This window comes from Moorena bouillonii PNG (assembly GCF_001942495.1).
GTDB lineage: Bacteria > Cyanobacteriota > Cyanobacteriia > Cyanobacteriales > Coleofasciculaceae > Moorena > Moorena bouillonii.
On the sequence record NZ_MKZS01000001.1, the window covers coordinates 6,850,744 to 6,908,414 of the forward strand.

The window sequence follows — 57,671 nt, forward strand, 5'->3', positions numbered from 1 at the left end:
GGGGGAACCCCCAAGACCGCGCTGCCTCCCCAAGACCGCGCTGCATCGCTTTTTGGTATCTCTGGCTTTGCTCCTGCTACAGGCAATGGATTCTAACCAGTTAACCCCTGAGTCTAACCAAAGCAACGATCAATCAATGGATTCTGACGTTGCACCCCACCCTTGGGACGAACCACTTTCTGATCCCGACGCTCAAACCGATGAGCCATTCTCTGAAACACTACAACCCCATGAAGGAAATTCTAAAAGTACGTTTCTTTTGTTGGTGGTGGTGGGCATGGGATTGGGTCTAGTATTTTTAACCGGCGGCTTTTATGTTTTTACCCGTCCCTGCGTATTTGGGTCTTGTAGTGTAATGAATGAAGCTCAGCTATTGAGTAAAAAATCAGCAGACACCCTCAAAAAACCTAAATCGGGAAAGGACATTCTCGAAGCTCAGAAGGAATTAAAGACAGCGATTGAAGCACTCAAAGCAATTCCGTTTTGGTCAATGAAGCATGAAACAGCACAAGAGTTGCTTCAAGCCTATCAAGTTAGAGGTAAAGACCTAGATCAGTTAGTGACAGCCATGCAAATGGCGGCTAGGGCAGGTCATAAAGGGAAAAATCCTCCCCATAAGGCATCAAAGTGGATAGCAATTCAAAAACTGTGGCGAGAGGCAATTGCCCGCCTTGAACAAATGCCTAAGGAGAGTAGCCTTAATGCTATAGCGCAACAAAAAATTAAGCTATATAAGGTCAATTTAGACGAAGTTAATCGGCGATTAGTCAAAGAAAGACAGGCTAATCAAATTATGAAAGCGGCTAAGAAAGCGGCTCAGATTGCCCAAGCTCGCCAGGGTGTAGCCCAGACTTTAGAGGAATGGCAACTAGTTTATAGTACTTGGAAAACTGCATTAGACCGTCTCAACCAAATTCCTAAAGCAACAACCGTTGAAGAGGACAAGCAACGACTGCAGGAATTCTATAAAACCAATCTGGCTAGGGCGCGCGATCGCAAAACCCAGGAAAAAATTGCTACCAACGCCTACAATCAGGGACTACGTCTGGCTCAGTTGGCTCAAAAAGCTCAGGGAAAGCAGCAATGGTCGGTGGCTGCGATTCATTGGCGCAACGCTTTAAATTACGTGAAGCAGGTTCCTAACTCTACATACTACCATAAAAATGCACAGTCTTTAATTGAGCCTTATCAAAACGCCCTTAAAGCAGTTCAAAGCAAGTTGCAGTTGCAGGTAAAGTTAAAACAAATTGGTAGTGATCTTGAACAAATCTGTACTGGGGAAACTCGAGTTTGTAATTACACCATTGATGAAAGTCTGATTAAAGTAGAATTAACACCTACTTATATGTATCAGGTCAGACAAACAGCCATCACCGCTCAAGTTAGAGGTGATGTAGAGGCTCACGCTGGCATCGTCAATCACGTATTGACTTTAGAAGATGCCCTCAAAGGGATTAGCTATAATTCCGATATCCCTATGGAAATCTATACCGCTGATGGAGCTCTGATTCAGGTACACAGTCCTCCTAGTGTAAGCCTTGGCAATTCCCGGTAATTTCCGGGATTGCCAACTAGGATGCAGACTCAGGATTTACTTCCTACGTTGGTTTGGTCATGACACCCAGGGGTGAACTCCAGCTTCTGGCTCTGTCGCTAATCATTAAGATAAAGGCAAAATGTGTGGTTAGCTCAACAAGCCATCTCAACATTGTCTAGGAACACATTACCGAATTGAGATGCATTAATCATGCAAAATTATGTTTTTGTTATTGACACAAAAAACCAACCATTAAACCCCATTTCCCCAAAGAAAGCTCGTCGGTTATTAGACAAAGGCAAGGCAGCGGTTTTCAGAATGTACCCGTTCACAATCATCTTGAAGACTGCGATTGATAATCCAACTATCTCACCTTGTCAAATCAAGATTGACCCTGGCAGCAAGGTCACCGGATTTGCCCTAGTCCAAAACAACCAAGTTATTTGGGGAATGGAATTAGAACACAGGGGAGGATTGATCAAGAAAAAACTAGAGTCTAGAAAAGCTGTAAGACACCGAAGGCGTAATCGCAACACCCGCTACAGAAAACCAAGATTCCTTAACCGTAGACGAAAAGAAGGCTGGCTTGCCCCTAGCTTAGAGCACAGGGTTTTGACTATTGAAACCTGGGTGAAACGATTAATTAAGTTCTGTCCAATCAATCAGGTTTGGGTCGAAAGAGTTAAGTTTGATACCCAGAAAATGCAGAACCCTGAAATCAATGGTGTTGAGTACCAACAAGGTGAACTAGCTGGCTACGAAGTAAAGGAGTACTTACTTGAGAAATGGGGAAGAGAATGTACCTATTGCGGTAAACAGTCTGTTCCCTTGCAGATCGAACACATTCACCCAAAGTCATTGGGTGGAAGTAATCGGGTCAGTAATCTCTGCTTAGCCTGCGAAAAATGCAATCAACGGAAAGGAAACAAACCCATAGAGGAATTCCTAAAAAAGAAACCAAATCTACTTCAGAAAATCAAAACTAAAACTAAGCAACCATTACCGGATGCAGCAGCGGTGAATACGACTCGTAACAAGTTAGTAAAGGTACTTCGATCAATCAAGTTTGTGGTCACCGGAACGGGAGCGCAAACCAAATACAACCGGACTAGATTAGGACTACCTAAGCAGCACGCTTATTGATGCCGCTTGTGTTGGGAATATTGAGACCTTGGTCTTGAAAACCTCTCAGCCGCTGTTAGTCACTTGCAAGGGGCAGGGAGGGAGACAGAAAGCAGCACTTAACAAATACGGTTATCCCATTAGACACAACCCACTCAAACCCATCAAAGGCTGGCTCACTGGGGACATAGCCAAGCATCAAAAACTAGGGATAGGCAAAGTCACCCCTAGAAGCAAAGGAAGCTTTGGATTTACCCCGTTAGGAATGAAAGGTTATAAGAGCTGCTTTCCTCAAGATATATCAGCAATACACCGAAAAGATGGATACACTTACAGCTTTTGCCAGCACATGCCGGAATTTACCTGGAAATAGTCGTCCTAGACGTTCCTGGCACTTAGTTAGGGGAAGTTTGAAGTAGTAATCATGATCTTTAACACTGGGTTAATCAAAATTAACGTTAAGTAATATCATGTAAAAAGTTACACATTGAGATTAGAAGCATTGTTATCTGAGCCCCTACCTCAAGTAAAGTTTCCTGCTAGTGTTTTCAAACTGACCAATGGCTTGAATGTCATTCATCAATACCTAAGCGCTACACCAGTAGTAGTGGCGGATGTGTGGGTTGGTGCTGGTGCGATCGCAGAACCAGAAGAATTGTATGGCATGGCTCACTTCTTGGAACACATGATTTTTAAAGGCACCGAGACCATTGCTCCTGGTGTGTTTGACTATGTGATTGAAAGCCACGGTGGTGTAACGAATGCCGCTACTAGCCATGACTTTGCTCATTTTTTCGTAACCAGTGCTTCTGAGTACTTAAAACACACCCTGCCTCCCTTGGCAGAATTACTCTTGCATCCTGCTATTCCTGAAGAAGAATTTGTCCGGGAACGGTGTGTGGTGTTAGAAGAAATTCGTGGCAGCTACGATAATCCTGATTGGGTTGGATTTCAGGCTCTTTCTGAGAGCGTTTACCAACGTCACCCCTATGGCAGACCGATTCTGGGTACTGAAGCGGATTTGATGGCTCACTATCCCCAACAAATGCGCTGTTTCCACCAATGCCATTACCAGCCAGAAAATATGACTGTGGTGATTGTAGGTGATATTGACCAAGAGTCAGCATTAACTATAGTTAACCAGTCATTTCAAGATTTTGCTTCCCCCAGTGATTGTCCTAAACCAGAGGTGATGGCTGAAGCACCATTTATCGGAATTAGGCGTCAGGAACTAAACTTGCCTCGTCTGGAGCACTCACGTCTATTGATGGCTTGGCATGGACCAGGGATAGATCAGCTTGGGGATGCTTGTGGTTTGGATTTACTGTCTGTGCTCCTGGCTGATGGACGCTCTTCTCGCTTGGTAAGAGAATTAAGGGAAGAGAAACAATTAGTGCAAGACATTGGTAGTAGTTTCTCTCTACAGCGTGATTCGAGTTTGTTTACGATTACCGCCTACCTAGAACCCGAGTACCTGGAACAGGTAGAAGCAATAATTAGGGAACATCTGTGGCAATTGCAACAGACACCAGTGTCAACCACAGAAATCAAACGCTGTCAACGTCAGCTCTATAACGACTATATTTTTTCCACAGAATCTGCTGGTCAACTTGCTGGTTTGTATGGTTACTACAGCACTATTGCTACAGCAGAAGCAGCCTATAGTTATCCGATTGAGATTCAAAAGCTAACAGCTAATGACGTAATGCAATTAGCCCAGCGGTATCTTTATCCCCATCGCTATGCTATCACAATTCTCAACAGTATAGCTTAGATCGTAACTCATTTTTAGATTCCAAAGCTGAGATATTTAGATGTAATTAACTTAGCGGATTCGGTATATTTATACCTATTACCTGATCTATCACAATCCTCAAAAGGATAGCTTAGATCGTAACTCATTAAAGGTAGTAACTCCTCACAAAGGCATGTAGTAAAAGTGGTAATTCGTGCATTTAAAATTTGGAATTTAAAATTTTCCTAAGACCTAAGACTATCAAGCCTAATACCTAAGACCATCATGCCTAATATCACACTAAAGCAACAACAGAATATCCATCGCACAGTGCTAGATAATGGCATCGTGGTGATTGTAGTTGAAAATGCTGCTGCTGATATCATTGCCAGCCGTCTATTTATTCGGGCAGGTAGTCAGTGCGATCCACCAAACCAAGCTGGGCTATCTCACCTGGTCTCAGCAGTTATCACCAAGGGAACCCAAGAATTATCCTCCATAGACATTGCCGAACGGGTGGAGTCTATGGGGGCTCAACTTGGTGCTGATGCGGCTAACGATTATTTTCTACTCTCCCTGAAAACCGTTGCAGCTGACTGGTTTGAAATGTTACAGCTAGCAGGGCAGATGTTGCGATCGCCTAGTTTCCCAGATGCTGAAGTAGACCTAGAAAGGTACCTAACCATTCAAACTATTCGTGCCCAACAGGAGCAACCCTTTAACATTGCCTATAAGCAATTGCGACAGGCAATCTATCAAGACCATCCCTACGGCTTTTCGGTGTTGGGAGAAGAAGCTACGGTATCTACACTCGGTCGAGCTGACTTAGAACACTATCATCAGACTTATTTCCGCCCTGATAACCTCATAATTAGTATTGCAGGTCGTATTAACTCAGAAGATGCGATTAAGCAGGTGGAGCAAGTGTTTGGGGATTGGCAAGTTCCCGATACACCCCTGAGCAAACCCTCCTTACCCTCCCCCATTGCCCAACCCTGCCAAGTGACTACTGCCCAAGAGACGCAGCAGTCGATTGTGATGCTGGGTTATCTTACCTCAGCCATACAAGAGGCTGACTTTGCTACCCTCAAACTCCTGAATACCTACCTAGGGAATGGTCTTTCTAGCCGCTTGTTTGTAGAACTCAGAGAAAAGCGGGGTTTAGCCTATGATGTCTCAGCATTGTTTCCTACACGCCAGTCGGCTTCTACGTTTATAGCCTACATGGGGACAGCACCGGAAAATACAGAAACTGCACTGGTTGGTCTGGTTACCGAAGTGGAACGTCTTTGTTCTCAACAACTGAGTCAGGATGAATTGCAAGTTGCCAAAAATAAGCTTCTTGGTCAGTATGCACTAGGTAAACAAACTAATGGTCAGCTAGCTCAAGTCTATGGCTGGTATGAGACGATCGGGCTAGGAGTTGAGTTTGATACCCTGTTTCAACAAGATGTGACAAGGGTTACTCCAGAGATGGCTCAAGCAGCAGCTAATCGCTATTTCATTGAACCTTATATTTCTCTAGTCGGACCGGCTGTTGCAATCAACTTCCTGGGTTAACAGAGCAAAGCAAAAACTTCAGGTCTCTCCCGTGTTTTACCTTTTAACTGGGGGAGACCTCAATTTATTGTTGTCTATAAATCCGCTTAAATCGATAAAGTTAAATTAAGTCGTGACAAGATTTAATTGGCTGTAAAGATATGGATTCTATAGACACCACTAACAGCATTATCGGTATAACTATCTTTGGATCAGTAGCCCTTAGCTTAGGGAATTTGCCATCAGTTGCCCTTGAAGCCAATGGCGTTGTCCCAAAACTGGCTCAAGCAATTACCCAAGTGAAAATCAACCGACCAACTCTCGACATTGGTAGTGAGGGGGAAAGAGTATCTGAATTACAAGCAGTTCTTAAATTATTGGGGTATTACACAGGAGAGGTAAATGGGTTTTATGGAGATAATACTGCGATCGCTGTCTCCAAGCTCCAGCAACAAGCGGGTTTAACTCCCCATGGCATCATGGGAGCTGCTGAATGGAATTTTTTGTTTCCAAGCATCCCACCCAATCCAACATCCTCAACCTCTACTTCCAATCCCTTACCCTCAGCAAGTAGAACACCACCAACCACCTCTGATGGCATCTCAGCTTCATCGTTTCCGAGGCCTTCCATCACAGAAGCTATTACCCAAACCACCACAACTCGTCCCAACCCTTCCTCCCCAGCAACCAGCACTGGCTTTGGTAATCGCACTACCACAACAGGCAATGCGGTCACTGTTGAGAGAACTAAGCCTAGGGCTATAACCTTACCAATTCTCCGACAAGGTATGCGTGGTCCAGCAGTCCAGCAATTGCAGAGGCGACTGAAATCTCTTGGTTTTTTAAAAGCCACAGTAGATGGGGTATTTGGAGAGGTTACGAAAGCCGCAGTTCAAGCCGCTCAGCGCAAGTTCAAACTAGAACCTGATGGCATTGTTGGTCCTGCTACTTGGAATGCTTTGCTACGTTGATGAAATTTTTGTGGTTCCCGTAGCGTGGCCGTTCGCGCAGCGTGGCCTACGGCCTTAAGGGCATGGTTGACGATTGAAAGTTAACTGTTCACTGTTAACTATTCAATCATCAACCGTCAACAAAACACTAGTTATAGTGTTAGTTATAGCGTTTATTGCATTTATGAGGTACCCTTCTCAAGCTCAAAGTCCCCCTTTTTAAGGGGGATTTAGGGGGATCTATTTGTACCTCATGGGAAAGACAATTGCTATATATTTTTGCCGGTTAACTAGTGATAATTCTTGATTGATATTACTGCTTTGCTTGTTTCTGCTGCTTGACTTTCTGCTTCAATACGGAACTAATTCCTAAAGCCCCCAAAGCTAAAATCCCTAGGGTAGCAGTAGGTTCGGGAATTCTTTCACCTGTAGACAATGACAGCTCAGCACGAGAAACAATGGCATCATCTCCATAAAATACTGGAATCTTGCCACTATTGGCATTAAAGACGTTCACGATTTCTCCTGAGTCGTAAAACTCCAGTAAATTTAAAGACACCGATTGCTTAGTTCGTACTGGGAGATTGCGGATCAGATCAATAATAATAGTATCCAATCCTATGATCCCAAATACATCGGTAGTAATCAGGGAGTTGTTTGGTGTCAGGTCTAAAATTAGTTTCGCTTGCGATAACTCATTTATTGATGTTCCCAAGTCAGAAAAATCAAAGCTCCAACTGGTATCTTCATCAATTCCATTACCAAGGGTGGTGTTACCCCCAGTCCTTTCTATCGTAAAATCGCCGTTTTGTAGGGTTTGACCAATACTGGCATTTAGTATTCTTGAAGGACTTGAGCTCCCAATCGCTTCAGTGGTGAAATCAAGACGACTAGCCAAGGCTTTTTCAGGTATTAAGCAACTGCTTAATAGGACGGCAACTGTAGCCACTGAGAACACTTTTAAAGTAAGCATTTTGATGCTCCCAAACCAAAACTAAGGTTAGAGTTAATGGCCAAATAACTCTATTATACTCCGCTCACGATAATTTGGTAACAAAACAAGGGATACTCCAGATAAAGATTTATGAAGTCCTTTCTAAGCATTCAGGCATCAGGAAATCAAGGACTTTAAGCCTGCTTACTTCAGTCAAGGGTGCTGACGCTACTTTTTCTAAATTTCTGGGAACTCTGTAAATGTAACTCAAATGCGATTTGTCAGTCAAGCAGGATGGCACAAGCAAATGATATTCAAATCTTTAGCCCAAGGGGTTTCCAAGGTTTCTGGGAAAGTTCCCCTTCGCCTGATCTTGGTCATACCATTTGTCCTGCAAATCTTCGCAGCTGTGGGACTTGTGGGATATCTGTCCTATAGAAACAGCAAGAGAGCGGTTAATGATGTTGCTACTCAACTGCTTGAAGAAGTCAATGCTCGGGTTGAGCAGAATTTGGAATCTTACCTAACCATTCCTCATGTAGTAAATCAGATTAATGCCACTGCCATCAATCTAGGTCAATTGAATTTGCAAGATATTCCTCAATTAGAGCGTTACTTTTGGCGGCAGCTTCAGATCTTTAATACCCTGACATTTACTGGATTAGGCTTAGAGAATAAAGACAACCTAGGAGCAGAAAGATTAGATGATGGTACACTGATACTAAGAGTGTCCACCAAAGCTACCAATCATATTTTTCACTCCTATTCTACTAACGAATTTGGGGAGCGATGCAGCGCGGTCTTGGGGGAAATCCCCATGAGTGACTGCATCAAGAAGCGTCAGGAAATCCTAGACAGTATTAAATTTGATCCGCGCACTCGACCATGGTATAGCACTGCTGTCAAAGCTGGTCGCTCAACTTGGAGTGAAATTTACCCCAATACTGCTGGTATAACTGCCTATCTCGGTGCATCAATGCCGTTTTACGACAAACAGGATCAATTGCAGGGGGTACTTCTAACCAATATCAACCTATCACAAATTGGCAAATTTTTACGCAGTATAAAGGTTGGCAAAACTGGACAAGTTTTTATCATTGAACGTTCGGGAATGCTTGTGGCAACCTCTACTGGTGAAAAACCTTTTCGCACTACTAACAAAGACTACGGAGCGGAACGAGTTAAAGCAACGGATAGTAGTAATGCTTTCACTAAAGCTACGGCTCAATATTTATCAACCAAGCTGAATCAAAAACAACCAATTCAACGTTTACAGCAATGGGAATTTGCTGTTGACGGTAAACGAAAATTTTTACAAATACAGCCGTTTCAAGATGAGTTTGGCTTGGATTGGTTGATTGTGGTAGTGGTGCCAGAAGCGGATTTCATCGAACAAATCCACGCCCATACCCGCACTACTATTGCCTTATGCCTAGTAGCATTGTTACTAGCAACAGAAGTCGGAATCGTTACATCCCGTTGGGTTGTGCGGCCTATCCTCCAACTGAAGGATGCAGCCATTGCTCTAGAGAAGGGACAATTTGACCAAATTGTCAACCAGGAGCGCTCCGATGAGCTTGGGGTTTTGGTTAAGGCATTTAATAACATGGCAAGACAATTGCAAGAGTCCTTTGCCACCCTAGAAGCCAAGAATACTGAATTGCAGCACCTCGATCAACTGAAAAACGAATTTTTAGCGAATACCTCCCAAGAACTCCGCACCCCCCTCAATGGCATGATCAGTATTGCTGAATCCCTGATAGATGGTGTTGCAGGACAATTGCCCTCCAAAGCAAACGCTAATCTTGCCATCATTGCATCTAGTGGAAAAAGACTAGGGAATTTAGTCAACGATCTCCTGGATTTTTCGAAGCTAAAACACAAACATCTTGAACTTGAAATTAAGCCAGTCAGCCTGCGAGAAATAGTCAATCTCGTCCTTGGACATTCCAACTCTCTAATTGGGGAAAAACCTTTGAAGTTAATTAACTCAATTCCTGCTGATATGCCCTTGGTAGATGCTGACGAAAATCGGCTGCAACAAATTTTTTATAACTTAATCGAAAATGCTATTAAGTTTACTGAATCTGGTAGGGTGGAAGTATTAGCTGAACAGTTACCCGTTAGCAATGACGAGTTACCAATGTTAGTCATTACTGTCTCAGATACAGGAATTGGTATTCCAGCAGATAAATTAAATCGGATTTTTGACTCCTTTGAATCAGTAGATTGCTCCAGGACTAAAAAATATGGCGGGAGGGGTTTGGGATTAGCGGTTACTAGACAGTTAGTCGAGTTACACGGTGGCAAAATTCATGTGCGATCGCGTAGCTTGCCAGAAGCACAATTTCGCCTGGGAGGATCCCCTAAGGGATTGCAAAATAAGTCTGGTTCCCAGTTTACATTTACTTTGCCAGTGTCTCAGAGGCAGGTTCAGCAGACCTCAGCACTTTTGCAAATTGAATCAATCGCTCCAGTTCCGGATTTGACGAATGAAACCCCGAACTTTACTGGAACCTTAGCAGCAGACAGTGGATATATCAAAATTTTGATTGTGGACGATGAACCAGTCAACCGTCAGGTTCTTACCAATTATCTTTCCATGGAAAACTATGCGATCGCTACAGCCACTAATGGTTTAGAAGCTTTAGAAATGCTCTCAACTGGCTTCCAGCCTGACTTGATCTTACTGGATGTGATGATGCCCCGCATGACGGGCTATGAAGTTTGTGCAAAAATTCGCCAGAAGTTTTTGCCCAGTGAACTTCCGGTGATCATGTTAACCGCCAACAATCAAGTTTCCGATTTGGTAGAAGGGTTTACTTGTGGGGTAAATGATTATCTGACTAAGCCTTGTTCTAAACATGAATTGTTAGCCCGAATTAAAAGTCATCTACGGCTTTCTAAAATTACCTCGGCTTATGGTAAGTTTGTCCCCCATGATTTTTTGCGCTTCCTGGGATATGACAGTATTGTTGATGTTAAATTAGGGGATCATGTTCAAAAAGAAATGACTGTTCTTTTTGCTGATATTCGCTCTTTTACCAGCCTATCAGAACAGTTATCTCCTCAAGAAAATTTTAATTTTATTAATAGCTATCTGAGTCGAGTTAGTCCAGCAATCCGCGCTCACAACGGTTTTATTGATAAGTACATTGGAGATGGAGTTATGGCACTTTTTCCTGAGTCAGCGGATGATGGGGTTCAAGGTGCACTTGAGATGCAACAAACAGTGGCGGTCTACAATCAGCATCGGTGCCAAAGTGGTTATGTTCCGATTACTATCGGTATTGGTTTACATACAGGTAGCTTAATGCTAGGAACCATCGGTGAACAAAAGCGGATGGAAAGTACGGTTATTTCTGATGCAGTTAATCTTGCTTCCCGCTTGGAAGGATTAACCAAACTTTATGGTGCAGGGATTATGATTAGCCAACAAACCCTCTATAACCTGAATCAGTTTCAAAAGTACAGTTATAGGTTTCTGGATCGAGTCAAAGTTAAGGGAAAAAATAAACCGGTGGCAGTATTTGAGCTATTTGATCAAGATCAGCCGCAACTGAAGGAGTTAAAAAGAAAAACTAAGAGTAACTTTGAACAAGCTGCTTTTCTCTACCATCGGCAAGCTTTCGCCCAAGCTGAACAGATATTTCAGTCAGTTTTACATACCAATCCCCAGGATAAAGCAGCCATGCTCTATGTCAAACGCTGCCAACGGTATCAAAGCTATGGTGTGCCAGAGGACTGGGAACGGGCAGAAGCGTTGCATGAGTCATAATTCGGCGTTGCCCAATTGTGTAATATAGCAATTATCCTAGCTATGAGGTACAAATCTCTGGGTTTTAGGGAGCAGGGAGCAGGGAGCAGGGAGCAGGAAGCAGGGAAGAGGGAAAAAATAATCTGTACCTCATAACTGCGATAAACGCTATCCTTGAGGGTAATGGGTAAAAAAATAAACTATGAACCTAACCGAAACAACCGGACATTATCTCATTCTTTGTTATCAGTAATTTATCATTATACTTTGATAAGTACTCGGACATAAAATCTTGACTTGCTGATTAACTATCCTGATTTTTTTTTGGCATTTAAACTGTATATTATTTAAATCAAATAAAAAAGATATATCCCAGTCCCATTTTGCCTTTTGCCTTTTGCCTTTTGCCTTTTGCCTTGCTAAAACGCATTTTTAATGCGTTTTAGTTTAGGATAATTCCGTCAAAGACACTAAACTATTGACAAAATTATGAACACTCTGATCTGATAAATCCACAATCGGTAAGGTAAATTCTACATTTCCATAACACTTACTAATCGAGCGGCGGTAAGCTGGATCATAATGAGTTTCAAGCAAATCTCCTACCAAAGCATGACCTTGACCCCTATCAATCATCTCATACCACTGGTTAATTTTTTTCCAGCCATAGCGAGACCTTAGACACTCTAGCTTACCTTTGCAAAACTCAGGGTTAGTACCCAAGTGAGGATACTCTTGCAACAACCATTCAATTCGACGTGCCAGGGGTAACTCAACTTCCACACAGCTAGCATCCTTCATGTTTTGCCATACTGAATGAGGCAAATAAATTTGTCCAATCTTATTGCTTTCTGCTTCTACCCATACTGGCTTATCGACATCAAAGTGTTGCAATTTTTCCAATAGCAGGGATTCAAACCATTTTTGGGATGGTTGAGATAATGGTTCACCTTCCCACTCTTGACCGAGCAGGGAACCTCGATGATTGGCTAACTCTTCTAAATCCAGCACTTGGACACCTCGCTGAGCAAGTTGCCGCAAGATCAGGGTTTTTCCACTACCGGTTAGTCCACACAATACCCGGTAAGTAAACTGTTGTGGCAACTGTTCTAATTCTTCCCTTACATAAGCTCGATAGGTTTTGTATCCCCCGTCGAGAACTGTAACTTGCCAGCCAATTTGAACTAACACTGCTGCCAAACTCTGGGAACGCTGTCCACCCCGCCAACAATAGACCAAGGGATGGTAATTTTTATCCAAAGCAGCAAAGTGACTTTCTAGATGTCGAGAGATATTCCCAGCAACTAGAGAGGCACCAATTTTACGAGCTTCAAAGGAAGACACTTGTTTATAGATAGTCCCTACCTTAGCCCGTTGCTGATCATCGAGCACAGGTAGATTAATCGCACCTGGCATATGATCCTCAGCAAACTCACTTGGGGAGCGCACATCAATAATTTCGCTGTAGTCTTCTTCCTTTGGCTGCTGGGTATAGTTATGCGATCGCTGCATTCGATGTTCAATTCTGTGTTTCGTGACATACTGTACATCATAACTGCGAAAAACGCTATATAATTCAATTTTGTTGAATCATGAATAGCTAAAATTTACTCCTATTTTATAATTCTTTATAGGAGCATTTTTATGATATATACCCCTATGAAAATACCCCAGATCAACCTGAAAATTAAAATTATCTACTAATCCTAAATTAACATGATTACCCCTTTATTATCTCTAAATATCACGATGTTTCGCTCCTTTTTGGCAACAGGCTTTACCCATACAAAGTTTATAGAACGTAGGACGTCAAGTTTTTTTTGTTATACGGATAACGTCAATTTATTTTTGTCAATATATTTGTCAATTTTATTTACAAAAAATATATCCATAAGCGGGCAACTTTTTGATTGATTAACTGGGAAGAAATATGCTATAGTATTATTGTCGCGGGTTGGCAATCTGAGACATTAAATAGACGTAAAGGGAAGCGTAGGACTACTGTCAAGGTAGCAGCACCCAATGAAACGTCAATCCACTGAAAAGCTAGGGCTCAGTAAGAATCTCCGTACCTGCCTCTTTCAGAGGAGCTTCGCTAACGCTAAAAGGCCTGAGAGGCAGGGCTATTTCATTCTAAAAAGTTGCTTAAGCGTGTCTAGACCAAAAGAACAGAGTCGTTGAGCTTGTGCCATGTTTTCTTTCCATGTGGTCACGGTATAAATTGAGTGTAAAATTGCGAGCGGAGCGTAAAAATTTTAGGCAGAGGGTTAGTGCGAATTCTGGATTTATCAACGCCAAAGAGTAACATCTCGTTCCATAGTGTACTTTATTCTCGACACCCCAATATCCACGGATACGTTCAGCAAATTCTTGGGCTGTTAAACTTAAAGAAGAAATCTAATAACGAGTCTGAGTAGTAACTTCAATTACATTATGTGTAAACACCTGTCGTTCTGATTGAACTTGAATCAAAGTGGTTAGTCCAGGCCAAGGACGGATACAATCAAGATTTTGACAAATACTAACATTGCGCTGTCTTGATGCAATAGCGAGTGGGGGAAACCCCCAAGACCGCGCTGCATCGCTTTTCGATTCGACCATGTCCTTTGTTTATTTGAGCACAAGTCAATTCGGGTATAAAATTTTTTTTAACATCTTGAAACAGACTTCGTTGATTACCTTTTAAAGCAGCTATATAATCCTTGCCACTGTTGACGATCAATTCACAAGTTTTTTTTGGGTATTAATAGCATCTATGGCATTGACAACTCCTTTTAGAGCCAGTTTCGTAAAGCTTCTCTGGTAAAGCTTTAATTTCGTTGGTTTTGGCATCAACTTCAAAGGGTTCTAAAATCAAGCCCCGCTCAACAATGTAAGAACTGACCAACATAATTGCTGGGTGGGAGTCGGAATTGGGATTATCGTTTTCAATCTGATATGAACCTTTAAGGACAAAACCCGTCTAAGCCAATGGTTTCTCCACAAGCTGGTTGTACATTGAAGAATGCGCGCAAGGCACATCGAATACTCTTCGTAATTAATATACAATAAGACACGACGTACAGTACGCCTAAGTTGGAAGCCTGTTTTTCGGAGGTAAGAGATAGTCAATTAACTCTTCACGGTAACTTTACATCCAATCTCCAATTGCTAAAAATCCTTTATTTCCTGCAGCGTTCGCCTTTGGCGGCTCCAAAGGAGCATGGCCAAAGTAAATAGCGCTAGGCACAGTGGAAGAGTGTGGCGCTGTCCGGCACGACGACGAGGATCTTCTAGTCAAGCTTTGGCTTCTATAATTGCGATTTGAGACACGGGAGTAGATGCATTAAAGGGAATTTGCGCGCTCTTTATACCATATTCCGATTACAATTAGAATGAAATAGCCCTGCCTGAGAGGATGTCAAAATAGTCCGGACACTTATAGTAAAGTAGCTGTAAGGCTTACAGGGTAATTATTTGCTTGATAAAGCAATCTTTGGTAATTTAGCCCTGGGTAGACAATTAAAAAAATTAAGGCAAGTAGCCTGCAATCCTTGCATTGTCTTCGTTCTGGATTCAAAAAAATTTCGGGAGTATTGAACTTAATGATCAAGAAGCATAATTTGATCATCAAGAAGCTAGCAACTATATTTGTTGTATTTATTACTATCCTGTCCATGGCAGTAGTTCCATCGGCTCAGGCTTGTAGTCGGTTAGTCTACCATGGGAGTTCAAACGGACCAATTACTGCGCGCAGTATGGACTGGTTTCAGGACCCCGATGCTAACCTCTGGGTCTTTCCGAAAGGCATGAAGCGTAATGGTGGGGCTGGTACCAACTCAATCACATGGACTTCGAAATATGGCAGTATCGTTACCTCGAGCTATGACATCGCCACCGTTGATGGTATAAACGATCAGGGTCTCGTTGCCAATCTCCTCTTTTTGGAAAAGACGAAATACGGTGATATTGAACCAGGTGAGAAAACCTTGTCCCTTGGAGGCTGGGGTCAATATGTCCTTGATAATTATGCAACCGTTGAAGAGGCAGTTCAAGGGCTGGAAGCACAACCCTTACAGATCGTCACAACCACCTTTAATGAGCTCGTGTCGGAAGGGCTTCTCTCCCCGCTGCCGGAACCGCTTCAACTACTTATGGGACCACTGGAGTTTGCACTTCACCTGTCGCTCTCGGATCCAAGTGGGGATTCAGCGATCTTTGAATACATTGATGGTGAACTAAAAGTCCATCATGGTCAGGAATACAATGTGCTGACCAATGACCCGACCTTCGACGAACAGCTTAGGTACAAATTTATGGGTTTTTAGGGAGCAGGGAACAGGGCGCAGGGCGCAGGGAAGAGGAAAGAAGGATAAAATCCTGTGTACTTGATAGTTATGCAAACCGCCGTAACTTCAATATGCTGGCAAGTACTCTAGTTTTATATTCGGTAATGACAATTCTATTTTTTGTGATTATTTCGGCTTTTTTATCCCAAATTGCTATCTTTACTATATGCTTGCTAAAGTCTCATTAATGCAAATCCCTGAGACTCTTTTTTGCAAGAACCCAGAATTGAGGAAGGAACAGAGGTCAAAGAGGAGATATTCATGATTGATAATAGAAAACTCTGTGCTGTAGAGCAAGTGATGGAAATAGTAAATCGCTTGAATAGCTCATTCAATATAGTAATTATCGGGCGCATTTTAGGCCCCCTGAATCAAGAAATTGTGAGACAGGCCCTTGATATTGTCCAAACTCATCACCCTCGACTTAATTCTCGTATCGTCGGTGACGTGGATAATCTCCGTTTTGAAACGGGTGCAAAAAAGATCCCTTTGCGGGTTGTAGATACGCAAAACTCTAGACAATGGCAAGAAACCCTTCTAGAAGAACTAAACACCCAAATTGAGAGTAGTGAAGTGCTATTGCGAGCTGTACTTGTGCAAGGGCGGGAGTACTCTGAAAACAATCCTAGCTATCTGATTATCAAAATAAACCACGCCATCTCAGATGCTTTATCGAGTATCGAGTTATATTCAGAAATCTTGACCTACTGCTCGAAAATTATCTCTGGTGAACCAGTCGTGCCAGTGCCTAACTTACCGACACTTCCCCCTGTAGATGAGTTATTACCTCCATCAACAAAAGGCTTTAGGGGTAATATCAACAAGCTGTTGTTTATTCTGCGACTTCTGTTCAAAAATATTTGGCGCCAACCAAAAGGCTTGAGTTTTGAGAAGACTGTACCTCTTGAGTTACGACGTACTGGCAATGTTTATAGACAGTTAGATGCGGAGGTTACCAAAGAGCTGATTCTACGTTGCCGTCAAGAAAAGACAACAGTACAAGCTGCTTTATGTGCGGCGCTGATATTTGCCACAGCCATAAAAATCGGATCAGGAAAGAAAAAATATGTGTCCTGTTGGATTCCTGTTGATCTGCGTAAACACTTGAAACCAGTGATCGACAATAAAAACATGGTCTTACTGGTTAGCTCCATAACGTCATTTCACACTCTCGACACAAATACCTCCTTCTGGAAATTAGCACGGGAAGTGAGACAACAAGTGGAAGTTGGCTTAAAGCGTGGCGATATGTTCACCGGAGTTTTGATGTATAAGAAGATGTTCGAGTTGGGGCTCACCCGCCGAGATCAAGCCCCTCAGACAGTGGCTATTTCCAATATTGGTCGAGTAAATATTCCCAGAGTTTACGGTCAATTTGAACTCTCAGAAATCAGTTTTGCTTCAGCACAAGCCATGTTTGGGGGTATTGTACTTGCTAATGTTACAACTTTTGAGGGAAAAATGTTTTTGCATTTCCCCTTTTCTAAGCCTGCAATCAGCCAGGAGACGATGGAGACTTTAGTAGATAGCTTCCTGTCCTACCTGGTTGATGCTAGCAAGGGAAAAATATCGCCCTGGGCTAGTTAAAATCGAATTACACCTACATTCTGCACCCTGAAATGTCAGACTAGGAATTTTGGTTGTTTGGCTGGGGGTTCTCCTGCATAGTAATGGTGAAAATATATATTTTTTCCCACACTTCCCATACCATTACTATGCACCACCACCGAAAAAAGTTTATGGGGGACTTGTCGTCCCCCAAAGTCAATCCATTGAACTTCAAGACACCTGACTGGCGTGCGCCTCTAGGAAAGGAATGCCCTACTGTGGCGCGTTCAAGAAGCCGCTACTCTTAAAATAAGAATAGTAGGTGTTCAATAATTTGGAATCTACGGATGGACAGACTATATCAGTGTCAGCTAGTCCATGTATTGTATGTTTACAGTCGTATCTCGGCATTTCCGCATTTACTGGTAGTTCTTCTGAAAAAAGCGACAAAAGAGGATACAGTGCGTTTTCATTGCTATTTTCTGTTTGACAAATTAGTTTGGTTCGCCACTTTTCATAATCCATCTGTTCAATGGGGTATCCCCAAGAACGGATCATGTTGAAAGCCTCGTTTACATAGATGTCATTAGGATTGACCATGTGAAAAGCCTTTCCTAGAGATTCTTTCTGTTGTGATATATTAAAAATCGCCTTACTTACATAGTCTACAGGTACTATGTCGCTGAAAACGCCTTCAAGATTTGGCACTGCTCCTAGCTGGATACAGCCTTTAATCATTCGAGAAAATAGATCTTCTGTATTACAGAAGCCTGTTTGACTGTGTCCTGTTATTCTCCCTGGCCTGTATATACATACGGGCAATCCTCGGTCACGAGCTTCCATAACTAATTTTTCTGCTACCCATTTACTTTCAGCGTAGCCATCATCGTTGTCTGGGGTATAGTCGAGGGAGTCTGATTCAAAAATTACTTGCTTGTCAGAATAGGCAGATGAGGAGAAAACCGACATAGTAGAGATAAAATGTACCGGCTTAATTTTGGTTTGGCTAGCCAATCTCAAGACTTCGTGAGTTCCGAGAACATTAGCTGGCTTCAAAACTGAGTAAGAGTAGACAAAATTTACCCAAGCACCATTATGATAAATGACATCCATCTGACTTGCTAGATGGTTAAACTGTGACTCGTCAAGACCCAATAGTGGAGCCGACAATTCTCCTATAACTGGAATAATTCTTGAGCTTTTGGTTTCATTCCATAGGCTATACGACTCCAGGGCTCTTTGCAGTCTCTGCTTACCTTTCTCAGAAGAGGTGGCACGTACGAGACAATATATATTCCCTTGAGTTTGTTCGAGGAGTTCAGAGAGTAAATAAACTCCCAAAAAGCCTGTTGCTCCAGTCAAAAAGATATTTTTCGGCTCAGTTATATCTTCAAAAGCTACAGACTGATTCTGAATTTTGGAGTCTAAGATTACTTCAGCCCTCAAGTCCTTAACTTGATTAGTAACCTGTGTACCATCGTTTCTCTTCTCAATAGCTTGGGCCACTCCTGCTACGGTGGGTGATTCAAATAGGTCCTGTAGCTTAAGTTCTATTGAGAAAGCTGCTCGCACACGAGAGATTACTTGGATAGCTAATAGGGAATGTCCTCCCAACTCAAAGAATTTATCGTGTATACCCACCTTTTCTATACCCAACACTTCTGCCCAAATGTCTGCTAAGACCTTCTGTGTTTCCGTTTGTGGAGCCACATACTCCGTTGACAGACTACTGACGAAATCTGGTGCTGGCAATGCCTTACGGTCTACTTTGCCATTGGGAGTCAGAGGCAGTTGCGACAACACCATCAACCCCGATGGCACCATATACTCTGGTAACCGCGACTGTAGATACTCTCTCAACTGCGGTATCAGTTCCTTTCTGAACTGAGAACTCAAGGGATTATTCCCATAATTATTCCAGTTACTTGCTGCCACCGATTTTTGAGTGAGCGGTGTTAACACTATCCCTTCTTTGGCTAACTCACTGCGCACAAATACCCCATCCATCAATTCGGGACTACCTTCTGCTGACCAACACAACTCTAGAGAATACCCATTATCCGAACTCAGTTGATGTAGCCTCTCTGGGTCGATGCCATTTACTGGCTTTGACTCTAAAAACTGCCTCAACTGCTGCACATTCTGTTTTGATTCTGGCTGTGATAGCAACTCTACCAAATCTACATCATTAGCTACTCTGCCATTGACTAAACCACTAAAGCAAATTGATTCTGGCCCTTTGTCTCGCAGATAATTTTCTATCTGTTGAACACTCAGAGAAGCTCCACTTTCTACAGTCGGTGTTATTACTTTTCCTGGTTGTGCCTCTATATGCAACAGTACGCTATAGCGATATTTATTCAGTTCATTGTGTTCTGTTCCCCTCTGTAAACGGATTTGTACATGAGTTATTTCTGGATGTTTTTCTTTAAGAGCTACAAACAACTCTGGTGACACTAACAACTCTTTCTCCTCCTCCATTTGTCTGTCTATCTTTTCTAAGAGTTGTTGTCGTGACAATGAGGGAGTTGCTTGATATAGTTGCACCGAACTGTGAAAGGCTCTCATTAATGGGAAACTGCGGATATCCCCTAAGACAATCATCCCTCCTGGTTTGACTACCCTGATACTTTCTTCTATTACTTGCAACAGATACTCAACACTAGGGAAATACTGAACTATGGAACTCAGCAATACAACATCGAAACTGTTATCTGCTATATCAGCCATGTTATCCGCTCGTTTCTGTGCTAAGGAAACATCACCATATTTGTCTGGTTCCTGTTCTATTTGTTGTTTGATGTATTCTAATGAAACATTGGATATATCTGTACCATAATAGTTTTGTGTCTGGGGTGCGATTTGAAATAGCAGCATTCCTGTACCACAACCTATTTCCCACACACTCTCTGGTTTCTGGGCTAAGACTTGAGTTACTATATCCCCTGCCCAGATGCGCATTTGCTCTACTGGTATGGGTTGGTTGTCGTAACTGCTGCGCCAACCAGCAATGTTGAAAAACGGGTCAGTGAATTGTCCTAGTTCTGAATGAATTCTTTCATTAAATACTTCTTGCCAACTGTCGAGTTGATTCTCTAATAGTTCTCGGTTTTTTGATACTTGCTTGCTTCTCTGGCTATCAATTTCTTTGCTACCCCACTGACGTAATCCATAGATGTTATATATCTGCGTCTTTTCTAAGAAAGTTTCTTGCTGGATTTTTAGCTGATATCCTTGAGCTTTTAGCAACTCCTCCACTGCCGCTAATCTGCCATTTATATCATGCACTTCCACTACTATCTGTTTGATTTTCGACCAATCCTCTGATTCAATACCTTCTAGCACCTCTAACTCACTTTTTTCTACATCTATTTTGAGTAAATCTATCTGTTCCACCCCCTGCTCTCTTATTACTTCTGATAGGGTTCTTAACTGGCAATTAACTTGTTGCTGTGTTTGGAACATATAGCTACTCACTTGTTCGAGTTCTTGACTCGATAATTTGCTTTTTTCCCCAGTCTCCTTTTGTTTGTTGCTCAAGAACGTTTTCATCATTTCTTGTTCTTGGTTTTGGTCTGCGTATAGTCCAGACACTACTGAATTCTCTGGGTAATAGGTAAAGGTCTCCATTCTGGTTTGGTTTGATAGACCACATTCAAATAGCTTTACCTTTGAAATATACAGCTCTGTGTTCATTTCCAGTACTTTAAACACTGGCGGTATTGGTTCAAACGCAAATATCTCTAAATCTTTCACCTGTTGCGATGCAAACAGACTGAACATCCCAATATTTGCTCCTACATCAAAGATACAATCTCCTTCATTAATCCTTATTCCATGCTGAAAATATTCCGCATTTTCAAATATCTCTTGGTACAAAAAGTCGGTTTCATTTTGATTTAGATGAACGATTACCATGCCATTAGGTAAGTGATACTGGTAACCAGTTTTTAGTCTTCCTTCTTGTTCCCATTGCAGCAGTTGTTTTACTTGTCTACTTCCCTTATAATTCGGCACTATATACGCCACTAACTGCTGCTGTCCTACTTGATTTTCTCTGAGTGTTACTAATGTTTCTTCTACCCCTGGATGTTCTTCTATGGCAGATTCTATTTCTCCTAACTCAATCCTAAAACCCCGCATCTTTACCTGGTGGTCTATGCGACCCAAAAACTCTATATTCCCATCTGGTAAATATCGAGCTAAATCTCCTGTTTTATAAAGTTTGGATTTTTCAGTATCTTGGGATTGGTCGAAGGGGTTGGGAATAAATTTTTGTTGTGTTAATTCCTCTCGTTTTAAGTAACCTCTGGCTAAACCTGCACCTGCGATGTGTAATTCTCCTGCTACTCCAATAGGCACTGGTTGTTGATGTTGGTCTAAGATATACATTTGTATATTAGCTATGGGGCGACCTATGGGAATTATTTTCTGCTGTTTATCTGGCACACATGGCCACCAAGTCACATCGATCGCTGCTTCTGTGGGTCCATAGAGATTATGCAACTCACACCCTAGTTTCTCAAAGAATTTTTCCTGGACTTGAACTGATAAAGCTTCTCCACTACAAATGACTCGCTTGAGACTACTGCAATCTTCTAACTTATCTTCTTGTAAAAACACTTTGAGCATTGAAGGTACAAAATGGAGTGTAGTTATCTGTTCTTGAGCAATTAAGTCCCTGAGATAACCACTATCTTTGTGTCCTTCTGGTTTCGCCACCACCAAAGTTGCTCCCACTAATAATGGCCAGAAAAATTCCCATACTGAGACATCGAAACTGAATGGAGTTTTTTGCAGAATCTTATCCGATGATGTTAAGCTAAATGCATCTTGCATCCACAACAAACGATTGCAAATCCCGCCGTGGGTATTCATTGCTCCTTTAGGTTTTCCTGTGGAGCCTGAGGTATAGATAACATAAGCCAAATTCTGGTAATTGACTCCACTGAATGGATTCTCTATACTCTGTGAACTAATAGCTTCCCCATCTTGTTCCCAACAAACTAGCTGTGCCTGATGTTCTGGCATTAATTTCATCAGTGCTGGAGTTGTCAACAACACTAATACCTCTGCGTCTGCCAGCATATAAGCCAACCGTTGCGGTGGATAACTAGGGTCGATTGGCACATAAGCTCCTCCAGCTTTGAGTGTGGCTAATAAAGCAATTACCATCTCAACAGAGCGCTCGTAGCAAATTCCTACTAAAACTTCTGGTTTTACTCCTAAATGTTGTAAGTAGCGAGCGAGTTGGTTGGCTTTGCTATTCAACTCAGAATAAGTCAGCTTTTGCTCTTCAAATACTACTGCTACTGCTTCAGGGTTTTTTTCTACCTGAGCTTCAAATATCTCATGGATACATTTGTCTGTAGGGTAATCTATTTTAGTATTGTTCCACTCTACTAACAACTGCTGTCTTTCTGCTTCACTTAGCAGAGGAAGTTGTCCTACTCTCTGCTCTGGATTACTCACAATCAAGGCTAACAAATTTTCAAAATGATCAGCCATTCGGGCAATAGTATGCTCATCAAATAGGTCAGTATTGTATTTTAAAACACCAGTTACATAAGAGTCTTCTTCGACCATTTCTAGTAACAAATCGAACAGACTTTCATACTGATCCAATATAAACGGTTCTACCTTAAGCCCTCCCCAATCTACTAAAGCTTTTGTTCTGTTAGTTAACAGCTTTCTTATATCTTGAGATTGCTGTTGGATGAAGTTCTGTAGTAGAAAAGAAACTTGGAAGATGGGGGAACGGCTGGGGTCTCGCGGTGGTTGTAACCGTTCTACCAATAACACAAAGGGATAATCTTGATGAGCTAGTGCCTCAAGCACTGTGTGGCGCACTTGGGAGAGGAAGTCTGTAAAACAAGGATTCCCTGACAAATCTGCCCTCATCACCACTGAATCAACAAAGTAACCCACGATGGGGGCAAACTCTGCTTTACTTCTGCCAAAAGTGTGAGAACCCACTAAGACATCCTTTTGACCACTGTAACGAGATAGAAGCACTTGAAAAACAGCTAACAGGAGCATGTAAAGAGTTACGTCTTCTTTTTGAGCCAGTGTCTTCAGTTGCTGAGTCAGCTTTTCAGATAACTTGAAAGGGTAGCTACCACCGTTATAGGTCTGTATTGGCGGCCGTTTTCTGTCTGTGGGCAAGTTTAATACAGGTAATTCTCCAGCCAGTTTTTGTTGCCAATAGTCCCAGAGGCTTTCTCCTTCTTGACTCTCTACTAACTCCCTTTGCCAACGAACGTAATCTTGGTAAGAGTGCTTCAGTTCTGGTAGAGATGCCTCTACACCAGCACGTTGAGCTTGGTAGAGTTGTGGCAGTTCTTTGATAATCAAATTCATTGACCAGCCATCCCAAGCAATGTGGTGTATCGTTAACAATAAAACCTGCTCTTGCTCTGAGCAAGTGAAGCACCTGACCCGCATTACTGGTTCTTTTTCCAAGTCAAAGGGATGTCGATGAGCTTCTGTCACTCTTTTGTGCAGTTCATCTTCACTCCAGGTAGTAGCATCAATTTGCAAGAAGTCTAACTCTTGATTTTGATGCACCTGTAAAACTGCTTGTTCGCTGACTTTCGGAAAGGTACTCCGCAGTAGCGGATGGCGTTGCCTTAGCACTTTAAAAGTTTGCTGCCAAGTAATTATATCTGCTTGGGAGTAAATGCGAATTGCAAATGATAAATTATAATGATGACCCTGAGGTGCTAGTTGCCATAAAAACCAGATATTCTTTTGACCGTAGGACAGAGGATATACTTGCAATATATCTGGCTGTTCCTGGAGTAATTGTAAAATTTGAGTTTTGTGCTGCTTCAGTTGAGCAATAACATCGGGAGTTAATACCTCTTGGGAACCTCCCGTACGCAATTTTTCCCCATCACACCATAATTTTACCCCTTTGAGAGAGATATTTTGTAAAAATTCTACTAAGTTCATAGTTCTACCTCTATCCAATTACTATCTTTGACGTTATCTGGCTCAAGTTGCCCTTGATTATTTAATTCAATAGTTTGATTTTTATCTGTTTTAATTATCAGTTGTTGTTTAATCTCAGTTGCTAGAGCTACAATGGTGATTCCTTCCATAAATCTGGTAGCCGGAATATCCACTAGCAGCTCAGTTTGAATCTGATTTCGTAATTCCACAGCCATCAATGAGTCAAGTCCCATCATAGTTAGAGATTTTTCTAACTCTATTTGAGAGAGGTTCATACCCATAATATGAGCAATTTTGCTTTGGACATAAGAGGTCAGTAGCTTTTCTTTTTCCTTATCTTCTGAAGCTAGATTTAGCTGTTCTAGAATCTGATTGTTCTGACTCTGTTCTACCGTTTTTGTGGTAAAAGTTTCTAAAAATGGGAGCTTTCCCAATCCTGGCATCTGCCTAAAAAACTCCGACCAATTAACTGGGAATACCCCTACTTGGCTTTGAGACCCTGATAACAATGAACCTAATGCAAGCATTCCTGATTCGGGTTGAATGGCCACTACCCCGCTACTCTGCATTCGATTTTGATGTTCCTTTGCTAAACGAGCTGCCATTCCTGCTGTTGCCCATGCTCCCCAGTTAATGCTTAATCCTGGTAATCCCTGACCTCGACGATAATGGGCTACTGCATCCATAAAACCATTAGCTGCGGCATAGTTTCCTTGACCTGGTGAACCCAACATCGAAGCCATCGACGAGAAACAAACAAAGAAATCTAAGGGTAAATCTTGGGTGAGTTGATGTAAATGCCAAGTCCCTGCAACTTTTGGTGCCATCACTTTAGTAAACTGCTCCCAACTGAGGTTTTGCACTAAGCCATCATCCAATACCCCGGCTGCATGAATCACTCCTTTGAGTGGGGGTAATGATGCCTGTATCTGCTGGAAAATCTTAGCCACATCTTCTTCAATCGAGATATCTCCTAACAAAACATTGACATTGGCTCCTGCTGTTTCCAACTCCTCAATGATTTTTTGTGCAGTTTCCTTGGGAGCACGACGCCCCATTAATAGGATATTTCTCGCTCCTTGAGTTACCATCCATTGGGCTACTTCCAATCCTAAGGCTCCCAATCCTCCGGTAATCAAATAACTTCCTTCTGGTTGGATGGACTTTGGCTCACCTGTCGATTGTGGCATCTCCACCACTACCTTGCCGATATGCTTGGCTTGCTGCATATACCGGAAGGCTGCTGTTACTTCTTTACTGGGAAATACTTTATGAGGTAAGGCTTGAAGCTTTCCTCCATTCCATTGCTGGGTTAATTCCTCTGAAAGTTGGGCAATTACCTCAGGCTGTTGTGCCATTACCTCTCCGATATCAAAGGGGAAGTAATCAACATTGGGTAGTTTCTGTTGGACTTGTTGTTGGTTCCAAATGCCAATTTTGCCAATCTCTACAAACCGTCCTTGAGGAGCTAACACGGCAAAACTCTTGTCAATGAACTCTCCATTGAGGCTGTTGAGGACAATATCGACGCCTTCTCCCTGAGTCAAATTCAGAATTTCGTCGGCAAAATCTAGGGTGCGGGAGTTCATAATGTGTTTGATACCCAGGGATTTGAGAAATTCCCATTTACTCGGGCTGGCGGTAGCAAAGATCTCGGCTCCTGCCAGGTGAGCTATTTGTACTGCTGCTTGTCCTACTCCTCCTGCTGCTGCGTGTATTAACACCCGCTCTCCTGGTTTAATCTTGGCTAAGTGCTGCAACCCATAATAGGCGGTGAGGAATGTTAAGGGGAGGGTAGCTGCTTCGGTGAAACTCATCTGTTTCGGTTTCGCTATAACCAGCTCAGCAGCAGTGGTGACAAAGCTGCTGAACCCGTTAGGAACCAAAGCCATCACTTCATCTCCTACCTGCCATTGGGAGACACCCTCTCCCACTGATGTAATAACGCCTACACATTCCAATCCCAGGGTCAGTTGCTCTACACTGGTAATACTCAATACTTCGGCGTAATATTCTTGGAGTAATCCTAGAGCATTGAGTACGTCTCGGAAGTTTAAGCCAACTGCTTTGACTTGAATTTCTACTTCCATAGCTTCTGGAGAACGACGCTGCATTGGTTCCCAGTTGAGGTTGTCTATCAGTCCGTATTCCGACAACTTCAATTGCAATGGTTGATTCTTTGGTATAGGCAATTGTTGTTGTGAGGTGAGTTTGTGCTGTTGTTGTCTTACTAATCGGGGGACATAACGAACTCCTTGACGCATGGCAATCTGGTCTTCGTGATCATAAGACAACAGTTGCTCTACCAATTTGGGGATGGTTTCAGAAACAGGGGATTTGGGGTCTAAGTCAACTCGGCAACAGGTTAATTCTGGATGTTCGAGGCGAATAACTCGCCCTAGTCCCCAGAGAGAGCCCTGTTGAGGTTGCACCACTTCTTTTTGATCGAATACACTCTGAGTGCCCATCGTGACTAACCACATCGGCGGTAGGTGAGTTAGTCCAGCTTGAATTAAGGCTTGCACTAAATGCACTACTGTAGCACAACCTAGTTCTTGGGTTGTTTGTAACTCATTCACAGATTCGATTGTTTCATTGACACCCCATAAATGCACAATACCTTTAATCTCAGCATTATCTTGCAGCAGTTGTTGGAATTGCTCAGCAACAGTGGGGTTGATTTGATAATGTTGAGCATCTAATTTTTTGTACTCTGACCCTGGAGATACCCAAATACAGTTGTCTCCCTTTTGCTGTAACTCCTCTCCAATAAGCTCTGCCAATTCACTAGTGAGAGTAAATACTAACCAATTACCTGTTTGATGTTCAGGAGTAGATTCCGAAGTTGATAATAGGGGTTGGGCTTGCCAGTTGATTTGATAAAACCAATTACTCAAATCTTCATCCAGAGTCATCAGCAAGGTTTCAGGATTGGCTTTCCTCGATTCAAAACCAGTGACCTGAGCTACCAGCTGTCCTTGTTGGTCAAATAATTGTATATCGGCTTTGAATTTTTCGTCTGATTGTTGGTCTTTCGAGCCACGAGTATAGCACCAAAGCGATCCAGGCTGAGGAGGATTATAGAAAGTAAATTTCTCTACCCTAAACGGTACAAAAGTCTCATTCTTGTCGTCGGAAAGATTTACAATAAGTGCTGCAACTGACTGAAAGCACGAGTCAATCAAAGCTGGATGTAGTTGATATTTTGTTGCATCCAGCACTGTTTGGGGTACTCTCAGTTGACCAAGAACTTCTCCGTTTCCTAACCATAGCTGCTCAATCCAGCGGAAACTCTCTCCTAATTTAATTTGTCTCTCCCAGAGATACTGGTAAATTTCTGTACCCTCTATTTTTTGAGTACAACGAGCTTGAACCTCTTGAGGGGATATTAGTGATTGTTCAGTCTTGGTAGTAGCAAATTTTCCTGTAGCATGAACAGCCCAAGAACCGACTTGTTTACCATTTTTTGAAACCCCATTAGTCTGTGAGTCTAAAGAGTCGTCAAAGCTAATTACTTGAAATGTATAGGAGCTATCGCTGGGAGTCAAAGCTACTTGAACCTTTCTTACTCCTGGCTCCGGAATGGCTAGAGCTTGGGGAAAGAGAATATCTTCCAGTTGACATGCGGTTGTGGGCAAGGTTAGCGATGCTGCTGCTAACAACAGGGAAATGTGGCTGGCACCAGGAACTACTACCCGGTCATAAATACGATGGTCTGCTAAAAAGGGTAGGGTAGTGGTACTAAAGTCAGACTCGAAAAAGATTTCTTTTGATAAGGGAGATTGGAATTTTTGATTAATCAGGGGATGGAGTTTGATTGCCGAAATGGCTTTGGCATCCCAACCCTCAGCAGTTTGCACCCAATACCGTTGTCTTTGGAAGGGATAAGTTGGTAAGGAGACTTTCTGACGACTGTAATCTTGGTCAAATCCTGACCAATCTACGTTAGCTCCCTGTACATAAAACTGTCCCAAACTAGAGAGCATTTGTTGCCATTCATCTACTCCCGGACGTAATGATGGCAACCACAGACCTACCTCTTCTGCTAGGCATTGACGCCCCATCCCTAATAATATTGGTTTGGGTCCGATTTCGAGGAAGGTTTCATAGCCTTGTTGGTGTAACTGATTCATTCCTTGGGCAAATCTTACCGGTTGGCGCACATGACGAACCCAATATTGTGCGGTGGCGATGCTCTTGTCAGCTTGGGCTCCTGTGACGTTAGAGATGATGGGAATCCTAGGTTGATGGTATGTAATTTGCTGGGCTAGTGCTTCAAACTCTGCCAACATCGGTTCCATTAGTGATGAATGGAAGGCGTGGGATACTTGTAGTTGTTTAGTTTTGATTCCGGCTGATTCTAGGCTACTGACCATGGCTTTGATGGCAATAGAGTCCCCTGAAATGACTACACTTTCTGGCCCGTTGATAGCTGCTAGGGATATTTCTGGGTGGGGAGCGATTGCTTCTGTCACATAAGATTCTGAGGCCATGACTGAAACCATCTCACCACCAGCCGGTAATTTCTGCATCAAAGAGCCCCTGGCAGCAATTAGTTTCAAACCATCTTCTACACTGAATACTCCTGCAACAGTTGCAGCTACATATTCACCCACACTATGACCCATGACGATATCCGGTTTAATGCCCCAAGATTGCCACAACTGATACAGGGCATATTCCACAGCAAACACAGCCGGTTGAGTATAACCTGTTTGCTCCAAGACAGACTCCTCTGCTTCTACCGAATAGAGAACTTCCAGTAGAGGTCTGTCTAAATAGGGTTGCAAAATTTCCCCACACTGGTCTATAGCATTTCTGAAGGTTGGTTGAGTCTCATACAGTTGTTGCCCCATTCCCACATACTGAGAACCCTGACCCGTGAACAACATTGCCACTCTGGGGGATTCTCTGCCACTCGCTACTCCACTCGCTTCTTCCCCTGTACCGAAAGCCCTCAGTTTCTCTTGCAACTCCTCTGTTGTCCCTGCCACCAGACTCAATCGGTGATTGTATGACAACCTTCCCGTGTTAGCTGAGAAGCAAATATCCGCTAAGGCTTGCTCCGGATGGCTCTCTAGATGTTGAATGTAGCTCTGGGTTAGCTGGTACAATGCTTCTTCATTCTTGGCAGATAGCCCCAATACATGTAATGGTCTTTCCCACTCTATTTGAGGGTTTTCAGGTAGAGATGGCGCTTCCTCGAGCACCACATGAGCGTTCGTCCCTGTAAATCCAAAGGAACTTACTCCAGCCAATCGACGACCAGATACCTCCCATGGTTTCAGTTCCTGTGGTATCTGTAGCCAAGGCTGCCAGTCAATCTTAGGATTGGGCTGCTGCAAGTGTAGATGAGCTGGCAGAAGTCGATGTTGTAGGGATAACACCACCTTGATTAGTGCCGAGACTCCCGCCGCTGCCTCCAAATGACCAATGTTCGTCTTCACCGAAGCCATCCATAGGGGGTACTCTGGAGTACGTTCCTCTCCCAACACCGCCATGGCTGCATTTACCTCTATCGGGTCTCCCAAGGATGTTCCTGTACCATGAGCCTCCAAATAACTAATCTCACTAGGCTTGACCTGTGCTTGAGCTAGGGCTTGCTTCATCAGTCGTTGTTGCGAGAGTCCATTGGGTACCGTTAACCCACTGCTCGGTCCATCCTGATTTACTGCACTACCCCGAATCAGTGCTAATATCCGGTCTCCATCTGCCTGGGCATCACTCAAACGTTTGAGCAGTACGATACCACAGCCCTCTCCCCGTCCATAGCCATCTGCTGAGATATCAAACGTCTTACATTGCCCATCGGCGGAAATCATTCTGGCTCTGGAAGTCCCAATATAGGAGTCTGGGGTCAGATGCAGTTTCACTCCTCCCGCCAGAGCCATCTGACATTCTCCCAGTCGCAAACTGTTGCTGGCTTGATGAATTGCCACTAGAGATGAGGAGCAGGCAGTGTCAATTGTGACTGTTGGTCCAGTGAACCCAAAACTGTAAGCCAAACGACCTGCGGCACTGGAGATGTGGGTTCCTGTGCCCACATAGTTGGCTAAGGGACTCTCTGGGGACTGCTGCAAGTGCTGCTGGAGCAACTGTTCGTAGTCATGGCCATCATTGCCCACAAACACACCCACAGATGCTTCATCCCGGCGCTCTAACACCTGCCCTGCTTGCTCTAGCGCTTCCCAACTCACTTCTAACAGTAGGCGGTGTTGGGGATCCATTGCCGGTGCTTCACGAGGGGAAATCCCAAAAAAGCTGGGGTCAAATTGCTCTACATCCTCGATAAAGTGACCGTAACGAGTCAGCATCTTTCCTGGAGCATCTGGATCTGGGTCGTAGTAGGCTTCAATCTTCCACCGCTGTGCAGGAATTTCTTCCCGGGCACTGATTCCTCCTTGCAGCAACTGCCAGAATTTTTCTGGGTCCGATGCTCCTCCGGGAAACCGACAACTCATGCCAATTATGGCTATGGGTTCATTCCACTCGCTTCTTTTCTGGGGCAACTGAGTATCAGCTGCACCCCCTGAACTTAGCTGCCATACTTCTGAGATGATATAATCGCTTAGTCTTTCGATGTTGGGAAAATCAAAGGTTAAGGTTGATGGTAGATTTACTGCTAATAACTGGCCAAGTCGATTTCTTAACTCTACTGCCATCAATGAATCCATCCCCAGCTCGAAAAATCCTACTTCTGGGTCGGGTTTGTCTGTCGGTGGTAAGCCTAATACACAAGCGACTTCCTCTTGCAGTGTTTGTCGCAGCAGCTGTTTTCTTTGAGCCTCACTGACTAACAACAATTGTTGCTGTAACTGAGAGCTCCTCTCGGTTGTTGATTGCACCAGGTCTTTCACTTCTGGTGGTAGCACCTGAGCGAAGAAATTCAGCTGTGTGGGACTTAACTTTTGACTCAACACCTCCCAGTCAAAAGCTAGCACTCCTAGCTGTCCCCCTGCTCCCAACTGCTGCTCTAGTACTTGCAATCCCTGTTCTGGTTGAATCAGTTTCACTCCCATCATTGCCCATCGCTGTTTTTGGGCTGGGGACATCTGTGCTGCCATACCCACTTCTGACCATGGTCCCCAGTTGAAGCTCAACCCTGGCCAACCTAGACTACGACGATAAGCACACAAACCATCTAGAAATGCATTGGCAGCAGCATAGCTACTCTGAGCAGCACTACCTAACACACTAGCGGCTGAGGAAAAGCAGATGAAAAAGTCGAGATTCTCATCCTGAGTCAGTCGATGTAGGTTCCAACCTCCCTCCACTTTGGGACTCATCACTTTGACCAAACGCTCCCAACTTTGGTTCTCTAGCAGACCATCATCCAGTACCCCGGCAGCGTGGAGTACCCCTCGTACAGGGGGCATTGTGCTTTGCCATTCTGTCCATGCTTGTCTGAGCTGTGTCCAATTACTGACATCTATACTTGCTACCTGAATCTTGGCTCCTGCTGCCTCCAGCTCTGCTATTTTCTGCTGTTGGATTTCATTGGTGATTCCCCGCCTTCCTAGCAATACCAAGTTGCGGGCTCCCTGTTCCACCCACCGTTGGGCTATTTGTAATCCTAGGGCTCCTAATCCCCCACTGAGCACATAGCTGCTTTGTGAGTTCAGCTTGAGTGATGGTGGGATTTTTGGGTAGCGCACTAACTGAGGCCAATAGCGTTTTCCCTGACGATATGCCACCTGGAGCCCTCCTGGTTGGGTTGCCACTTCTGTGTACACCTGTTGGGCGGCTACCGTCAGCTCCTGGTTTTCTTCGAGGTCGATTAATCCCCCCCACAGTTGGGGCTGTTCCTGGGCAATGACTCGCCCCAGACCCCACAGAGGTGTCTGGCTGATCGCCACAGGGTTAGAGTCCACGGCTTGGGCTTGGCGAGTTACTACCCACAGTTTGGACTGAAATCCCGGTAGTTGGCTGATTACTTGTACCAGCTGTAGTAAGGGCTTGATACTTTGTTGCCAGTTCGTCTGCCAATCCCCATCTTCTGGCAATTCATCACTAGGCTTGTTCAAGTTCCACAAATAGATGATTCCATGAAGCGGTAGAGTCTGGTTCTCAGTCAGTTGACTCAGAACTGTTTCTAACCTTTCCTTGCTCAATTGACTGGGATCTGACTCAAGCCAATGGCATTGATGGCCCTGTTGTGTGAAATACTCAGCTAATTCTGAGGCTAAACCCTTGTTCTCAGCAAGCAACCACCATTGTCCTGGTTGTAGGCTGTCTTGGGATAGTGGGGGTTGAACTTGCCATTCAATTTGAAACAGCAGCTCTGATACAGATGCTTGAGCTACTTGTCGCTGATGTAGTTTGATTAAGGATTCTATTGCCTGTTCTGGGGTGTTCGCTTCCCAAACTGTTGGGCTAGCCTCTAGTTGTTGCAGCAGGGCTTGGGTGTTCCCTTGTTGCAATAGAGTTAATACTTCTGAAGAAGATGCTGGTTGCTTGGTTGGAAGTTGTTCTACCCAGTACCTTTGTCTTTGGAAGGGATATGTCGGTAAGGCTACTTTGTTACGAGTATAATCTCTATCAAAGGCTACCCAGTCTACTTTGACTCCCTGTACATATAACTGTCCTAAACTGGAGAGGAGCTGTTGCCATTCTGCTACTCCCGGACGCAAGGATGGCAACCACACACCAAACTCTTCTGGGAGACACTGCCGCCCCATGCCTAATAAAATTGGTTTCGGTCCGATTTCTAGGAAGATTTCATAGCCTTGTTGGTGCAAGGTCTCCATACTTTGGGCAAACCTGACTGGTTCTAACACATGATTTACCCAATAGTTGGCTGTGGCAATGCTCTTGTCGGCTCGCACTCCTGTAATATTTGATATTAGTGGAATAGTCGGTTGATGGTAGGTGATTTGATTGGCTACTGCTTCAAATTCTGCCAACATCGGTGCCATCAACGGTGAATGGAAAGCGTGAGATACCTGCAACCTTTTGGTCTTGATGCCCTCAGCTTCTAATTTGTCACAAATAGCACCAATATCTTCACTGGCTCCAGAAATCACCACACTTAATGGACCATTAATGGCCGCAATCGCTACTTTATCATGCAATGGTGCGATCGCGTCTTTAACCTGCTCCTGTGAGGCCAAAAGTGAAACCATCTCACCGCCAGACGGCAACTGCTGCATTAATTTTCCGCGATGGGCGATTAGTTTGAGACCATCCTCTAAGCTAAAAACCCCAGCTACACAAGCAGCCACATACTCGCCAACGCTATGCCCCATGACGGCATTTGGTTTAATACCCCAGGATTTCCAAAGTTGATAGAGGGCATATTCAAAGGCAAATAGGGCCGGTTGGGTATAGGCGGTTTGGTCTAAAATAGATGAAAACTGCTCTTCTACTTGAGTAGGATACAGTACCTCTATTAGGGAATGCTCCAGATCCGGGCGCAGAATTTCATTGCACTGCTCGATAGTTTGGCGGAATATGGGTTGGCTGTCGTAGAGTTGGCGTCCCATGTTGAGATATTGGGAGCCTTGACCAGTGAACAAAAAGGCTATCTTGGGCGGCTTTTTGCTTTCCACCTGAGCACTGATCAATCCAGTGGTGTCTTTATGGGCTGCCCAAGCACTGAGTTGCTCAACCAACTGCTCCCTTGAGTCAACCACAACAGCAAGGCGGTAATCGAAATGCGATCGCCCTGTATTTGCCGTAAAGCAAATATCTGCCATTGCTAGGTTGGGATTAGCCTTTAGGTGATCTTGATAACCCTGGACTAAATCTTGGAGAGCTGCTTCTGTTTTTGCTGATAGGGTTAATAAATGACAAGAACGCTCTAGTAAATTTTGACTTTTGACTTTTGACTTTTTAATTTCTAAAGGCGCTTCTTCCAACACCACATGGGCATTGGTCCCACCAAAACTAAAGGAACTAACCCCTGCCAATCTGGGTGCTTCTTGGACTGACCAAGGCTGAAGCTCAGTAGGAATTTGAATAGGAGTATTTGCAATTTTAATATAAGGGTTTAACTGGTTCAAATGGAGATGGGGTGGAATTTCACCATGTTGTAGGGACAACACCGCCTTAATTAACCCTGCAATGCCCGCAGCAGATTCTAAATGACCAATATTAGTCTTGACTGAACCAATCCAACAAGGTTGATTGGGCTGCCTATCTTCCATCAGCACTGCCTTGAGAGAATTTACCTCAATGGGGTCTCCCAAAGGGGTTCCCGTACCGTGGGTTTCTACATAACTAATCTGTGCTGGTTTAACCCCAGCATTGGCTAAGGCTTGCCGGATCACTGCTTGTTGAGAAGGACCATTGGGAGCTGTTAGTCCATTACTGTGACCATCTTGGTTAACCGCTGAACCTCTAATAATTGCCCGAATATTATCCCCATCCCGGATTGCATCTGCCAGCCGCTTCAGGACAACAACGCCACATCCTTCTCCCCTAACATAACCATCCGCAGCTTGATCAAACGTTTTGCAACGCCCATCTGCTGACATCATCTTAGCCTGGGAGCAAATAATTGTCGGCTCTGGCATAAGAATTAGGTTCACCCCTCCAACCAGGCACAGATCAGATTCCCCTGTTTTCAAACTTTGGCAGCCATAGTGAAGTGCTACTAAAGATGAGGAGCAAGCGGTATCCACAGCCAGACTTGGTCCGCGCAGATTCAGCACATAAGATAAGCGACAAGGAATAATTGATGGGTTTGTTCCAGTTCCACTGTATGCATCTAAGCCTGAAATATCTCTGGGCATAAGCACAGAGTAATCAGAGTTGCTAACACCAACAAAGACCCCGGTATGACTACCAGCTAATCGTTCTGGTGCTATTCCAGCATTTTCCAAGGCTTCCCAAGCCACTTCCAAGATCAGTCTTTGCTGGGGATCCATCTGCTTAGCTTCGCGGGAGGAAACACGAAAAAAGCTGGGTTCAAATCCATCTACTTGTTCTAATAAACCAGCACAGCGGGTATTCATTTTTCCTGGGGTAGCCGGTTCGGGTTCATAAAACGAATCAATATCCCATCGGTCTTTAGGTATCTGAGTGATCCCATCTATCCCATCATGCAGAAGTTGCCAAAACTCTTGTGGTGTTTCAGCCTGAGGAAAACGACAACCAATGCCAACAATTGCTATAGGTGTTGAGTCTGAAATCATGAATACTTACTCAATGAATGATTGAAAATACTTTAATTACGCGGTTTAAAACTACTAGTCAATACAAAGATTAAACGTTTTTTGGATTACCCAATCAAAGTGCTCCGGGCATTCCTCCCTGCCCACTCAACAAGGATGGAATATCCTGCACTAAGATCAGATGATTATGGTTTGGTTGTTGGTATCTAGGAGCATTAGAGTATGTTTCCCATGTCTCTTACTCCACCGAATTAGTCACCAATCTAGAAAACTGATCCAAGGTTTGACGATTAGCTTGCAGGGCTTTGTCAATTGAGCCAGCAGCTGCCATCAATCCCATTTCGCGGTTGACAGGCCAAAGGTAATCAATCTCTTCACAAAAACGCCGACTATTTGATAAGAGATTTTGGTAGTTTTTAAGAGCCACATGAAATCCCTCGTGTTCCTGACAGAAACACTGCTGCATCCAATCAAGCGCTTCTCTTTGGGACATACCAAACACAGGTGATTTCAGGACCTTATAAACAAAATCAATCGTAGAAAAGTTATCTTTAGACATCAATACTGGTGATGCACCAGAAATTCCATTATGGAAATTTTTCTGAATTAAATAGATTGTCCAATTAGCGATAAGTTTTTCGTAGGCCGTTGGTTTTGATAATTCTTTGTACAAGTTTCTACCAAGAAACAGGGACGTTGTGGTGTGAAACGCTTCATCCAACAAATGATAGTAGGAAATGGCTGTTGGACTTGGGATAAATTCACCTTTTTTTTGCAATTTTTGTAAATATTTATAGATAGTGAATTCTATATTTTTGACGGCCATATTCGCAATGTAGCGCAAGGCATAGTATTGGCACGCCATAAAAGGGGAACCTCCCCAGTTGAAGGTCAAGAACCGTAAGCGAGAGTTTGGTGCTAATCCTCTTCCCCAAAATCCCCCAGCAGACGCTGGTATTGATGGGCTTTTCTGCTCTAATTCCCTCAAATACTGAGAATAGTATTGTTTTGAACTGCTCAACATCCCTTTAGCGATGAAACCCAAGGTTTTATCTCGGTACTCTGACCAGGGCAAATTTTTCAGACTCAAGTATAAATGTTGTGAATCTGAAGACTTTGAACCATTAGCTAAGCCCCTTTTTCTCAATTTGTACGATTTACCTTTGAGGGGAGCTTTAAAGGCATCTTTCCCTAGTAACGTTCTAGTTGTTAAAAATCCGATTTTGTGAAAGGCGTGAATGTGAGAACGCTCCTGTTCAGTTTCGAGATCCAACTCCTGGGATATAGTGTCGTAACCGCCAATGGCAGCAAAAACACTGGAGGTAACTTGATTATAAGTAATGACCTCATTTTCCCCAGCAGCAATATTATGGTATGCCAAAAACCAATTCAGGTGATTGAGTGCTATTTTTTGAGAGGGAGAAGCAACTTCATAAAGGGGGGTGCCATATAATATGGATTGTTCCGGTTCGCTCCAATAGTGATCGCTATTTTTAGCGTACTTAAAGCTTTTCTCGAGTTCTTCTATTTTTTCTGTATAGTTTGATTCTAAGTTACTGCGACATGTTTTTTCAATTGCGATTAATGTTTTATTGCCCCGTGAGAGCGATTTTTTTTGGTTTAATTCGGCTGTTTGCAACTGTTGTGACATTATTTTTTGCTCCAGAATGTATACTTACTATCTGTTACAACTAAATTCCATCTGAAAATAGTCTAAGTTTGACCGTGGCGTACTATCCACTGCCCCAGAAAATGATGATGGTATCTAACGGAAAAAATCGAGTAGTTTAGGCTACGGACTTAGCAAATTGTTTAAAGCTTTTTATATTTGCTTGGATAGCCCGGTCAATGTTAGCTGCTGAGTCCATCAGGCGCATTTCTCGATTGACTGGCCAGAGGTAGTCAATGTCATTAAAAAAGCGCCGAAGATCAGACAGTAACCGTTGGTGGTACTTGAGGGTAACGTGAAATCCCTCATTTTCTTGACACAAACTTTGTTGCATACTATTGAGTGCTTCGTCCGAAGACATCCCGAATATCGGCGATCGCAGTATTTTATAGCACAACAACATAAACAGCGGCTCATCTGTTACGCACTCACTGGGGAATATACAAGAAATTCCGCTCAAAACATTATGCTGCATCATGTAGATCGCCATATTGGCCACAAATTTTTCATAGGCCGTTGGCGGGGAAAAGTCTTTGTATAAGTCGCGAGCAATGGTCTGGGAAATGGTGGTATGAAACGATTCATCTAACAAATGGAAGTGGGAAATAGCTGTGGGGGTGGGAATGAACTCAGATCCCTTGTGCAAGTCCTTAAAATACTTGAAATAGGAATATTCCTTATTTTTGAGATTTGCATTAGCAATATAGCGCATGGTATAGTATTGGCAAGAAAAGAACGGCGAACTTCCCCAGTTGTAGGCAAAAAACGGCTGCATCTGCCGAGGAGCTAATCGTCCTATTATCCCCTCTGCATGCCCAGGAATTGGCTCATTTCTCTGCACTAGTTCTTCCAAATACTGCGAACGGTAGTTTTTTTGCCCAGGAAGCATTTTTTCAACTGTCCAGCGCCAGGTCTTATCCCAGTCAAGGGACAAGAGCAACTTCTTCGGTAGTAAGTTGACAATATTTCCTCTGAGTCTCCTCTGTTTCTGCGATTTGTACCATTTACTCTGAAACGAATTTTTTAATAGGGCTTTGCCCAGCAGCGCCTGCTTAGTCTTGTAACCAACTTTTTGAAAGGTTTTAACGTGGTAATGTTCTTGGTTGGTTTCGGTTTCCAATTCCCGGCATAGGGTTTCGTAGCCACCAACTTTTACAAAAACGCCCCTTGTGACTTGGTTGTAAAGGATAGTTGCTGCTTCGTTAGCAGCTACACCATTGTACATGGCAACCCAGAACAGATGATTGAGCGCAATTTTTTGCGAAGGTGAGGCAGCTTGGTAAATGGGTGTACCGTAGAGCACCGAAAGTTCTGGGTCACTCCAATAAAAATCGCGATTAACCTGATAGTTAAAGTTTTTACCTAGCTCCTCTATTTTCTCCGTATAGTCAGACTTAACATTACTATTAAAGGTTCTTTCAATCAATGTGAAATGCTTCTGATTATTTTTGTCTTCCAGGTTTGAAGCTTGACTATTTCTGGTTTGATTTGATACAGTTTTTATCACTTTTTTTTCCCGGTGAGTGCAATTAACAACTTTGATGATGTTTATAGTGAAACTGAATCAATGGGAAGATTTAATCCCATTTAAGCCTCTCCTTTGAGTTCATTGCCTAAATGCTGCGCCAGAGATTCAACACTTGGGTAATCGTAAAGAAGGGTAGGAGCGAGTTCCTGCTTTAACCATTCCTCTAAGTCCCCCGTGATTCCAACAGCTGCACTTGAATCCAAACCATAGTCATTAAAGTCTAAGGTAATATCCACCTCATCGGGTTCGATTTCTAACATTTCAGCCAGATAGGATACTAACCAAGCTTGAATTGTTGCTGCAGTTATAGGTTCTTGAGGAGGAGCTATGTGACCATTGTCAGTGCTACTTACTGAAGTATTACTTACTGAATCTATTATTGGCATCTCGGCAACTTCTAGATTTTGAGTTTCCATTGTTTAAAAATCCTCGATAATTATTGCTACAATTTACATCAAATGTTCAATTTTGGGAGATAGCCTTAGCTTCTATCATTCCTGTTGTTGGAACTTTAACCTCCCAGACCAAGTCAGCCAATTCACTAGTGCGGATTTAACAGTAAGCTAAGTTAATACTGAGAAGCAATAACAATTGCCAACCCCAATCCCATCACTCTTAATCGTTATTTTTGGCTTCGGTTTCTGCGTGGAATCCGCCATCGATTCTACTGGTGTTGTGGGATCTAAATGCATCGACATAGGTCTTTCTCAGATTCTGCTGAATTTAATACATCCAAAGTTCCATCTGAGATGCGGCAAGGGGACTCCCGTTATACCCGGCACGGGTTAGCGGGAGGGGAATTGCCGCCAACAAGTAAACTACCCGATAGGGTATCCTTATTTTCAAGATTGATATTCATAGCCGTCAGCCTTGTGAATAGTTTTCAAGTATTTGGGATGTACGTCAAATTTTTGAGTTGGTAGTTGAAGGGTAAAGCTAGGTCTAAAGCGAATTGCAATACGTCCGACATATTGACCAGCAAACTTACCTTTGATGACATCAGCTTTAACAATATCACCTGTTTGAAAACCCTGAAAAAACTTAGCTTTTGGAGCGTGAGCTTTCGGAAACCCATATTTGTTAGGACGACAACGCTGCCTAGTTCCGTGTCCTTTAGCTGCAATTAACAGCGGTTTTATTCCCCTGATAAGTAGCCGCTCAGGTGTTGATTTACCAACACAAGAAGCATCAGTCCAATGGTGTTTTTCAATCATTCTGACCTTACGGTTAAATTTGGTCAGTCCCCCAGAACCTACTTCTACAGGTAACCCGGTTTCTTGAAGTCTTCTATACAATTCCCATCGGGTAGTATTAACCGCAGTCGCGTCTTTAAGTGAAGTCTTGGTTTTCCCCTTAATTTTCTTCAATAGTTCAGGCTTTTTACTTAAAAAATCTTCTACATATTTGTTACCTTTTTTCTGATTACAAGGTCTACAAGCTAAGGTGAGATTGCTTACTCTGTTAGAACCTCCTTTTGATTTGGGGACAATGTGTTCTATTTCCAATGGGGTGTTTTCAGCGTTGCAGTAGACACATTTTCTTCCCCATTTGGCAAGCAAGTATTCCTTGACCTCAAAGCCGAATAACTCACCGCGTTGATATTCAACCTCGCTAATTTCAGGGTTTGGCATTTGCTGCAAATCAAACCTGACTAACTCTTGAGAAATAGCGCTAATCGGACAGACTTTTCTAATTCGTTTCACCCAAGTCTCAATATTGTTAATTCGGCTTTCAAGAGATGGGGGTAACCATCCTTGTCTACCAGTTCTGTTCAAAAAACGAGGTTTGCGATATCGAGTCTTACGGTTGCGTCTACCTCTCCTTAATGCCCTGCGAGAGTCTAGAGAATTCTTAATCTGTTGTCCCCTGTGAGATATTTCTAAGGCGCTTGTGACACGTCCTGTTTCTTCTTGAACAATAGCCATCCCGCTTGTTTTACTACCAGGGTCTATCTTTAAACGATGTGAATGAGTGACAGATTTTTCTAAAATCCTGTCTTTTAATACAATTGTAAATGGGTACCGTTTAAATACTTTAGCCCTTCCCATGTTCAATAGCTCTCTTGCTCGTGCCGGGTGGCATGGATCCAGTGGTTTCTTATTTTGATCTAGAACGAAAACTCGCATTACTTTGAACACTCCACAATGTGGGTAAAGTTTGCCTGTGCAAAGCACACGCTTGCGCGAACGACAATGTTATCTAGCTTTGTTCGGTACAGCTCACTGGCTTAACTCGCTACACCTGTTTAAAGCTGTACGACAGTTGCTACAAACTGGCACGCATTTGTAGGTGTCATGAGCTAGATAACGTAGCTCGCTTAGAGCTTAGTCTGGTCAACTATGAGCTTTTTACAAGCTCCCGCTATAGTCTGAAGGACTTAGCGGTGAGTTGTTGACTGAGAAAATTAGCTCGACAACGATGACGCTGAATCTTGCCACTGGAAGTCTTAGGGATACTCCCAGGTTTTAACAGTGCTACATCATGAACCTGGAGTTCGTGGTCAGATGCTACTGCCCGACGAATATGTCTGACTACCTCCTGTGTGTCTAACTTTCGTAGGTAAGTCCGCTCTACTTCCTGAACAATGACTAGTCGCTGTTCACCGTTGACCTCCATTACAAAAGCTGCTCCTGAAGCTGGTCGTAAAGCAAGATGACTCCGCTCCACCGTCAGTTCAATATCTTGGGGATAATGATTGCGACCGCGAATAATAATAACATCCTTGAGGCGACCTGTAACAAATAGTTCTCCATTGTTTAAAAATCCTAGGTCTCCAGTCCGCATAAATGGACCTTTTCCTGTATCTGCTATGTAGCCATGAAACGTCTGTTTTGTTTCCTTTGGTTTCTGCCAATAGCCACCAGCTACACTGGCACCGGACACCCAAATTTCTCCTACTTGGTTATCAGCGCATAGCTTTAAGGATTCAGGGTCAACGATGGCAATTTTTTGGTCTAACCATGACTGGCCACAACCTACAACCTTACGGACACCTGTAACCTCGCTACAGACGGGTATTACTTTATTTTGTTCTAGTGCTTTCCCATCAAGCGAACAGATAACTGGTTGCTCTGTTTTCAACCCCCCAGACACAAATAACGTGGCTTCTGCCATGCCATAGCAGGGGTAAAACGCCTCTTTTCGGAAGCCACAGGGGCCAAATTTAGCAGCAAACTGCTCTAGGGTCTCGGCACGGACTGGTTCCGCTCCTGTAAAAGCCACATCCCAGCTGCTCAGATCTAGAGTAGCCAACTGCTCTGGCTTCACCTTGCGAATGCACAGATCGTAAGCAAAATTAGGGCCACCACTAGTGGTAGCTTTGTATCGGGAAATCGCTTTTAACCAACGTATAGGCGTCTGCAGAAATGCCAGGGGTGAGAGGAGAATACAGGGGATCCCCAAATATAAGGGCTGAAGCACGTTGCCAATTAGCCCCATATCATGGAATAGAGGCAGCCAACCAACAAAAATGGTTTGTTCGCTATGTCCGAAGGCTTGCTTAACCATCCGCTCATTGTGTAGCAGATTACCGTGACTTACCATTACTCCTTTCGGTGTCCCGGTAGAACCGGAGGTGTACTGGAGAAAGGCCAGGCTACTGCTGTCTAGGGTTGGTTCAGACCAGTCCAACCCTTGGTCGCGTACGCATGTATTGGTAGCAAGCAGGTGCAGCCTCCCCAGAGCTGGATGCTGGGCAAAGCGACTGGTTAACTCGGTCATAAGAGATGTGGTAGTTAGGGCAAACCGAGCCTCTGCATCTGATGCGATCGCTAATAACCTAGAGAGATTGTGACTGCGTCGGGGTGGTGGATAAGCGGGCACTGCAATTACGCCAGCGTACAAGCACCCAAAGAAGGCAGCAATGAAGTCTATACCTGGTGGATAGACTAGCAAAGCTCGTTCCCCCGTTGCCCCCAGAGACTGCAACTGGCTGGCGATCGCCCTTGAGCGTTTGTCTAATACCTCATAGGTGATACGATCAGTTTCTTCTTCCCCTTTTTCTAGGAAGGTATAAGCGATTTTAGCAGGCTGAGTTAGGGCTCTCAAGCGCAACAACTCTACCAGATTGGAAAACTTCTCGTCAAGGTCTGAACATCTGATATTTTCCAAGTTTCAAGCTCCTTGGTAGATAGCGTTTTTCAACGCTTACTTGCTCCCTTACAACAGTTTTTTACTGTTTTAACTATACTTCGGTGTGCTTATTTTTTGAGCGTTGATAGCGCCCTATACTAAGCACGATTAAAAAACTATCACAAAAAAAAATACTTGTCAACCCTAATCGTAACTAAAATCTGCTTGACTCTCGTCCAACCATAGCTATATATACCTGAGTTCGATATAAGGGATAAATCTGAAAATCAATCAGAGTAAAGCTTGTGTCAATAATCTGCGTTTATTGACATCAAAAGTTCAAAAAATACTAGTCCAAAAAATCTCAGGGGGTGACAAGCTAATTGAAAATCTTACAGGGGTTAGGTTTTAGGGGTTAGGTTTTAGGGAAGATTGTCAAGCGGGATGGATTTAATAAAACTATAGAAGAAGTTTAATTGGTAAAATTTGCTTCAATTGCTGGCAAATACAAATGACTCCGATGCGCTCATTTTACCCAAAACCTAAAACCTAAAATCTAACACCTATCTAGGTTTGATATTTGTTGTCACCCCGTGATACAAAAAATACTGTCTTGATAAATTTAACTAAATAAAAAAAGAATTTACAAGTTAATGAAACTAGTAATTTTTGTATTTTAGACCCTCTTTTGTCAAATTTAACGAAGGCTTTTTGGGTTGAAAATAATAAGCAATTAAACCAGCGACGACATTGACCATAAAATTAATAATGCTAGGATGACGATAATGTTCAATGTCTTGATGCATCGCTTTGTGAAATATTTTTTAACTGGTCATTAACTGTCTCAATTAAAGATCTTTTTCTGAGCATTATTTGTTTCCAGGAAAGCATTAATTTATTATTCATATTCTTTTTGAGAGGTGTAATGAGTTTGATGTTTTTGTTCCAGACTTCTGACCATAATTCTTTTTTGATATAACCTTGATCTCCAGATAACCCCAGATATTCTGGGTTAAATCTGGCACAGGTACAGTGAAGTTTAAAGCAAAAAAACCAACCCATAGAACTTTTGCCCCAGGCCGCTAAACTAGTAAATCCCTTAATTATTAAATGAAGTTTAAAGCAAAAAAACCAACCCATAGAACTTTTGCCCCAGGCCGCTAAACCAGTAAATCCCTTATTTATTTTGGCTCTTTTGGGATGGCAAATTGGTATGGGTATACTGTCGATAAAACGTTCTTCCTGTCACTGGTACTGTACGATAATTTAGATAAAAAATTAAAGGCATCAAAGTCTGATAAATTAACTCAACAAATCGATTGCAACTAACTAATCGAGGAAAGTTTTGTTGGTAAAATTGAAGTAAATGTTGATAATAAGCCTTGAAAATTCGATAAATTTAACGATTAAAATCAACAATAATATTCATGATTTCACTCAAACACAGTTACCTTTTTCGGATTATTTTTTTTGTTTGATGTGCAATTAGCTTCGACTTGAAGCTTTCTTCAAAGACTAAACAAAAGTCGTCTATTTCACAAAACAATTTTTCAATTTCCATGCTCTGTTTCTCTCTGAAAAATAATTATTTATTATCAGAGGTTTGGTGCAAAAAAAGAAGATAATGTTAATATTATTTAATGTAAAGTAATAAAAATTTACAATCATGGGAAGTAGTTAACGACAAGGATTTATCAATAATCATTGATTATTGATAATTGCTCCGACAGAACAAAACTCTGTAACTCAGGTGAGTTGGTGTTTGTAGCTGATTTTCTTACGTCGAACTCAGGTTAATCGTAACTAAATTCTGCTTGACTCTCTTCCAACCATAGCTATATAGCGTTTCTCATAGCTATGAGGTACACTTTTGATTGGCACTTATTGCCTTAAGAGCTTCTTGCCTTGCTGCCTTCTGCCTTCTGCCTTCTGCCTTAAAAGGATAAGCAATGTCGCTCATGACTATGAGAATTGCTATAAAACCTAAGTAATCTGACTCATATGCTCCTCCAAAAGCTTTTTAGCCCGAGGCTTATAAATCAGATGGAACAACGCTTCTAGATAACGCAGCATATCCTCCTGGTTTGCCTTAGACGTATAGTTCCAGAAGCCGTAAATCCCTGCTAAGGATAGCAAGCGCGTAGTGTGGATTTTCCAAGTATAGGTGCTGTAGACTCGTTCTATGCCCTGATTGGAAATTTCCTCCCAGTACTGGGGATTTTCCTGACACTTAGTCACAAAATCCAGGATTTTCTGAGCCATTTCCTCCTGGTTAGTAGGGTTAATCAGGATACCATTGACCTTGTCCTGAATAATCTCCAACGGTCCACCAAATTGGGTACCAAAGGTTGGTAAACCAGAAATCATCGATTCCAAAATTGTTAGACCAAAGGCTTCAAACAGCGCTGGCTGAACAAAAATACCATGACGGTCAGCAATCACCCGATAGACTTCACCACAGTCACTCTTTGATAAGCGCACCCCTAACCAGCGGATCTTGCCGTAGAGATTATACTCCTCAATAATCTGGTAAAGCTTGACAATTTCTGCCTTTTCTTCGCTGTCGCTGGAGTCTTCAGTGCGCAAGTTACCCGCAATTAAAATCAAGTTACAGTGTTCCTGCAACTTTCGACTCTTACCAAAGCATTCCGCTAACCCAGTCAGGTTCTTAATGCGGTCAAGACGAGCCATGGAAAAAATCGGGCGCTTGTTAGGATAATCCAGTTTGCCAAACACCTGGGCCTCGTCGTCTAGGGTAAACAGGAATTCATCCAACCGCTTAATATCACTAGCTCCTCGCCCTTCAGTGCGGGTGTAGGGGAAGAAGACGGTTTCATTTACCCCCGGTGGTACTACATTAAACTTCGGAGAGAATAACTCAATGCCATTGATGACATGATACAGGTCTGGCATGGTGAAGTTCTGGTAAGACTCATACTGACCCACACTATCAGCAGTACCCACAATTTCCTGATAGGTACTGCTGATAATAAAATTAGCCGCATTCATGGCAATTAAATCAGCAGTAAATTGCAGGGAGAAGTGGTATTGCTGTTCTGAGTCTTGCCAGTACAGGTTACTAAATAGGTATTTGGACTTTTCTAGGGCATGGGCAATATTGCACTGGGTAACTTTCAACCGTCGCGCCAGCAGGAACGCTACTATAGCATAGAAAGAGTTGGTTAGGACAATACTCTGAAGGCATGATCCAAAGCATCTTGTAAACAATCAAATTGATGAAGACTAGAGCCGCAAATAGTGTTTGAGTCGCGCCCAAAATTTCTCGATTTTGTTGAGGTCGGGGGAATAAGCACCGAAGAAATAGGAGTTTACATCCTGCCTGCTCGATTAATTTCTTGATGTAAGCAGAGTTATGAAAACTCGCGTTGTCCATCAGCACAATCTGGCCTGGTAACAGTTCTGGCCTGACTGAAAAACTCAACCCATCCCTCAATCAGTTTAGTGTTGCAGTATCCCACAAAAGTAATTGGGGCAAGGATCTGACGACAACAGGAAGCTGCTACCATGCGGGCTTCGCTCCGTTTTATGTCCTAATTTGAGATCGTAATATCGCGCATGATTTCTCGCACCAACCATAGGGGTAGTCTTCTGTATCATCAATTCCGGCTTCATCGACATAAACTAGTCTTTGTTGAGCGTACTGACCAAGATATTGGAGAAATTTGCCTCGTTCGAGTTCATTCCTTTCCTGGTATCCATAAGTTTTTTTTTTCGGGTAAAACCAATGCGCTTCAAAGCTTTGCCGATGGTGATCCGACTAATTTACTCTGGCCACTGTTGTGCCATCTCTTTTTGAGTTATTCCGCCGTTTTTTTGAGCAAATTGGCGAAACTCGTCTAAATCTCGGATTTTTGGCTTTGGTCCCCTTCGATAGTTCCGCTTGGCTTTAACAGTTCCTCTTTCTTCTCTAGCTTTTAGCCAAAGGTCTAAAGTATTTCGGCTAATTTTGAGCATCCGGCAGATCTGGGTTTTTTTCTCGCCACGATCTACTGCTGCTACCGCTTTTTCTCGAAAGTCATCGCTATAAGGTGATGGCATTTTTCCGACTTGCTACACCCTCTATTATGTCCTAATTATCCCTTTCTTTGCTATAGATTACCATCGGAATAGTTTCCTACAATCAGGTCGGGACGACCTTGGAATTCTCCTAGCAGTTCCTTTTCGGCATCGATGGCGTAGGTTTCTAGATACGGCCAAATCTCAAACCGAGAAATCCAATCCTGAGTAACTTTCGGATTGAACTCTCGAAACGGTACCCGTAAAATCCAGGCATTTTCTGTACCGTTAACTTTCTCTAACCGTTCATTACACCGAGTTCCATCATTGTTGGGGATTAAGCGGGTGAGAATGATCACCTTAGGCTGAATGTTTAATCCCGCCAGAGTCAGGTTTTCTTGCAACTGCTTTTCTAAACTCTTAGCTTGGTCAAGGACATATACCACTTGACCCCCTGTATCTGGACGTCCTAATACCCCTTCTTGTCCAAACCAGCCGTGAACCGATACCAGGACAATCCGGAAAATCATTGGGATGCGGGAGAGGAACTGTTCCAATGCCCCATCATCCGGTTCATCAATCAATTCATCCAGCATTGCCAAGGTTTCCCGCACCCGACTAGCCGTGTTTCCCCAGCCTGCTTCAAAACCCATCTCTTGCAGCTTAAAGCGGAATTTATCATAGGATTCGCTGTCTGGGCGATCGCTTACAAATTCCAAGGCCAACTTCACCTGTTCTGACAGTTGCTGGTGATTGTGAATGCGCTCGTTAATCAGCAGCTGGTTTCCTTGGAAATGACGCACTTTCAAGAAACCGTACAACGACTCCAACCAGTGCTCAGGGTCTTGAAACAGTTTACTGGAGAGATAGCGGTTTAGGAAGCGGACTCCCTTACCAATATTCTTGGGATCGCGAATGACTGGGCTGTAGTCATAAAACGGCTGAAAATCCAGCTGGAGAACCTCCCCGACCTTGGGGTTGTAGCGATTGACAAAGCGATCGCGTATATTTAGCAGTTCCTCTGGTGTAACCTCTTGCGCCCTTAAGTCTTCAAACAGACGAAAAGCTCTTTTAGCCGCAATTTTTGGTCGGATAATTAGGCATAGACTTTCATCTTCCAGAATAATTTCCTGGGTGTAATAAATCAGCTTCCCTAAATGAGAAGAATGATAAAAGTATTCAGATTTTTTGTGGTTAGTGCAGTATTCATTAAAAGCAGCCAGAATTTCGTTGCGCAGTAAATACCTGGGTTCTGCAGTTTTTAACTGGCTGGTAAAGTGACGTAGATCGCTCTTTTCGTCACTTTCGAGAACATCCTGAATTAGGTTGAGCATTGAAACTCCCCAAATACAAGTCAACTATATTTAAACCAACAACCCTATAAAAAATTCCTCTAAAGAATAGTGATTCCCGCGCACTACCGATCAGGAATAGATATTCTTTTAGATATATGGACAACGTTCTCGCAAAACAACTATTTTGGCATAAATAAAGATTAAAGCATGTAAAGCTGCCCATACTTCTGCCGGATGTAGCGGATGAATGGATCGATGCGTAAAGCAGTACCAGTGACGCTCTTAATCAATTCAGCCGCTGTGTATTTGCAACCGTGTTGGTAAATGTTGTCCTTCAACCAATTATGGAGCGTACTAAAGTTTCCTTGCTCAATTTTTGGTATAATTTCAGGTTGCTCCGTTACTGCGGCTTCAAAAAACTGGGCGCTCATCAAGTTACCCAAGGTGTAGCATTGGAACATTCCCCCAATCTGACCAGTGTACCAGTGAACATCTTGCAACACCCCGTCACTGTCATTCTGGGGAACAATCCCTAAATCTTCACGATAGCGTTCATTCCAGGCTTCCGGTAAATCCCTAACCTGCAGCCTACCCTCGAGCATCATCAGTTCTAAGTCAAAGCGGATCATGACGTGGAGATTGTAAGTCACTTCATCAGCATCCATGCGGATTACAGACCGTTGCACCTTGTTGATGGCCTGATAAAAGGCATCGAGGGAAACATTACCCAGTTGGGAGGGGAAGTAGGATTGTACTTGGGGATAGAAAAATTTCCAGAAGCCCCAACTACGCCCAACAATATTTTCCCAAAGTCGGGACTGGCTCTCATGGACACCCGAGGATGTCCCACAGGCAAGAGGAGTGCCTTCCAAATCTCGCCTAATTCCTTGCTCATAAAGACCATGACCCATTTCGTGGATGCTGCTAAATAGAGCCTGACTCAGGTCATCTTCATCAACACGGGTCGTAATGCGCACATCACCGGTAGAGAAGTTGATCATAAATGGGTGATGGGTTTGGTCTTGCCTTCCCCGCTCAAAGTCATACCCCATTTGCTTCATGACCTTGAGAGTCAAATCTAACTGTTGCTCTTCAGGATATCTTTGGTGTAAACAGTTGTCATCCGTGGGACTTTGGGCAGTAATAGCCTCCACAATTGGCACTAATTCCTCTCGCAACTGAGAAAAAAGCGTCCGCAAAATAGAGACTTTCATCCCATAGTCAGCAAAGTCAATTAACGGGTCAGCGATATGTTCGTAACCAGGGAAAAAATAAGCCATTTGACGGCTGAGGTCAAGGGTTTTTTCTAAGTAAGGGCGCACCGCTGCAAAGTCGTTGGTAGCTCTTGCCTTTACCCAAACACTGTACGTTTCTGTCCGATGTTCAGAGAATTCTCCCATAAATTCCGCTGGCACCTGCACGGCTCTGTGGTAATTTTTTCTAGTGCAGCGGATTAAGCTAGCTTCGTCAGAAAAGTAAGGTAGAGTTTCTTCATAGGGGCGTAACCCTTCCAGGAGTTCGCCCATGGCTGGGTCAGTAAATTTACTATGGGCAATTTTTTGTAGAGTAGCCAGCTGACGTCCCCTAGCAGCTGCACCACCGGGAGGCATATAGGTGGCTTGATCCCAGTACAACAAAGATGCGGCTGCTTCTAAGTCGTTAATTTCACTTAGGCGTTTTTTGAGGTTGAGAAGTTTCGGTTGAGTTTTTTCGGTAGTCTGCATGATGCTAGATTGACACATTCAGGCTATTAGTTTAGGGTTACGGTATTTTGCCGAATAGTAAATGTACACCTGACGACCGAAAATAAAAATCTTACCCACAAAAATGTCCGATACTAATGAATCAGACAAGTGGGCTGAAAGCTAAGACCAAGTTGCGTTTTTCAAGTGCAATTTACTTATCGGACAATGGTGAAAATTCCCAAGTCCTTATTTCCTCTCGTTACGATTTAAGCTGCAACTTGGTACGAGCACTCTGGTAAAGCTAAGTAACTAACTCAGATGCCGATGGCTATGAAAACGTCATACCCATAACTGAGTGTTATAGCATAGTATTCGAACTACTATTGTGCCATTTCTTAAAGACTTATTAGTATAGTGTAATCCCTTAAAACCAGACAATCGCTCTAGCTATTGGCACAGTGGTAAGTATTCCTACCGACTGAAGCTCACAGCCACTAGCTTCGAGCTTGCCCAATACTGGCCGAAAGTAGGATGTCATAAGGATCTCTTTGCACTCTCATTTGGATCAGGACTTATGCACCCTTTCCGTGTAGAACCTCTGTAAATGTGAGGTGCGCTCTTACCATTAAGAATTAAATTCGCCACGGGTCGCACCTGAAGTTCTGTGCTCCACAGTTCGCTTTTTACTATTAGTAAAAACCTATTAGTAAAAACCTATTAGTATTGGCTTCAGGGGCATAAGTCCTATGGATACAAGCCTTTTAGCTTTTAGCTTTTAGCTTTTACCTTCACCAAAGGCCATCCCAAGCGAGTTGGCTGTTCGTATATCCGTTTGAGGGTATTGATGTCTCTAGCAGAAATTTTCGGGGGATTGCGAACTTGGGAAAAGTATAGCGCATCAGTTTTTAAAGGAGAATGACCCCAAATACCTAGTGCATGACCGAGTTCGTGACGGGCAGTGGCAAGGGTGTAGTCAATGGATTGCTCAGGGGAGAGAAGTATGGTAAACTTATGTAATAATAGATTATCTACTATTTGCTCTGGTGCCCTGATGGATTGCCCCAGGTAAAATTCATAGCGAGTAACGGCTGAGCGAGCGCGAGACCAATCAAAGGTTCCAGTCTCACGATTCAAGGAAACTTTTAGAGGAGGATGCGATCGCAAAATCGATATATCTGCTAATTCCTCCTGATCAACTAGTTCTAGGGGTAAATAAACCCCCCATTCTGCCACCGCCTTTAGCACCGCCTCAACCCATTGTTGGAAGCGCTGATGGTTAGCATCAACCACAGGCGGTGGTTGGGGCTGTTGCACATAAACCTTGACGGGAAACTGAGACCAGATCAGATAACCTAAGGGAGTGCCCTTGATTTCAGCAAAATAATCACCGCTGCCGGTAGGGTCTTGCCACTGGTCAAGGGGAGTTGGTAGAGGGTGAGGCTTAGGAGCTGGTAGGCTAGGTGAGCTTACTGGCATCGAAGCCACCATAGCAGAGGAGGCTTCTGTTAATCGGTTAAACTTTGGGTGTAAACCTGCTGCGGTGCTGCAGTTAGTCAACATCACTAACAGACAAGTGACACCCCCTAGAAACAGGGCTATCCATAGCTGCTGATGCCGGTAATCTTTGTTATCCCACCTACTCCCCAAGGTTTAACTCTAATTATTTACTGGTTTAACCAACCTGCACTTAAAATCACTGTCAAGCTCATAAAGGTAATCGCCAAGATCCAGGTCACCCGGTTCAGGGCTTTTTCAGCACTCTTGGTGCTGGTAAACAGCTGAGCTTGACCACCGATACCGCCAAGGCCATCCCCCTTGGGACTATGGAGCAAAACCAAAATAATCAGACCCAAGCCAGATAAAACCCAAATAATTTGCAGGATTTGATTAACCATTCTTTTGACAATATTACGGGAATGAAAAGTTTTGAACTCTCCCTCGGTTAAAACCAAGGGGTTCTCAACTTCCTGTGTTATAGAGAAACTCGCACGGGTGTCCGATTATTACGGACTTCCAACTTAGCGGGTTGGATCATAGAACGCCCAGTCATTTCTTTTGGCTGGGGAAGTTGCAAGATTTCCAAGATGGTCGGGGCAATATCTGCCAGACATCCATCACAGCGCAATGCAACTTCTGTACCATGTCCAGGGATTTTTAATTTTTCCCCTTCTACTAGGATAAAGGGTACTGGGTTTGTCGTGTGAGCTGTCCAAGGATTACCTGTCTCATCGCGCATAGTCTCGGCGTTGCCGTGGTCAGCAGTAATGAGGGTAGTGCCACCAACTTTAATTATCCTATCAATTAAGCGTCCTAGGCAACGGTCTACGGTTTCCACTGCTTTTATGCAGGCTTCCACATTGCCAGTATGGCCCACCATATCAGTGTTGGCATAGTTAATCACTACCAGGGAGTAAATGCGTTTTTCGATCGCTGCGATCACTTCATCGGTCACTTCCTTAGCTGACATGGCTGGTGCTTTATCATAGGTTGGTACCATCGGACTTTGCACCAATTTCCGGTCTTCACCCTCGAAGGGAACTTCTAGACCACCATTAAAAAAGTAAGTGACGTGGGCGTATTTTTCTGTTTCCGCAGTTCGGAATTGGCGCAACCCATGCTGGGATATAACTTCCCCCAGAATATTAGTCAAGTTCTGAGGTTCAAAGGCGACCAATACCGGAAAACTGGGGTCATACTGGGTAAAGGTGGCAAAGGTTAGGGGTTTGATCTGTTCCCGCTCAAAGCCATCAAAGTTAGGATCCACGAAGGCTTGGGTCAGCTGTCTGGCTCTGTCTGGACGGAAGTTAAAGAAAATTACTCCATCTCCTGCTGTCACAGCTCCAGGAGTAAGCCGTGTGGGCAAGATAAATTCGTCAGTAATCTCTGACTCATAAGACTCCTTGAGGAATTGTACTGCTGAGATAGCATTTCCAGGACCATCCTGAGTCATGACTTCATAGGCTTTTGAAATCCTTTCCCAGCGTCGGTCTCGATCCATGGCGTAGTAGCGACCACTAATGGTGGCTATGCATCCAATGCCAACTTGATCAATATAATCTTGAATTTTTTGAATTGCTTCAATGCCGTCGGTCGGTTTAGTATCACGACCATCGGTAATCGCGTGGATATAAACTTCAGATAGATTTTGGGCTTTGGCTAGCGCTAGCAATCCTAGGAGGTGATTGAGATGGGAGTGTACCCCACCCTCAGAACACAAACCCACGATGTGCATCTTCCCACCCCGAGATTTAACCTCTCGGCATACTTGCACAATAGCTTGGTTATCGTTTAAAGTGCCATTTTCCACCGCATCAGAGATGCGCACAAGTTCTTGAGGCACCACACGCCCAGCACCTATATTCAAGTGCCCCACTTCCGAATTGCCCATTTGACCCTCTGGGAGTCCCACGTCCTTTCCAGAGGTGCGAATTAATGTACTCGGATAGGCCGCCCAGAGGCTGTCCATTACAGGGGTGTTTGCTAGGGCTATCCCATTGGCATCAGTTACTTCGCGGTAACCCCAACCGTCTAAGATAACTAGCACCACAGGAGAAACAGGTGCTTGCCTCATCATATCGCCTTTTATCCTACTCTTAATTTCACCGCGATCATATCATTCAAAATCCGCATATTCATGATAAATTTCGATTTTTATTAGGTTTCGGCTGGCAGAGTCAGGATAATGCTTAAATCTTCTCCTAGCAAAGGTTTTGACTACCCCAAGCTAATAGGAATTTATACTCGGAAATCATGGCAAACCCATCTAAATTCTATAAGCCTTACTCAGACAAAATTGCAAAAAATAAGTAAAATTACTTATTGTATGACTCTCATATACCTTGACTCGGAAATTAAGCTTTGTATGCAATTAATTAGGCGTGCCGGTGCATGTTTGGCTCACAGCTACTGACAGCCTACACTTACAAGTAACAGAGGTGTAGGAAGTTTACAGAAACTCATTTATCTCAACATTCCTATAAAATTGGTATGTATAAGGTAATGCTTATGAAGGTGTGATCGCATTTCCCGATATGACTGCCAATATAACTTCTCCAGATTCCAGCCCTAGCTTGATTTCCCCTAACATTTCCTCCCAACAGAGCGTAGACTCCTTACCGACTACTTCCCCTGTGAAACTGGGAGTGATGGCTTCCGGAAGTGGCAGTAACTTTGAAGCGATAGCTAGTGCGATCGCAAACGGCCAACTCAATGCCCAAATCAGCGTGCTCATTTACAATAATCCAGGCATTAAAGCGTTAGCTAGAGCTGAAAAATACGGCATTCCAGCGGTTCTACATAATCACCGGCACACCAAAAAACGGGAAGATTTCGATCAACAAATTGTCGAAACTTTACGACAGTATGAGGTGGAGTGGGTCGTGATGGCTGGTTGGATGCGAGTGGTGACACAGGTACTCCTAGACGCTTTCCCTAATCGGATTCTCAATATCCATCCCAGCTTATTACCTACTTTCAAAGGTGTGCGCGCTGTGGAACAAGCCCTTGAGGCTGGGGTAAAAATTACACCGCCGGGGAGCACCCGCCCGCGTTCGTCGGCCAGGCCCCGGGCACAGCGGACCTGGCGCCAGAAGCCGGCGGCAAGGGCGGCCGCGCCGAAAACGAAGATAAGCCGCCAGCCGATGGCACCGACGGAGAAGGCCAGGTAGCCGGCGCCGAGGAACAACAGCAGCAACGGCAGCAATCGTTCCCGGGCACGGGCGGGAGTGAACGGCTGCCCGCCTCGTGCCAGCACCGCGTTGGCGAAGCGCTCCTGAACTCTCCAGGCCCGGCCGATCGGCCCGGGGCGTCCGTAGACCTTGTTCAGGTAACGCACCTCGAGGGTCGGCGGCGCTCCTCCCACCGTGGCCGGTTCGACCAACGGCACACGCCGGAAGATGAGGGCTGCGAGCCCGAGGAACAGGGAACCGACCAGCAACGTGGTCATGATCTGCCAGGTGGTCGACTGGATGATCTCGTAGCGGATCAGCGGAACCATCGTCAGGCTGACCGCCGCGGCCCAGCCAATGACGACCCACGGTCCCAGCCGGCCGAAGATGCCGTCCAGTCGATGAAGGAAGACGAAGCCGACCGGGATGACGAGCAGGGTCAGCAGGGTAGAGGTGACCAGGCCGCCCATGACCACGGTGGCGAAAGGAGGCCACAGTTCGTTGGCCTGCCCGGTGCTCAAGGCCAGCGGCCACAGGCCGGCAACGGTCGTCGCCGTGGTCATCAAGACCGGACGCGTGCGCTCGCGCACCGCCGCGAGGGCCGCAGCGCCGGCGCTGAACCCGCTGAGCCGGACCCGTGCCTGCATCCGGTCGACCAGCAGGATCGCGGGATTGACGGTGAGGCCGATCAGGGCCAGCACACCCATCAACGCCATCGGGTCCAGGCCTGGCACGTCCCCCAGCAGTAGCGCCCAGGTTGCACCGAGCACCGTCAGGGGAAGGGACAGGAGCACCAGGACCGGCATGGTCATCGATTCGAAGGTGATGGCCAGCACCGCGAACAACAGCAGCAGCACCGGGATCAGCAGCGAGCGGAACCAGCTGTAGGAGTCGTCCGGGTCGGGAACCTCGATCGTGTAGCCCGCAGGGCGATAGACCTCGCCGACGGCGTCGGTGATCCGCCGGTCCAGCGAGAGTCTTGCGTTCCCCGTCGTCGGCGCCTCGCGGCCCAGCGTGTAGCTGACCTTGACCTGGCGCCTGCCGTTCTCATGGGTGATCGTCGGCGGCGGGGGCATTCGTCGAACGTCGGCAACCGCTTCCAGGGGCAGCACTCCCGAACTCGTGTTGAGCCGCAGACGCTCGAGATCCTTGATCGCGCGGCGTGGGGGTGCCTGGCGGCGTACGGTCAGCGGAATCTCCCGGCCGTCGGGCAGGGTGAATCCGACCTGCATGGCGACTCCCTCACGACGCACGGTGTTGAGCGCCGGGAGAACCTGGTCGGGGGTCAGGCGGAAGGCGTTCATCGCCATGTCGTCGGCGACCACACGCAGTTCGTCTTGCGCCGAGCGGGAGGAGATCCGTGCGGTGTCGATCTCGGCAATCGACTCCAGCCGGCCGGCCAACTCGCCTGCCAGCGACAGGAGCCCGCGAGTCTCCGGTCCGGAGATCAAGACCTCGGTAGAACTGGTGTCGGTCAGGGCGGCCAGACCACCTCCACCGCCGAAGCCATCCTGAACCGTATCCAGTTCCAGGGCGCCTCTGGACTGGCTCTCGACCCGCCGGGCTGCGGCGCGTACCGTGGCCGCGTTCAGGCCCTCGGGGCGATCCTCGGCGTCGGGGAGCCGCACCGTCAGCTGCCCGTTCTCTTCCTGGATGGTGCTGTCGACCCCTTCGATGCCGTCGAGCTTCATCACTTCCTGTTCCAGCAGCGCGAAAAGCTCCGAGGCACGGTCGAGGGAATCCGCCGAGTCGAGGGTCACCGCCAGACGCACGGTGTCCTCCTGCGGAGGATCCTGATTCAAGCTGGTCACCGCGACGGTCGGTAGCACGAACACGACGGTGATCAGCAGCGCCGTGACGACGCCGGTAACCCAGATGCCCGGTCGCCGGAGGGCCACGATCAGCGTGCCGATGAAGAGTTCACCGGCCCGGTCCGGCGGTTTCAGCCCGCCGGTGCGTTGCCGTTCCTCCCGCACCCGCTTGACCCGGGCAAGGGCAGCCGGGGCGGCGAGACGACGGGCCAGCAGCGGAACGAGCCCGATGGCGACCAACACCGATCCGACCATCGGCAACAGAATCGCCAGCGCCATGATCTCGAGATAGGCGCGAAGTTCGGCGGCGGCGAAGTCGGCGAACATCAACGGCAGGAACACCACCGCGTTGGTCGCGCTGGCGGCGAGGATCGCCCGGACCGTGCGCCGGATGCCGTCTGCGGCGGCATCGTCGGCGTGGGCGCCGTGCTCCAGCTGGCGCTGCACCGCCTCGTAGACGACGATGCTGTTGTCGACCAGGGCGCCGATCACGACGCCGAGCCCGAACAGGGTGATCAGATTGAGCGAGAGCCCGGCCACATAGAGCAGGGCCAGGGCAGCCAGCAGGCTGGTGGGCACCGCTACCGCAACCACCGCGACGGCGCGCCACTGGCGCAGGAACAGGAAGAGCACCACCAGCGCGATGACGAACCCGGTGAGCGCCAGCTCCTTGAGCCGGTCCAGCTGTTTCTCGATCAGGTCCTTCGCCGCATCGAAGTTGATCACGAAGTCCAGGTTGTAGGGGGCGAACTCTTCGCGGAGCTCGTCGAGTCGCGAGCGCAGCGCCCGGCCGAGGCGAATCAGGTTCGCATCCTCGTCCTGGAAGACGACGATGCCGACCGTCGGCTCCCCGTTGACCCGCAGCAGCGTCTGCATCTCGCTCGTGCCGAACTCGATATCGGCGACGTGGCGAAGTTCCACCGGCCGGTCGGCGACGACGCGGCTTCGGGAGAGGGTGTCGATGCCCCGGGGCCGCCCGTCAAGCACGACCGCAGTGCGGCGATCCCGGCCCTCGATGCCGCCCAGATAGTCCAGGCGCTGGACCGAACGTGACAGCGATGAGACGACCTGCCCCGGTTCGATGCCCAGAGCGGCGCAGCGGTCGGGATCGATTTCCACGGTCAGTTCCTGAGGTGCTCCCCCTCCGGCGCTGACCCGGGAGACCCCGTCGACCGCCGCCATTCGAGGGACGACCTGATCGTCGACCAGGTCCATCAGGCTGTTCAGGTCGTCCATCCCGGTGACCTGGATGAACATGGCGAAGCCGACCGCCTGGCTGATGTCGGAGTTGTTGACGTTGATCGTCGTGCCGGCAGGTTGCTCGCGGACCAGGTCCGCCGCCAGCCGACGCATCTCGAGTTCGCGTACGGCCAGATCGGTACCCGGCCGGAACTCGAGGGTCAGAGTGCC

The 57,671-nt window shown here is 44.8% G+C and carries 22 protein-coding genes and 6 pseudogenes (1 of these 28 running past the window's edge); 9 read left to right on the top strand and 19 right to left on the bottom strand.

The genetic code is table 11. The features are described 5' to 3' along the window. Nucleotides 1–136 precede the first annotated feature (136 nt). The 5 genes and pseudogenes from BJP37_RS27835 (at nucleotide 137) to BJP37_RS27855 (ending at nucleotide 6,904) form a co-directional block, all read left to right on the top strand. The gene (locus tag BJP37_RS27835) at nucleotides 137–1,555 is read left to right on the top strand and encodes a hypothetical protein (protein ID WP_229415469.1); all 1,419 of its coding nucleotides are present in this window, start codon (nucleotides 137–139) and stop codon (nucleotides 1,553–1,555) included. 192 nt (nucleotides 1,556–1,747) lie between these two features. Further along, nucleotides 1,748–3,032, top strand: a pseudogene (gene iscB / locus BJP37_RS27840) (RNA-guided endonuclease IscB). Nucleotides 3,033–3,146: 114 nt separating this feature from the next. Then, nucleotides 3,147–4,433, top strand: coding sequence for a M16 family metallopeptidase (locus tag BJP37_RS27845; protein ID WP_081431357.1), 1,287 nt, complete (start codon nucleotides 3,147–3,149; stop codon nucleotides 4,431–4,433). A 246-nt stretch (nucleotides 4,434–4,679) separates the two neighbouring features. Beyond that, a complete protein-coding gene (locus tag BJP37_RS27850) occupies nucleotides 4,680–5,954 on the top strand; it encodes a M16 family metallopeptidase (RefSeq protein ID WP_075903724.1) in 1,275 nt (424 codons plus the stop codon). A gap of 140 nt (nucleotides 5,955–6,094) precedes the next feature. After that, a complete protein-coding gene (locus tag BJP37_RS27855; protein WP_075903726.1) occupies nucleotides 6,095–6,904 on the top strand; it encodes a peptidoglycan-binding domain-containing protein in 810 nt (269 codons plus the stop codon). A gap of 292 nt (nucleotides 6,905–7,196) precedes the next feature. Here the strand turns inward: BJP37_RS27855 and BJP37_RS27860 are convergent, their stop codons facing one another. Continuing rightward, a complete protein-coding gene (locus BJP37_RS27860) occupies nucleotides 7,197–7,856 on the bottom strand; it encodes a hypothetical protein (RefSeq protein ID WP_075903728.1) in 660 nt (219 codons plus the stop codon). A 268-nt stretch (nucleotides 7,857–8,124) separates the two neighbouring features. Between BJP37_RS27860 and BJP37_RS27865 the strand changes: the two genes are divergently transcribed. Then, on the top strand, nucleotides 8,125–11,595 hold the full coding sequence (locus BJP37_RS27865) for a response regulator (protein WP_075906537.1): 3,471 nt from the start codon (nucleotides 8,125–8,127) through the stop codon (nucleotides 11,593–11,595). Between the two features lie 426 nt (nucleotides 11,596–12,021). Here BJP37_RS27865 and mnmH read toward each other — a convergent pair whose 3' ends face one another. Both mnmH and BJP37_RS27875 read right to left on the bottom strand, forming a co-directional pair. Further along, nucleotides 12,022–13,086 carry a tRNA 2-selenouridine(34) synthase MnmH gene (mnmH, locus tag BJP37_RS27870; protein ID WP_075903730.1) on the bottom strand — a complete coding sequence of 355 codons (1,065 nt, stop codon included), beginning with the start codon at nucleotides 13,084–13,086 and terminating at the stop codon, nucleotides 12,022–12,024. Nucleotides 13,087–13,971: 885 nt separating this feature from the next. Beyond that, nucleotides 13,972–14,175: a hypothetical protein gene (locus tag BJP37_RS27875; protein WP_075903732.1), complete on the bottom strand. Its 204-nt coding sequence runs from the start codon at nucleotides 14,173–14,175 to the stop codon at nucleotides 13,972–13,974. Between the two features lie 983 nt (nucleotides 14,176–15,158). Between BJP37_RS27875 and BJP37_RS27885 the strand changes: the two genes are divergently transcribed. Continuing rightward, nucleotides 15,159–15,881 (top strand): linear amide C-N hydrolase, encoded by a 723-nt coding sequence (locus BJP37_RS27885; RefSeq protein WP_075903734.1) that lies wholly within the window; start codon nucleotides 15,159–15,161, stop codon nucleotides 15,879–15,881. A gap of 282 nt (nucleotides 15,882–16,163) precedes the next feature. Next, a complete protein-coding gene (locus BJP37_RS27890; RefSeq protein WP_075906539.1) occupies nucleotides 16,164–17,489 on the top strand; it encodes a phthiocerol/phthiodiolone dimycocerosyl transferase family protein in 1,326 nt (441 codons plus the stop codon). A 234-nt stretch (nucleotides 17,490–17,723) separates the two neighbouring features. Here the strand turns inward: BJP37_RS27890 and BJP37_RS42930 are convergent, their stop codons facing one another. The 15 genes and pseudogenes from BJP37_RS42930 to gpmI form a co-directional block, all read right to left on the bottom strand. Continuing rightward, nucleotides 17,724–24,404 (bottom strand): non-ribosomal peptide synthetase, encoded by a 6,681-nt coding sequence (locus tag BJP37_RS42930; RefSeq protein WP_081431359.1) that lies wholly within the window; start codon nucleotides 24,402–24,404, stop codon nucleotides 17,724–17,726. Then, nucleotides 24,401–35,539, bottom strand: coding sequence for a type I polyketide synthase (locus tag BJP37_RS42935; RefSeq protein WP_075903736.1), 11,139 nt, complete (start codon nucleotides 35,537–35,539; stop codon nucleotides 24,401–24,403). Before BJP37_RS42935 ends, BJP37_RS42930 begins: the two co-directional genes overlap by 4 nt. A 217-nt stretch (nucleotides 35,540–35,756) precedes the next feature. Beyond that, nucleotides 35,757–37,169 (bottom strand): hypothetical protein, encoded by a 1,413-nt coding sequence (locus BJP37_RS27925; RefSeq protein WP_075903738.1) that lies wholly within the window; start codon nucleotides 37,167–37,169, stop codon nucleotides 35,757–35,759. 136 nt (nucleotides 37,170–37,305) lie between these two features. Further along, nucleotides 37,306–38,694: a hypothetical protein gene (locus tag BJP37_RS27930; protein ID WP_198954205.1), complete on the bottom strand. Its 1,389-nt coding sequence runs from the start codon at nucleotides 38,692–38,694 to the stop codon at nucleotides 37,306–37,308. Between the two features lie 80 nt (nucleotides 38,695–38,774). Continuing rightward, nucleotides 38,775–39,131, bottom strand: a complete 357-nt coding sequence (locus tag BJP37_RS27935; RefSeq protein WP_198954206.1) for an acyl carrier protein — start codon at nucleotides 39,129–39,131, stop codon at nucleotides 38,775–38,777. Between the two features lie 426 nt (nucleotides 39,132–39,557). After that, entirely contained in the window at nucleotides 39,558–40,841 is a 1,284-nt protein-coding gene (iscB, locus tag BJP37_RS27940) for an RNA-guided endonuclease IscB (RefSeq protein ID WP_075903740.1), read from the bottom strand. Between the two features lie 235 nt (nucleotides 40,842–41,076). Further along, nucleotides 41,077–42,825, bottom strand: coding sequence for a fatty acyl-AMP ligase (locus tag BJP37_RS27945; protein ID WP_081431360.1), 1,749 nt, complete (start codon nucleotides 42,823–42,825; stop codon nucleotides 41,077–41,079). A 620-nt stretch (nucleotides 42,826–43,445) separates the two neighbouring features. Continuing rightward, nucleotides 43,446–44,347, bottom strand: a pseudogene (locus BJP37_RS45195) (transposase). A 422-nt stretch (nucleotides 44,348–44,769) separates the two neighbouring features. Next, a pseudogene (locus BJP37_RS27955) lies at nucleotides 44,770–45,951 on the bottom strand (glycosyltransferase); the annotation flags it as partial. A 618-nt stretch (nucleotides 45,952–46,569) separates the two neighbouring features. Further along, on the bottom strand, nucleotides 46,570–46,845 hold the full coding sequence (locus BJP37_RS37650; RefSeq protein WP_143727603.1) for a helix-turn-helix domain-containing protein: 276 nt from the start codon (nucleotides 46,843–46,845) through the stop codon (nucleotides 46,570–46,572). 53 nt (nucleotides 46,846–46,898) lie between these two features. After that, nucleotides 46,899–48,137 (bottom strand): annotated as a pseudogene (locus tag BJP37_RS27965) (sucrose synthase); the annotation flags it as partial. Nucleotides 48,138–48,298: 161 nt separating this feature from the next. Continuing rightward, on the bottom strand, nucleotides 48,299–49,822 hold the full coding sequence (locus BJP37_RS27970; protein WP_075903742.1) for a carboxypeptidase M32: 1,524 nt from the start codon (nucleotides 49,820–49,822) through the stop codon (nucleotides 48,299–48,301). A 729-nt stretch (nucleotides 49,823–50,551) separates the two neighbouring features. Next, a complete protein-coding gene (locus BJP37_RS27975) occupies nucleotides 50,552–51,430 on the bottom strand; it encodes a peptidase (RefSeq protein ID WP_075903744.1) in 879 nt (292 codons plus the stop codon). Between the two features lie 17 nt (nucleotides 51,431–51,447). After that, nucleotides 51,448–51,678, bottom strand: coding sequence for a preprotein translocase subunit SecG (secG, locus tag BJP37_RS27980; RefSeq protein WP_008191847.1), 231 nt, complete (start codon nucleotides 51,676–51,678; stop codon nucleotides 51,448–51,450). 77 nt (nucleotides 51,679–51,755) lie between these two features. Beyond that, a complete protein-coding gene (gene gpmI / locus BJP37_RS27985; protein ID WP_075906547.1) occupies nucleotides 51,756–53,354 on the bottom strand; it encodes a 2,3-bisphosphoglycerate-independent phosphoglycerate mutase in 1,599 nt (532 codons plus the stop codon). 460 nt (nucleotides 53,355–53,814) lie between these two features. On the opposite strand from gpmI, the pseudogene purN reads away from it, so the two are divergent. After that, nucleotides 53,815–54,309: pseudogene (gene purN / locus BJP37_RS27990) on the top strand (phosphoribosylglycinamide formyltransferase); the annotation flags it as partial. 554 nt (nucleotides 54,310–54,863) lie between these two features. On the opposite strand, the pseudogene BJP37_RS42940 reads toward purN, so the two are convergent. Further along, a pseudogene (locus BJP37_RS42940) lies at nucleotides 54,864–57,671 on the bottom strand (efflux RND transporter permease subunit); its annotated part runs 282 nt beyond the window's last position; the annotation flags it as partial.

Bases quoted from the DNA above. Each gene is read 5' to 3' on its own strand.
- gpmI (WP_075906547.1), bottom strand. From the start codon at position 53,354: ATGAGGCAAGCACCTGTTTCTCCTGTGGTGCTAGTTATCTTAGACGGT.
- BJP37_RS27855 (WP_075903726.1), top strand. From the start codon at position 6,095: ATGGATTCTATAGACACCACTAACAGCATTATCGGTATAACTATCTTT.
- BJP37_RS27835 (WP_229415469.1), top strand. From the start codon at position 137: ATGGATTCTGACGTTGCACCCCACCCTTGGGACGAACCACTTTCTGAT.
- BJP37_RS27850 (WP_075903724.1), top strand. From the start codon at position 4,680: ATGCCTAATATCACACTAAAGCAACAACAGAATATCCATCGCACAGTG.
- BJP37_RS42935 (WP_075903736.1), bottom strand. From the start codon at position 35,539: ATGATTTCAGACTCAACACCTATAGCAATTGTTGGCATTGGTTGTCGT.
- BJP37_RS27935 (WP_198954206.1), bottom strand. From the start codon at position 39,131: ATGGAAACTCAAAATCTAGAAGTTGCCGAGATGCCAATAATAGATTCA.
- secG (WP_008191847.1), bottom strand. From the start codon at position 51,678: ATGGTTAATCAAATCCTGCAAATTATTTGGGTTTTATCTGGCTTGGGT.
- mnmH (WP_075903730.1), bottom strand. From the start codon at position 13,086: ATGCAGCGATCGCATAACTATACCCAGCAGCCAAAGGAAGAAGACTAC.
- BJP37_RS27885 (WP_075903734.1), top strand. From the start codon at position 15,159: ATGATCAAGAAGCATAATTTGATCATCAAGAAGCTAGCAACTATATTT.
- BJP37_RS27865 (WP_075906537.1), top strand. From the start codon at position 8,125: ATGATATTCAAATCTTTAGCCCAAGGGGTTTCCAAGGTTTCTGGGAAA.
- BJP37_RS27875 (WP_075903732.1), bottom strand. From the start codon at position 14,175: ATGGTCGAATCGAAAAGCGATGCAGCGCGGTCTTGGGGGTTTCCCCCA.
- iscB (WP_075903740.1), bottom strand. From the start codon at position 40,841: ATGCGAGTTTTCGTTCTAGATCAAAATAAGAAACCACTGGATCCATGC.
- BJP37_RS27890 (WP_075906539.1), top strand. From the start codon at position 16,164: ATGATTGATAATAGAAAACTCTGTGCTGTAGAGCAAGTGATGGAAATA.
- BJP37_RS37650 (WP_143727603.1), bottom strand. From the start codon at position 46,845: ATGCCATCACCTTATAGCGATGACTTTCGAGAAAAAGCGGTAGCAGCA.
- BJP37_RS27925 (WP_075903738.1), bottom strand. From the start codon at position 37,169: ATGTCACAACAGTTGCAAACAGCCGAATTAAACCAAAAAAAATCGCTC.
- BJP37_RS42930 (WP_081431359.1), bottom strand. From the start codon at position 24,404: ATGAACTTAGTAGAATTTTTACAAAATATCTCTCTCAAAGGGGTAAAA.
- BJP37_RS27970 (WP_075903742.1), bottom strand. From the start codon at position 49,822: ATGCAGACTACCGAAAAAACTCAACCGAAACTTCTCAACCTCAAAAAA.
- BJP37_RS27860 (WP_075903728.1), bottom strand. From the start codon at position 7,856: ATGCTTACTTTAAAAGTGTTCTCAGTGGCTACAGTTGCCGTCCTATTA.